This is a genomic window from Dactylosporangium sp. NPDC000244, from assembly GCF_040300725.1.
Taxonomy (GTDB): domain Bacteria; phylum Actinomycetota; class Actinomycetes; order Mycobacteriales; family Micromonosporaceae; genus Dactylosporangium.
The window spans coordinates 1-57671 of the sequence record NZ_JBEPEH010000057.1 but is presented as its reverse complement, the minus strand read 5'-3'; the positions used below and the strand labels follow the sequence as shown (position 1 = coordinate 57671).

General features: G+C 74.6%; 4 protein-coding genes and 1 pseudogene (1 of these 5 running past the window's edge). All 5 read left to right on the top strand.

The features are described from left to right. Positions 1–729, top strand: a pseudogene (locus ABT369_RS51540) (type I polyketide synthase) (its annotated part extends 20502 nt beyond the left edge of the window); the annotation flags it as partial. 253 nt (positions 730–982) lie between these two features. Further along, complete coding sequence (locus ABT369_RS51535) at positions 983–27985, top strand: type I polyketide synthase (protein WP_350624896.1); 27003 nt, start codon at positions 983–985, stop codon at positions 27983–27985. Positions 27986–28078: 93 nt separating this feature from the next. Continuing rightward, positions 28079–37885 carry a type I polyketide synthase gene (locus ABT369_RS51530; RefSeq protein ID WP_350624894.1) on the top strand — a complete coding sequence of 3269 codons (9807 nt, stop codon included), beginning with the start codon at positions 28079–28081 and terminating at the stop codon, positions 37883–37885. Further along, positions 37885–51234 carry a type I polyketide synthase gene (locus tag ABT369_RS51525; protein ID WP_350624892.1) on the top strand — a complete coding sequence of 4450 codons (13350 nt, stop codon included), beginning with the start codon at positions 37885–37887 and terminating at the stop codon, positions 51232–51234. The genes ABT369_RS51530 and ABT369_RS51525 overlap by 1 nt, the downstream gene beginning before the upstream one ends. A 36-nt stretch (positions 51235–51270) precedes the next feature. Continuing rightward, the coding region (locus ABT369_RS51520; RefSeq protein WP_502891935.1) for a type I polyketide synthase at positions 51271–57671 on the top strand (6401 nt) is incomplete at its 3' end.

Below are 57671 nucleotides of genomic sequence, written 5' to 3'. Positions count from 1 at the left end.
AAGGTGACCGGCGCCCTCAACCTCGACGCCGTCACGCGCGACCGGCACCTCGACGCGTTCATCCTCTTCGGCTCGATCGCCGGCACCTGGGGCAGCGCCGGCCAGGCCGCCTACAGCGCCGCCAACGCGGCCCTCGACGGCCTCGCCGCCGACCGCCGCGCCCGCGGCCTCCGCGCGACCTGCGTCGCCTGGGGACCCTGGGCCGACGGCGGGATGGCGACCCCCGAGGCGCAGGAGCACCTGCTGCGCCGCGGCCTCGCGGCGATGGACCCGGACCTCGGCGTCGCCGCGCTCGCCCAGGCCGTCGGGCGGGACCTGACCTCCGTGACCGTCGCCGACGTGCGCTGGGACCGGTTCGCGCCCGCGTTCACCTCGGCCCGGCCCCGCCCGCTCATCGAGGACCTGCCCGAGGTCCGGGACGTGCTCGCCGCGGCCGCCGCGGACGACGACGGCGCGGCCCGGCTGCGCGACCGGCTCGCCGGGCTCGGCCGGCCGGACCAGGACCGGCTGCTGACCGACCTGGTGCGGACCGAGGCCGCGGCCGTCCTGCACGCCGGCGCCACGACCGTCGACGCGCACCGCGCCTTCAAGGAGCTCGGGTTCGACTCGCTCACCGCGGTCGACCTGCGCAACCGGCTCAAGTCCGCGACCGGGCTGAGCCTGCCGACCACCCTCGTCTTCGACCACCCGAGCCCGGCCGCCCTCGCCGCCCACCTTCGCGAGCAGCTGCTCGGCGCCGACGCCGAGCCCGCCGACGCGGCCGAGGCCGAGCTGCGCCGCGTCCTGGCCACCATCCCGATCGCGCGGTTCCGCGAGGCGGGCCTGCTCGACCTCGTCCTCCAGCTCGGCGCGGCCGACACCGCCGACACCGACCCGGCGGCCGAGCCGGGCGAGCTGATCGACGAGATGGACACCGACAGCCTCGTGCGGCTCGCGCTGGAAAGCGCCGAGTCCTGACCACCGTTGAAGTTCGGAGCGCATGATGTCCAAGCCGGACGACAAGGTCGTAGAAGCACTTCGCGCGTCGCTGAAGGAGGCCGGGCGCCTCAAGCAGCTCAACCAGCAGCTCATCGCGAAGTCCCGGGAGCCCATCGCGATCGTCGGGATGGCCTGCCGGTATCCGGGCGGCGTCTCGACCCCGCAGCAGCTGTGGGACCTCGTGGCGGCCGAGGGCGACGCCATCGGCGGGTTCCCGGCCGACCGCGGCTGGGACCTGGAGGCGCTGCGGGCCGGCGGCGGTGACGAGGCCGGCACGTCGCACACGAACCAGGGCGGCTTCCTGTACGACGCCGCCGACTTCGACGCCGGCTTCTTCGGCATCAGCCCGCGCGAGGCCCTCGCCATGGACCCGCAGCAGCGGCTGCTGCTGGAGACGGCGTGGGAGGCGTTCGAGGCGGCCGGGATCGCGCCCGGCTCCGTCAACGGCCACCAGACCGGCGTCTTCGTCGGCACCGCCGCCACCGGCTACGGCCTCGGCGCCGACGGCGACATCGACGGCGTCGACGAGGGCTATATCATGACCGGCAGCGCGACGAGCGTCGTGTCCGGCCGCGTCGCCTACACCCTCGGCCTCGAGGGCCCCGCGATCACCATCGACACCGCCTGCTCGTCCTCGCTCGTCGCGCTGCACCTCGCCGTCCAGGCGCTGCGCCAGGGCGAGTTCGACCTGGCCCTCGCCGGTGGCGTCACCATCATGTCCACGCCCGGCCCGTTCGTGGGCTTCTCGCGGCAGAACGGCCTGGCCCGCGACGGCCGATGCCGCTCGTTCGCGGGATCCGCCGACGGTACGGGCTGGGCCGAGGGCGTCGGACTCCTCCTCGTCGAGCGCCTCTCCGACGCGCAGCGGCTCGGCCACCCCGTCCTCGCCGTCGTGCGGGGCAGCGCGATCAACCAGGACGGCGCCTCGAACGGGCTCACCGCCCCGAACGGCCCCGCCCAGCAGCGGGTCATCCGCCAGGCCCTCGCCAACGCCGGCCTGAGCGCCGCCGACGTCGACGTCGTCGAGGCGCACGGCACCGGCACCCGCCTCGGCGACCCCATCGAGGCCCAGGCGCTGCTGGCCACGTACGGCCAGGACCGCCCCGGCGACCGTCCGCTCTGGCTCGGCTCGATCAAGTCGAACATCGGCCACACCCAGGCCGCCGCCGGGGTCGCCGGCATCATCAAGATGGTCATGGCGATGCGCCACGGCGCCCTACCCCGCACCCTGCACGTGGACGAGCCCACCTCGCACGTCGACTGGACCGCCGGCGCCGTCTCCCTGCTCGCCGAGGGCCGCGACTGGCCCGCGCTCGACCGCCCCCGCCGCGCCGCCGTCTCCTCGTTCGGGGTGAGCGGCACCAACGCGCACACGATCCTCGAGCAGGCCCCGGCCGCCCCGGCCCCGCAGCCGCCGGTCGAGACGCTCGCCCTGCCCGCCGTGCCGGTGATTCTGTCCGGGCGCGGCGAGCGCGGCCTCGCCGGCCAGGCGGCGAAGTGGGCGAGCTGGCTGCGCGACGACGCGACCGCGCCTCTCGCCGACCTCGGCTGGTCCTCGGTGGTGGCGCGCTCGCCCCTGGAGCACCGCGCCGTGGTGCTCGCCGCGGACCGCGACCGGCTCCTCGCCGGCCTGTCCGACCTCACCGGCGCGGTGGTCGGCGTCGCGGCCCCGGAGCGCCGGGTCGGGGTGCTGTTCTCGGGCCAGGGCGCCCAGCGGCCCGGCATGGGCGCCGGTCTGGATTTCCCGGTGTTCAACCGCGTCTACGCCGAGGTGCTGGCGCATTTCGGTGAGCTGCCGGATGAGCGGATCGACGAAACCGAGGTCACGCAGCCGGCGTTGTTCGCGATCGAAGTGGCCCTCTACGAGCAGTTGAAGGCGTGGGGTCTGCGGCCATCGGTGGTCGGTGGGCACTCGATCGGCGAGCTGGTCGCGGCGTATGTGGCCGGGGTTTGGTCGCTGGAGGACGCGTGCAAGGTGGTGGTGGCCCGGGCGCGGCTGATGCAGGCCCTGCCGTCGGGCGGCGGAATGCTCGCGGTCGGCGCTCCGGTCGAAGATGTGCCTGAGGGCGTTTCGGTTGCTGCGATCAACGGGCCGAACTCGTGGGTGTTGTCGGGTCCGGCGGAGTTGCTGCCCGAGTTCCACGGCGTTCGGACCAGTCGGCTGCGGGTTTCGCATGCGTTCCACTCGGCGTTGATGGAGCCGATGCTGGCCGAGTTCCGCGCGGTTCTGGAAGGCGTCACGTTCAACGCGCCGCAGATTCCGATCGTTTCCAATGTCACCGGTGGGTTGATCGCCGAGTTCGATGCCGACTACTGGGTGCGGCATGTGCGTGGGACGGTGTTGTTCGCCGACAACGTGGCCGCCATGCGTGCCGAAGGCGTCGACGCCTTCGTTGAGGTCGGGCCGGACGCGATTCTCGTGCCGCATCTGCCGTCCGACGACGCCGTTGTGGTTGCCTCGCTGCGGCGGAACCGGGACGAGGGCGAGTCGCTGCTGCGCGCCGCGGCCGAACTGTTCGTGGCCGGCGTCGACATCGACTGGCGGGCCGTGTTCGGCGACGGGCGGCGGGTCGTCCCGCTGCCCACGTACGCCTTCCAGCGCGAGCGCTACTGGCCCTCGGCCGTCGCCGCGCCCGCCGAGGCCGAGGACGCGTCGTTCTGGTCCGCCGTCGACCGCTCCGACGTCGGCGAGCTCGTCGCGCAGCTCGGCGAGCACACCCGCGCGTCGTGGGACGTGCTGCTGCCGGCGCTGAGCTCCTGGCGGCAGACCCGCGGCCGGAGCCGGACGATCGACTCCTGGACCTACCGCGTCGAGTGGGCCGCCCGCGGCGCCGCGGCGACGGGCGCGGCCGTGCCCGAGGGCAGCCGGTGGCTGCTCGTGCCCGGGGACGACACGGAACTGGCGGACCGGGTCGAGGCCGAGCTGACCCGGCGGGGCATGGTGGTCGACCGGGAACCCGGCGGCGACTACGCGCGGGTGGTGTGCGTGTCCCCGTCGGCCGCGGGCGTGGCCGCCCTCGTCAACCAGCGGCCCGAGACGCCGACGTGGATCGTCACGCGGCGCGCCGTGGCCGTCGGTGACGGCGACCCGGCCGTGGACGTCGACGCCGCCGCCGTCTGGGGGCTCGGGCAGGCGATCGCGCTCGAGCGGCCGGGGGCGTGGGGCGGGCTGCTCGACGTACCCATGCAGCCGAACGAACGCGGATGGACCGCCGCCGGCGACGTGCTCGCCGGGGACGGCCACGAGGACCAGGTCGCCATCCGCGACTCCGGAACGTTCCACCGGCGGCTGGTGCGGGCCGCCGCGGGCACCCGGGCGGAGTGGCGGCCGACCGGCACGGTGCTCATCACCGGCGGCACCGGCGCCCTCGGCGCCCGGGTAGCGCGGTGGGCGGCGAGCAACGGCGCCGCCCACGTGGTGCTGACCAGCCGGCGCGGCGAGGCGGCCCCGGGCGCCGCCGAGCTGCGCGACGAGCTCGCGGCGCTCGGCGCGGGCGTCTCGATCGTCGCGTGCGACATCGGCCGCCGCGACGACGTGGTCCGGCTCCTCGCCGGGCTGGCCGACCTGCCGATGCTCACCGCCGTCGTGCACGCCGCCGGCGTGAGCCACATCAAGCCCCTCGCCGACCTGGAGCCGGGCGAGCTGGCCGAGGTCATGGCCGCGAAGGTCGACGGCGCCCGCTGGCTCGACGAGCTGCTCGGCGACGCGCCGCTGGACGCGTTCGTCCTCTTCGGCTCGATCGCGGGCACGTGGGGCAGCGGGGGCCAGGCCGCGTACAGCGCGGCGAACGCGGCCCTCGACGGGCTCGCCGCGAGCCGCCGGGCGCGCGGCCTGCGGGCGACGTGCGTCTCGTGGGGGCCGTGGGCCGACGGCGGCATGGCGACCGCCGAGGCGCAGGAGCACCTGGGCCGCCGCGGCCTGGCCGCCATGGACCCGGACCTGGCGGTGACCGCGCTCGCCCGGGCCGTCGGCCGCGACGCCACCGCGGTGACCGTCGCCGACGTGCGCTGGGCCCAGTTCGCGCCCGCGTTCGTGTCCGCGCGGCCCCGCCCGCTCATCGATGACATCGACGACGTCCGGGCCGCCCTGGCCGTGGCGGACGAGCCCGCCGGCGCCGGCTCGTCGCAGCTGCGCCAGCGCCTGCTCGGCGTCGACCGGGCCGAACAGGACCGCCTGCTCACCGACCTCGTCCGGGACCACGCCGCCACCGTCCTCGGGCACTCCGGCGCCGAGGCGGTCGAGGCGAACCGGGCCTTCAAGGAGCTCGGCTTCGACTCGCTCACCGCGATCGACCTGCGCAACCGGCTCAACGCGGCGACGAAGCTCAGCCTGCCGACCACGCTCGTCTTCGACCACCCGAACCCGGTCGCGCTCGCCACCCACCTCCGCGAGCGGCTGCTCGGCGAGGCGTCCGACCTGCGGCTGCGGCCGGTCGCCGCGGGGCGCCTCGAGGACGAGCGCATCGCGATCGTCGGCATGAGCTGCCGGTACCCGGGCAACGTCACGAACCCGGACGAGCTCTGGGATCTCGTGCTGGCCGGCGGCGACGGCATCGTGGACTTCCCGGACGACCGGGCCTGGAACCTGGAGCGGCTCGACGGCGACGACGAGTACGCGCGCAAGGGCGGCTTCGTCCACGACGCGACCGACTTCGACGCCGCGTTCTTCGGCATCAGCCCGCGCGAGGCCCTGGCCATGGACCCGCAGCAGCGGCTCCTGCTGGAGGCGTCCTGGGAGGTCTTCGAGTCGGCCGGCCTCGACCCGACCGCCTCGCGCGGCAACCCCGTCGGCGTCTTCATCGGCGTCTCCCCGTCCGGCTACGGCGCCCCCGGCACCGGGGCCGGAACCGAGGGCTACCAGCTCACCGGAACCGCGACCAGCGTCGTGTCCGGCCGGGTGGCGTACACGTTCGGCTTCGAAGGACCGGCCGTCACCGTCGACACCGCGTGCTCGTCGTCGCTGGTGGCCCTGCACCTGGCCGCCCAGTCGCTCCGACAGGGCGAGTGCGACCTGGCCGTCGCCGGCGGCGTGACCGTCATGGCGACGCCCGGCGCGTTCGTGGAGTTCTCGCGGCAGCGCGGGCTCGCCTCCGACGGGCGCTGCAAGTCCTTCGCCGGGGCCGCGGACGGCACCGGCTGGTCCGAGGGCGTCGGCGTCCTGCTCGTGGAGCGGCTCTCGGACGCGCGGCGGCTCGGGCACCCGGTGCTCGCGGTGGTCGCCGGCTCGGCGGTCAACCAGGACGGCGCGTCGAACGGTCTTACGGCCCCGAACGGCCCGTCGCAGCAGCGGGTCATCCGCCAGGCCCTCGCCAGCGCGGGGCTGGACCCGCGGGACGTGGACGCGGTCGAGGCGCACGGTACCGGCACCCGCCTCGGCGACCCGATCGAGGCGCAGGCGCTGCTCGCCACCTACGGCCAGGACCGCGACCAGCCGCTCTGGCTCGGCTCGATCAAGTCGAACATCGGGCACACCCAGGCCGCGGCGGGCGCGGCCGGCGTGATCAAGATGGTCCTGGCGATGCGGCACGGGGTGCTGCCGCGGACCCTGCACGTGGACGAGCCGACCCCGCACGTGGACTGGTCGGCCGGGGCCGTGTCACTGCTCACCGAGGCCCGGTCGTGGCCGTCGGCGGACCGGCCGCGGCGGGCGGCGGTGTCGTCGTTCGGGATCAGTGGCACCAACGCCCACGTGATCCTGGAGGCAGTCGAGGAACCGGCTCCCGAGCCGGTCGGGTCCTCCTCCCTGGTGCCGCTGGTGGTGTCGGCGCGTTCGGCGGAGGCGGCGCGTGCCTATGCCGATCGTCTGACCCCGGATGCGGACACCGGTCGTTCGTTGCTGTCGCGGGCCCAGTTCGACCACCGGCTGGTGCTGCTGCCGAGCGGACCTGTCACCGGTGTTGCCACGGCACGCCGGGTAGGGGTGCTGTTCTCGGGTCAGGGCGCCCAGCGGGCCGGGATGGGTTCGACGCTCGACTTCCCGGTGTTCAACCGGGTGTACGCCGAGGTGCTGGCGCATTTCGGCGCGCTGCCGGATGAGCGGATCGACGAAACCGAGGTCACGCAGCCGGCGTTGTTCGCGATCGAAGTCGCGTTGTATGAGCAGTTGAAGGCGTGGGGTCTGCGGCCGTCGGTGGTTGGCGGTCACTCGATTGGCGAGTTGGTCGCGGCGTATGTGGCGGGTGTCTGGTCGCTTGAAGACGCGTGCAAGGTGGTCGCGGCTCGGGCCCGGTTGATGCAGGCGCTACCGGCCGGCGGGGGAATGCTCGCGGTCGGCGCTCCGGTCGAGGACGTGCCTGAGGGCGTGTCGGTGGCGGCGATCAACGGCCCGTCGTCCTGGGTTCTGTCGGGTCCGGAGGAGTTGCTGCCTGAGTTCCCTGGAGTGCGGACCAGTCGGCTACGGGTTTCGCACGCGTTCCACTCGGCGTTGATGGAGCCGATGCTGGAGGAGTTCCGCGCGGTCCTCGACACCGTCACCTTCAACCCGCCGCAGATCCCCATCGTTTCCAATGTCACCGGTGGGCTCATCGCCGAGTTCGACGCCGACTACTGGGTGCGGCACGTGCGTGGCACGGTGTTGTTCGCGGACAACGTGGCCGCGATGCGCGAAGCCGGGGTTGACACCTTCGTTGAGGTCGGGCCGGACGCCATTCTCGCGCCGCATCTGCCGGCCGATGATGCCGTGGTCGTTGGCACGTTGCGGCGGAACCGGGACGAGCCGGAGACGCTGCTGCGGGCCGTTGCCGAGCTGTTCGTGGCAGGTGTCGACATCGACTGGAGCACCACCTTCACCGGCGGCCGAGTCGTCGGGCTGCCGACCTACGCCTTCCAGCGGGAGCGGTACTGGGTCGACGCCCCGGCGGTCGGTGACGTCTCCGGGGCCGGGCTCGGCGTCATCGGCCACCCGCTGCTCGGCGCGGTCGTGCGCGTGGCCGGCGACGGCGGCGTGGTCGTCACCGGGCGGCTGTCGCTCGGCGCGCAGCCGTGGCTCGGCGACCACGTCGTCGGCGGCGCGGTCGTGCTGCCCGGCACCGCGCTGGTCGAGATGGTCATCCGCGCCGGGGACGAGGTCGGCGCGCTCGTGCTCGACGAGCTGTCGCTGGTGGCGCCGCTCGTCGTGCCGCCCACCGGCGGCGTGACGGTGCAGATCCACGTGGGCTCCTCCGTGGCCGTCTACTCCCGCGTGGACGACGGCGACGAGTGGACCCTGCACGCCGAAGGAGCCCTCGGCACCGCCGACCGGCCCGGGGACTCCTTCGCCTGGCCCCCGGCCGACGCCGAGGAGCTGCCCGTCGCCGACTGGTACGCCCGTTCGCCCATCGCCTACGGCCCCGTCTTCCAGGGCCTGCGCCGGGTCTGGCGCGACGACGACGGAGACGTGTTCGCCGAGGTCGCGCTGGAGGGCAAGCCCGCCGACACCGCGGGGGCGTTCGGCCTGCACCCCGCGCTGCTCGACGCGGCGCTGCAGGCGATCGGGTTCACGGACCGCGGCGAGGACGGCGGCGGCGCCTGGCTGCCGTTCGTCTTCGACGGCGTCCGGATCCACGCCACCGGCGCCACGGCCCTGCGCGTACGGGTCCACGGCGACACCACCGCCGGCTTCCGGATCGACGCCGTCGACGAGTCCGGCCAGCCGGTCGTGACGATCGACCGCGTCGTGCTGCGCGAGTTCACGGCCGACACCGCCGCCGGGCGCTCCTCCCTCTACGAGGTGGGCTGGCAGCCCCGTCAGATCACGCCGGCGGAACTGCCCGGCGACGTCACCGTCTGGGCGGTGCCCGCGGTGGGCGACGGCGACGTCCCCGGGGCGGTGGAGGCGCTGGTCGCCGAGGCGCTGTCGGTCGCGGGCCGGGTGCTGGCCGAGTCCGGTCGCCTGGTCGCGGTGGCAGAGCTGGGCGACCTGGGCGCGGCGGCGGTGTGGGGCCTCCTGCGCGTGGCGGCGGCGGAGCACCCGGGCCGGATCGTCCTGGTCGAGGGTGACGCGTCGCCGGAGTTGCTGGGTGGTGTGGTCGCGGCCGGCCTCGGCGAGGTTCGGGTTCGCGACGGTGTGGTGCTGGTGCCGGGCCTGGTGCGGTCCGCGTCGCCGTCCGGCGCGGTCGATCTCGCGGGTGGTTCGGTGCTGGTCACGGGTGGCCTGGGTGCGTTGGGCCGGGTCGTGGCGCGGTGGCTGGTGGATGTGTGCGGCGCCGGTGAGGTGGTGCTGGTCGGCCGGCGTGGCGGTGAGGTCCCCGGTGCCCGGGTCGTGGCGTGTGACGTCACCGATCGGGATGCGGTGTTCGAGCTGGTGGCCGGCATTCCGGACCTGGTCGGTGTCGTGCACGCCGCGGGCGTGCTGGATGACGGGGTGTTCACGGGGCTGACGCCGGAGGGGGTGAGCCGGGTGCTCGCCCCGAAGGTCGCGGGCGCCTGGTGGCTGCACGAAGCGACGCTCGACCGTCCACTGCAGATGTTCGTGCTGTTCTCCTCGATCGCCGGCATCGTCGGCAACCCGGGGCAGGCCGCGTACGCCGCGGGGAACACGTTCCTCGACGGGCTCGCCGCGCACCGCCACGCGCTCGGGCTCCCCGCGCTGTCGATCGCCTGGGGCCTGTGGGACCTCGGCATGGGCAGCGCGCTCGCCCGGACCGGCGTCATGGCGCTCGACACCGAGACCGGCCTGGGGCTCCTCGGCGAGGCGCTGCGCGGGCACCGCGGCCTGCGGGTCGCGGCCCGGTTCGACATCGCCACGCTGCGCAACCTCGTCGGCGTTCCCGAGGTGCTGCGGCCGATCGTCGGGCGGGTCGCCCGGCGGGCGGTGACCGCCGCCGCGGCCGGCGGATGGGCGGCCCGGCTCGCGGGCCTCTCCCGCGACCAGGCCCGCGAGGCGGTCGTCGACCTCGTCCGCGGCCTCGTCGGCGTCGTGCTCGGATACGCCGGCCCCGAACAGGTGGTCCTCGACCGGGCGTTCCGGGACGTCGGCTTCGACTCCCTCGCCGCGGTCGACCTGCGCAACCGGCTCATGTCGGCCACGGGCCTGCAGCTGCCGGCGACGGTCGTCTTCGACTACCCGAACCCGTTGCTGCTGGCCGGGTACATCTTCGACCAGGTCGCCGGCGCCGAGCCCGCCCACGACCGGCCCATCCGCGTCCGGAACCGCACCGCCGACGACCCGGTCGTCATCGTCGGCATGGCCTGCCGCTACCCCGGCGGCATCCTCGACCCCGACGGCCTGTGGGACCTGGTCCGCACCGGCGGCGACGGCATCGGCCAGTTCCCCGCCGACCGCGGCTGGGACCTGGACCGGCTGCGCGACGGGGAGAGCTCGACGCAGCTCGGCGGCTTCCTGTACGACGCGGCCCTGTTCGACCCGGAGTTCTTCGGCATCAGCCCGCGCGAGGCCCTGGCCATGGATCCGCAGCAGCGGCTCCTGCTCGAAACCTCGTGGGAGGCGTTCGAGTCCGCGGGCCTCGACCCCGTCGGCCTGCGCGGCTCCCGCACCGGCGTCTTCGCCGGCGTCATGTACCACGACTACGCCTCCCGCCCCCTGGACGTCCCCTCCGGCGTCGAGGGATACATCGGCACCGGCAACTCCGGCAGCATCCTCTCCGGCCGGGTGGCGTACACCTTCGGCTTCGAGGGTCCCGCCGTCACCGTCGACACCGCGTGCTCGTCGTCGCTGGTGGCCCTGCACCTGGCCGCGCAGGCGCTGCGGCAGGGGGAGTGCGACCTCGCCCTCGCCGGCGGCGTGACGGTCATGGCCACGCCGGGCACGTTCGTGGACTTCACGCGGCAGCAGGGGCTCGCGTCGGACGGCCGGTGCAAGTCGTTCGCGGGTGCGGCGGACGGTACGGGCTGGTCCGAGGGCGTCGGCGTGCTGCTGGTCGAGCGACTGTCGGACGCCCAGCGCCTCGGCCACCCGATCCTCGCGGTGGTGCGGGGGAGCGCGGTCAACCAGGACGGCGCGTCGAACGGTCTTACGGCCCCGAACGGTCCCGCGCAGCAGCGCGTGATCCGCCAGGCCCTCGCCGGCGCCGGCCTGAACCCGTCCGACGTCGACCTGGTCGAGGCCCACGGCACCGGCACGACCCTCGGCGACCCCATCGAGGCGCAGGCCCTCCTCGCCACCTACGGCCAGGACCGCGACCGTCCACTGTGGCTCGGCTCCATCAAGTCGAACATCGGCCACACCCAGGCCGCCGCGGGCGCCGCCGGCATCATCAAGACCATCATGGCGATGCGCCACGGCCTCATGCCGCGCACGCTGCACGTGGACGAGCCCACCCCGCACGTCGACTGGACCGCCGGCGCGGTGTCCCTGCTCACCGAGGCGCAGGCCTGGCCGGCCGACGACCGTCCCCGGCGGGCGGCCGTGTCGTCGTTCGGGATCAGCGGCACCAACGCCCACATCGTCCTCGAGGCCCCACCACAGCCGGCGCCGTTCGAGGACGCCGACGAGCTGCCGATCGTTCCATTCGTACTGTCCGCACGCACCCCCGAGTCCGTCCAGTCCGCGGCCACCCGGCTGTCGGCGTTCCTGGACGGGCACCCGGAGCTGAACCGGGCCGATGCCGGGCGGTCGCTGCTGTCACGGACCCGGTTCGACCACCGCATGGTCCTGCTGCCGGGCGAGCCGGTAACGGGTGTCGCCACGTCGCGCCGGGTAGGGGTGCTGTTCTCGGGTCAGGGCGCCCAGCGGCCCGGGATGGGTGCGGGTCTGGACTTCCCGGTGTTCCAGCGGGTCTATGCCGAGGTGCGTGCGCATTTCGGTGAGCTGCCGGATGAGCGGATCGACGAAACCGAGGTCACGCAGCCGGCGTTGTTCGCGATCGAAGTGGCCCTCTACGAGCAGTTGAAGGCGTGGGGTCTGCGGCCGTCGGTGGTTGGCGGTCACTCGATCGGCGAGCTGGTCGCCGCGTATGTGGCCGGGGTGTGGTCGCTGGAGGACGCCTGCAAGGTGGTCGCCGCCCGGGCTCGCCTGATGCAGGCGCTACCGGCCGGCGGGGGAATGCTCGCCGTCGGGGCTCCGGTTGAGGCAGTGCCGGACGGTGTTTCGGTGGCGGCGATCAACGGGCCGAACTCGTGGGTGTTGTCGGGCCCGGCGGAGCTGCTGCCCGAGTTCCCCGGGGTGCGGACGAGCCGGTTGCGGGTTTCGCACGCGTTCCACTCGGCGTTGATGGAGCCGATGCTGGAGGAGTTCCGCGCGGTCCTGGACACCGTTACCTTCCACCGGCCGCAGATTCCGATCGTTTCCAATGTCACCGGCGGGCTCATCACCGAGTTCGACGCCGACTACTGGGTGCGGCACGTGCGCGGGACGGTGCTGTTCGCCGACAACGTGACCGCGATGCGGGCAGCCGGGGTCGACACCTTCGTCGAGGTCGGGCCCGACGCCATCCTCGCCCCGCACCTGCACGGAGACGACGCCGTCGTCGTCGCGTCCCTGCGGCGCAACCGCGACGAGCCGGAGTCCCTGCTCCGCGCCGCGGCCCAGCTCTTCGTCGCCGGCGTCGACATCGACTGGCTCGCGGTGTTCGGCCCCGGCCGCCGGGCCGTCCCGCTGCCCACGTACGCGTTCCAGCACGAGCGTTACTGGCTGGAGAACGCGGCCGTCCGGACCCTCTCCGGCGTGGGTCACCCGCTGCTCGACTCGGTCATCCACATGGCCGGCGACGACGTCGTGCTCGCCACCGGCCGGCTCTCGCTCGCGGCCCAGCCCTGGCTTGCCGACCACGTCGTCGGCGGGGCCGTGGTCGTCCCCGGTACGGCGCTGGCCGAGATGGTGGTGCGGGCCGGGGACGAGGTCGGCGCCGCCGCCCTGGACGAGCTGACCCTTCTGGCGCCGCTGGTCGTGCCGCCGACCGGCGGCGTGACGGTGCAGATCCACGTGGGTTCCTCCGTGGCCGTCTACTCCCGCGTGGACGACGGCGACGAGTGGACCCTGCACGCCGAAGGAGCCCTCGGCACCGCCGACCGGCCCGGGGACTCCTTCGCCTGGCCCCCGGCCGACGCCGAGGAGCTGCCCGTCGCCGACTGGTACGCCCGTTCGCCCATCGCCTACGGCCCCGCCTTCCAGGGCCTGCGCCGTCTCTGGCACGGCGAGCACGAGGTGTACGCCGAGGTCGCCGTCGACGGGGTCGCCACCGACGGGTTCGCGATCCACCCCGCGCTGCTCGACGCCGCCCTGCACCCGATCGGCCTGCTCGACCCCGCGGCGGGGCTGCCGTTCGTCTTCGGCGGCATCCGCGTCCACGCCACCGGCGCCACGACCCTGCGCGTCCGGGTCCGCGGCGACGCCGCCACCGGCTTCGAGATCGCCGCCGTCGACGAGTCCGGCGAGCCGGTCGTGACGATCGACCGCGTCGTGCTGCGCGAGCTCACGGCCGGCCCCTCCGCCGGCCGATCCCTGTACGAGCTGGGCTGGCAGCCCCGTCAGGTCACCCCGGTACCCCTACCCGCGGAGGTCACGGTCTGGGCGCTGCCGCCGATCGGCGACGCGCCCGTCCCCGGGGCGGTCGAGGCGCTGGTCGGCGAGGCGCTGTCGGTCGCGGGCCGGGTGCTGGCCGAGTCCGGTCGCCTGGTCGTCGTGGCGGAGCCGGGCGATCTGGGTTCGGCGGCGGTGTGGGGTCTGCTGCGGGTCGCGGCGGCCGAGAACCCGGGCCGGATCGTCCTCGTCTCGGGTGATGCGTCGCCGGAGTTGCTGGGTGGCGTGGTCGCGGCCGGAATCGCCGAGGCCACGGTTCGCGATGGCGTGGTGCTGGTGCCGGGCCTGGTGCGGTCCGCGTCGCCGTCCGGCGCGGTCGATCTCGCGGGTGGTTCGGTGCTGGTCACGGGTGGCCTGGGTGCGTTGGGCCGGGTCGTGGCGCGGTGGCTGGTGGATGTGTGCGGCGCCGGTGAGGTGGTGCTGGTCGGCCGGCGTGGCGGTGAGGTGCCCGGTGCCCGGGTCGTGGCGTGTGACGTCACCGATCGGGATGCGGTGTTCGAGTTGGTGGCCGGCATTCCGGACCTTGTCGGTGTCGTGCACGCGGCCGGGGTGCTGGATGACGGGGTGTTCACGGGGCTGACGCCGGAGCGGGTGAGCCGGGTGCTCGCCCCGAAGGTCGCGGGCGCGTGGTGGCTGCACGAGGCGACCCTTGACCGGAACCTCGAGCTGTTCGTGCTGTTCTCCTCGATCGCCGGCATCGTCGGCAACCCGGGGCAGGCCGCGTACGCCGCGGGCAACGCCTTCCTCGCCGGGCTCGCCGCGCACCGCCACGCGCTCGGGCTCCCCGCGGTCTCGATCGCGTGGGGACTCTGGGACCTCGGCATGGGCGCCGATCTCGCGCGGGCCAAGGGCGCCGCCCTGGACGCCGAGACGGGGCTCGGGATGCTCGGCGCGGCCCTGCGCTCGCCCGCGGAGCTGGTGGTCGCGGCGCGGTTCGACATCGCGGCGCTGCGGAACCTGGCCGTGGTGCCGGATGTGTTGCGGCCGTTGGTGGGTCGTTCGGCGCGGCGGGCGGTGTCGGCGGGCGCGGGTGGCGGTTTCGCGGCCCGGCTGGCGGGGATGTCGCGGGACGAGGCCCGTCAGGTGGTCGTCGGCCTGGTTCGGGGGCATGTCGGGGCGGTGCTCGGCTACGCCGGTCCGGAGCAGGTGGTGCTGGACCGGGCGTTCCGGGACGTCGGGTTCGATTCCCTGGCCGCGATCGATTTGCGGAACCGGCTGATGGCCGCGACGGGGTTGCAGCTGCCGGCGACGGTGGTGTTCGACTATCCGAACCCGTTGCTGCTCGCCGGGTTCGTGTTCGACCAGATCGCCGGGGCCGACCTTGACGAGACGGTGGCCGTACGCCGAACCGTCGACGGCGACCCGGTCGTGATCGTCGGCATGGCCTGCCGCTACCCGGGCGGCGTCGAGAACCCGGCCGGCCTGTGGGATCTTCTGCACGCGGGCGGGGACGGCATCGGCGCGTTCCCCGCCGACCGCGGCTGGGACCTCGACGGGCTCCGGAGCGGGGCGAGCTCGACCCAGCAGGGCGGCTTCCTGTACGACGCGGCGCTGTTCGACCCGGAGTTCTTCGGCATCAGCCCGCGTGAGGCCCTCGCGATGGACCCGCAGCAGCGGCTCCTGCTCGAAACCTCGTGGGAGGCGTTCGAGTCCGCGGGGCTGAACCCGGTCGAGCTGCGCGGGTCGCGCACCGGGGTGTTCGCGGGCGTGATGTACCACGACTACGCCTCGCGCCCCATGGACATTCCGTCCGGGGTCGAAGGGTACCTGGGCACGGGCAACTCCGGCAGCGTGGTGTCCGGCCGGGTGGCGTACACGTTCGGCTTCGAGGGTCCCGCTGTCACGGTCGACACGGCGTGCTCGTCCTCGCTGGTGGCGTTGCATCTGGCGGCGCAGGCGCTGCGGCAGGGTGAGTGCGACCTCGCCCTCGCCGGTGGCGTCACCGTGATGGCGACGCCTGGCACGTTTGTGGACTTCACGCGGCAGCAGGGGCTTGCGTCGGACGGCCGGTGCAAGTCGTTCGCGGGGGCCGCGGACGGCACCGGCTGGTCCGAGGGCGTCGGCGTGCTCCTCGTGGAGCGCCTGTCCGACGCGAAGCGGCTCGGGCACCCGATCCTCGCCGTCGTGCGGGGCTCCGCCGTGAACCAGGACGGCGCGTCGAACGGTCTTACGGCCCCGAACGGTCCCTCGCAGCAGCGGGTCATCCGCCAGGCCCTCGCCGGCGCCGGCCTCAAGCCCTCCGACGTGGACGCGGTTGAGGCCCACGGCACGGGCACGACGCTCGGCGACCCGATCGAGGCCCAGGCGCTCCTCGCCACCTACGGCCAGGACCGCGACCAGCCGCTCTGGCTCGGCTCGATCAAGTCGAACATCGGGCACACCCAGGCCGCGGCGGGCGCGGCGGGCGTGATCAAGATGGTCCTGGCGATGCGGCACGGGGTGCTGCCCCGGACCCTGCACGTGGACGAACCCACCCCGCACGTCGACTGGACCGCCGGTTCCGTGTCCCTGCTGACCGAGCCGCAGGCGTGGCCGGTCAACGGGCATCCCCGCCGGGCGGCCGTGTCGTCGTTCGGCATCAGCGGCACCAACGCCCACGTGATCCTGGAGGCGTTCGAGGCACCGGAACCGGAGTCCGCCGCGTCCAGCCTGGCGCCGCTCGTTCTGTCGGCGCGGTCGGCCGAGGCAGTGCAGGAGTCGGCTGCGCGTGTGTCGGCATTCGTGGACTCGCACCCGGAGTTGAACCGGGCTGATGTCGGGCGTTCGCTGCTGTCCCGGGCACGGTTCGACCACCGCATGGTCCTGCTGCCCGGCGAGCCGGTGACGGGTGTTGCCGCGGCTCGCCGGATTGGGGTGCTGTTTTCGGGTCAGGGCGCGCAGCGGGCGGGGATGGGTGCGGGTCTGGACTTCCCGGTGTTCAACCGGGTCTATGCCGAGGTGTGTGCGCATTTCGGTGAGCTGCCGGATGAGCGGATCGACGAAACGGAGGTCACGCAGCCGGCGTTGTTCGCGATTGAAGTCGCGTTGTATGAGCAGTTGAAGGCGTGGGGCCTCAACGCGGCGGTCGTTGGCGGTCACTCGATCGGCGAGCTGGTAGCGGCCTACGTGGCCGGGGTGTGGTCGCTGGAAGACGCGTGCAAGGTGGTGGCGGCCCGGGCTCGGTTGATGCAGGCTTTGCCGGCCGGCGGGGGAATGCTGGCGGTCGGCGCTCCGGTCGAAGATGTGCCTGAGGGCGTGTCGGTGGCGGCGATCAATGGGCCGAATTCGTGGGTCCTGTCGGGGCCGGCCGATCTGCTGCCCGAGTTCCCTGGGGTCCGGACGAGCCGGTTGCGGGTTTCGCATGCGTTCCACAGCGCGTTGATGGAGCCGATGCTGGCCGAGTTCCGCGCGGTCCTCGACACCGTCACCTTCAACCCGCCGCAGATCCCGATCGTTTCGAATGTCACCGGTGGGTTGATCGCCGAGTTTGATGCCGACTACTGGGTGCGGCATGTTCGCGGGACGGTGTTGTTTGCCGACAATGTGGCCGCGATGCGCGCCGAGGGCGTTGACACCTTCGTTGAGGTCGGGCCGGACGCCATCCTCGCGCCGCACCTGCACGGCGACGATGCCGTTGTCGTTGCTTCGCTGCGGCGGAACCGGGACGAAACCGAAACACTGCTGCGGGCCGTCGCCGAGCTGTTCGTAGCCGGCGTCGACGTCGACTGGACGGCCATCGTCGGGGCCGGCGGGCGGCGCGTCGACGGGCTGCCCACGTACGCGTTCCAGCGGGAACGATACTGGCTGCAGTCCGCCGCCGGCTTCGGCGACGTCTCCGGCGCCGGGCTCGGGGTGGCCGGGCATCCGCTGCTCGCCGCCATCGTCCGCGCGCCCGGCGACGACCACGTCATCGTGACCGGCCGGCTGTCCCTCGCCACCCACCCCTGGCTCGCCGACCACACCGTCGGCGGCGCGGTCGTCCTGCCCGGCGCCGCGCTGGTCGAGATGGTGGTGCGGGCCGGGGACGAGGTCGGCGCGGCCGTGCTCGACGAGCTGACCCTCCTGGCGCCCCTGGTCCTGCCGCCGACCGGCGGGGTGACCGTGCAGATCCACGTGGGCGAGACCGTCACGGTGTACTCCCGCCAGGACGACGGCGACGAGTGGACCCGCCACGCCGAGGGCACCATCGGCGACTCGGAGCACCCGGGCGCCTCCTTCGCCTGGCCGCCCGCCGACGCGGCCGAGATCGCGGCCGGCGACTGGTACGAGCCCGGCACGGTCACGTACGGACCCGTCTTCCAGGGGCTCCGGCGGGCGTGGCGCGGCGCCGACGGCGAGATCTACGCCGAGATCGCCCTGAGCGGCCCGGCGGCGGACGCGGCCGGCTCCTACGGGATCCATCCCGCGCTGCTCGACGCGGCCCTGCACCCGATCGGCTTCCTCGACCCCGGCGCCGGGCTGCCGTTCGTCTTCGGCGGCGTCCGGGTGCACGCGTCGGGAGCCGCGCTCCTGCGGGTCCGGGTGCGCGGCGACGCCGAGACCGGCTTCGAGATCGCCGGCATCGACGAGTCCGGCCGGCCCGTCGTCTCCATCGACCGGGTGGTCCTGCGCGAGCTCGCGGCCGGCACCTCCGCCCGGCGCCCCCTGTACGAGCTGGACTGGCAGCCGCGTCAGGTCACCGCGGCGCCGCTGCCCGAGGACGTCACCGTCTGGCGGGTGCCGTCGACGGACGGGACCGTCCCCGACGCGGTGGATGCGCTGGTCGGCGAGGCGCTGTCGGTCGCGGGCCGGGTGCTGGCCGAGTCCGGGCGGCTGGTCGTCGTGGCGGAGCCGGATGATCTGGGTGCGGCGGCGGTGTGGGGTCTGCTGCGGGTCGCGGCGGTGGAGCACCCGGGCCAGATCGTGCTGGTCTCGGGTGATGCGTCGCCGGAGTTGCTGGGTGGTGTGGTCGCGGCCGGCATCGGTGAGGCTCGGGTTCGCGACGGTGCGGTGCTGGTGCCGGGTCTGGCCCGGTCCGCGTCGCCGTCCGGCGCGGTCGATCTCGCGGGTGGCACGGTGCTGGTCACGGGTGGCCTGGGTGCGCTGGGCCGGGTCGTCGCCCGGTGGCTGGTGGATGTCTGCGGTGCCGGTGAGGTGGTGCTGGTCGGCCGGCGCGGCGGTGAGGTGCCCGGTGCCCGGGTCGTGGCGTGCGATGTCACCGATCGGGACGCGGTGTTCGAGCTGGTGGCCGGCATTCCGGACCTCGTCGGCGTCGTGCACGCGGCCGGGGTGCTCGATGACGGCGTGTTCACGGGCCTGACCCCCGAGCGGCTCAACCGGGTGCTCGCCCCGAAGGTCGCGGGCGCGTGGTGGCTGCACGAAGCGACCCTCGACCGTCCACTGCGGATGTTCGTGCTGTTCTCCTCCGTCGCCGGCATCGTCGGCAACCCGGGCCAGGCCGCCTACGCGGCCGGCAACACCTTCCTCGACGGGCTCGCGGCTCACCGCCGCCGCCTCGGGCTCCCCGCGCAGTCCATCGCCTGGGGGCAGTGGAACCTCGGCATGGGCTCCGACCTCGCACGCTCCAAGGCGGCCGCCCTGGACGTCGACTCCGGCCTCGAACTGCTCGGCGAGGCACTGGGCTCCGCGGCCGAGCTGGTGGTCGCGGCGCGGTTCGACATCGCGGCGCTGCGGAACCTGGCCGTGGTGCCGGATGTGCTGCGGCCGTTGGTGGGTCGTTCGGCGCGGCGGGCGGTGTCGGCGGGTGCCGGTGGCGGTTTCGCGGCCCGGCTGGCGGGGATGTCGCGGGACGAGGCCCGTCAGGTGGTCGTCGGCCTGGTTCGGGGGCATGTCGGGGCGGTGCTCGGCTACGCCGGTCCGGAGCAGGTGGTGCTGGACCGGGCGTTCCGGGATGTCGGGTTCGACTCCCTGGCCGCGATCGACCTGCGGAACCGGCTGATGGCCGCGACGGGGTTGCAGTTGCCGGCGACGGTGGTGTTCGACTATCCGAACCCGCTGCTGCTCGCCGGCTTCGTGTTCGACCAGATCGCCGGGGCCGAGGCCGGGCCGGTCGTCGCCACCCGGGCGAAGGTGGACGACGACCCGATCGTGATCGTCGGCATGGCCTGCCGCTACCCGGGCGGAGTCCAGGACCCCGACGGCCTCTGGAACCTGCTCCGCACCGGCGGCGACGGCATCGGCGCGTTCCCGACCGACCGCGGCTGGGACCTGGAGTACCTGCGCGACGGCGGGAGCTCCACGGGCCGCGGCGGCTTCCTGTACGACGCCGCGCTCTTCGACCCCGAGTTCTTCGGCATCAGCCCGCGTGAAGCGCTCGCGATGGACCCGCAGCAGCGGCTCCTGCTCGAAACCTCGTGGGAGGTCTTCGAGTCCGCCGGCCTCGACCCGGCGGACCTGCGCGGCTCCCGCACCGGCGTGTTCGCGGGCGTGATGTACCACGACTACGTCAACCAGCTCGTCGATGCCCAGTCCAGCGTTGAGGGGTACCTGGGCACTGGCAACTCCGGCAGCGTGGTGTCCGGTCGCGTGGCGTACACCTTCGGCTTCGAGGGTCCCGCCGTCACCGTCGACACCGCGTGCTCGTCCTCGCTGGTCGCCCTGCACCTGGCCGCCCAGTCGCTGCGCCAGGGGGAGTGCGACCTCGCCCTCGCCGGCGGCGTGACGGTCATGGCCACGCCCGGCGCGTTCGTGGAGTTCACGAAGCAGCGCGGCCTGTCCGAGGACGGCCGGTGCAAGTCGTTCGCGGGCGCCGCGGACGGCACGGGCTGGTCCGAGGGCGTCGGCGTGCTCCTCGTGGAGCGCTTGTCGGACGCGAGGCGGCTCGGGCACCCGATCCTCGCCGTCGTGCGGGGCTCCGCCGTGAACCAGGACGGCGCGTCGAACGGTCTTACGGCCCCGAACGGTCCCTCGCAGCAGCGTGTGATCCGCCAGGCCCTCGCCGGCGCCGGCCTCAAGCCCTCCGACGTGGACGCGGTTGAGGCCCACGGCACGGGCACGACGCTCGGCGACCCGATCGAGGCGCAGGCGCTCCTGGCCACCTACGGGCAGGACCGCGACCGGCCGCTGTGGCTCGGCTCGGTCAAGTCGAACATCGGCCACACCCAGGCCGCCGCCGGTGTCGCGGGTATCATCAAGATGGTCCTGGCGATGCGCCACGGCGAGCTGCCGCGGACCCTGCATGTGGACGAGCCGACCCCGCATGTGGACTGGTCGGCCGGCTCGGTCTCGCTGCTGACCGAACCGCAGGCCTGGCCGGTCAACGGACATCCCCGCCGGGCGGCCGTGTCGTCGTTCGGGATCAGCGGCACGAACGCCCACGTGATCCTGGAGGCGGCCGAGGAACCGTCCCCGGAGCCGGTGGAGGCTTCCGCGCTGGTGCCGCTGGTGGTGTCGGCGCGTTCGGCGGAGGCCGCTCGTGCGTATGCCGATCGTCTGACTCCGGGTGCGGATACGGGTCGTTCGCTGCTGTCTCGGGCCCGGTTCGACCACCGCATGGTGCTGTTGCCGGGCGAGCCAGTGACGGGTGTCGCAACGTCGCGCCGGGTAGGGGTGCTGTTCTCGGGTCAGGGCGCCCAGCGGGCGGGGATGGGTGCGGGTCTGGACTTCCCGGTGTTCCAGCGGGTCTATGCCGAGGTGCGTGGGCACTTCGGCGAGCTGCCGGACGAGCGGATCGACGAGACCGAGGTCACGCAGCCGGCGTTGTTCGCGATCGAGGTGGCCCTTTACGAGCAGTTGAAGGCGTGGGGCCTCAACCCGGCGGTCGTCGGCGGTCACTCGATCGGTGAGCTGGTAGCGGCGTATGTGGCCGGGGTGTGGTCGCTGGAAGACGCATGCAAGGTGGTGGCGGCGCGGGCGCGGTTGATGCAGGCGCTACCGGCCGGCGGCGGGATGCTGGCGGTCGGGGCTCCGGTTGAGGATGTGCCTGAGGGCGTTTCGGTTGCCGCGATCAATGGGCCGTCATCCTGGGTGTTGTCGGGTCCGGCGGAGCTGCTGCCCGAGTTCCCTGGTGTCCGCACCAGCCGCCTGAGGGTTTCGCACGCGTTCCACAGCGCGTTGATGGAGCCGATGCTGGACGAGTTCCGCGCGGTCCTCGACACCGTCACCTTCAATCCGCCGCAGATTCCCATCGTTTCCAACGTCACCGGCGGCCTCATCACCGAGTTTGATGCCGACTACTGGGTGCGGCACGTGCGTGGCACCGTGCTGTTCGCCGACAACGTGGCCGCGATGCGCGAAGCCGGGGTTGACACCTTCGTGGAGGTCGGGCCGGACGCGATCCTCGCCCCGCACCTGCACGGACAGGACGCCGTCGTGGTGACCTCCCTGCGGCGCAACCGCGACGAGCCCGAGACGCTCCTGCGGGCCGTTGCCGAGCTGTTCGTGGCCGGCGTCGACATCGACTGGAGCACCACCTTCACCGGCGGCCGAGTCGTCGGACTGCCGACCTACGCCTTCCAGCGGGAACGGTTCTGGCCCGAGCCCGCCCCGAAGCCCGTCGCGGCCGAGGACACCTCCTTCTGGTCCGCCGTCGACCGCGCCGACATCGGCGAGCTCGTCGCCCAGCTCGGCGAGCACACCCGGGCCTCGCTCGACACCCTCGTGCCCGCGCTCTCCTCCTGGCGGCACGCCCGCGGCCGGAGCAAGACCCTGGACTCGTGGTCGTACCGCGTCGAGTGGGCCCCGCGGCCGACGCCGCCGGCCGCCACCCTGAGCGGCCGCTGGCTGGTGGCCGAGCCGTCGCCGGGCCGCGGCGCCGCGATCGCCGGCGCCCTGGCCGCGCACGGGGCCGACGTGACCAGCCTGGTCCTCGACCCGGCCGGCGTCGACCTCGGCGCGGAACCCCTCGCCGGCGTCGTGTGCCTGCTCGGCCTCGACGGCGTCCTCGTCCTGATCCAGGCCCTGCACCGGGCCGGCCTCCAGGCGCCGGTGTGGTGCGTGACCGAGCAGGCCGTCGCCGCCGGCCCCGACGACCACGCCGTGGACCCCGAGGCGGCGGCCGTCTGGGGGCTCGGCCGCGCCGTCGGCCTCGAGCACCCGGCGCTGTGGGGCGGCCTCATCGACGTGCGGCCCGACCTCGACGAGCAGGCCGCGGCACTCGTGTGCGCCGCGCTCGCCGCCGACCGCCGCGCGGACCAGGTCGCCGTGCGGCCCTCCGGCCTCCTGGAGCCGCGGCTCGTCCCGGCCCCGATCACCGCGGGCCTGGCCGTCCGCGGGCACTGGCGGCCGAGCGGCACGGTCCTGATCACCGGCGGTACCGGTGGCCTGGGCGCCCGGGTCGCCCGCTGGGCCGCCGAGCACGGCGCGGAGCACCTCGTGCTGACCAGCCGCCGCGGGGAGCACGCCCCCGGCGCCGCCGAGCTGCGCGACGAGCTCACGGCCCTGGGTGCCGCCGTCACCTTCGCCGCCTGCGACATCAGCCGGCGCGACGCGGTCGCCGACCTGCTCGCCGGGCTCGCCGACCGGCCGCCCCTGTCCGTCGTCGTCCACGCCGCCGGCGTCAGCCACGCCGAGGCGCTGCTCGACACCGACGCCGAGGCCGTCCGCGCGGCCATGGCCGCCAAGGCCGCCGGCGCCGCCCACCTGGACGAGCTGCTCGGCGCAACACCCCTGGACGCGTTCGTCCTCTTCGGCTCGATCGCCGGCGTCTGGGGCGGCGCCGGGCAGGCCGCGTACAGCGCCGCCAACGCCTACCTCGACGCGCTCGCCCAGCACCGGCGCCACCGCGGCCTGGCCGGCACCTGCATCGCGTGGGGCCCGTGGGCCGACGAGGGCATGGCCGACGCCGAGACCCGGCAGCACCTGGCCCGCCGCGGCCTGACCGCCATGCACCCGGACACCGCCGTCACCGCCGTCGGCCACGCCATCGAGCACGACCTCACCAACGTGACCGTCGTCGACGCCGACTGGCGCGTGCTCGCCGGAGTCTTCCGCTCGGTCGGCGCCGGCGGCCTGTTCGACGTGGTCGCGCCGGTCGAGGCGCCGACGGTGCCGGCTCTGGTGGTGCGGCGGTCGCGGGATGAGCTGGTGGGTCTGGTCCGGCGTGAGGTTGCGGCGGTGCTCGGGCACGCCGGGGTGGATGCGGTGGGGGTTCGGCGGCCGTTCCGGGAGCTTGGGTTCGACTCGCTGGCCGCGGTGGAGTTGCGGGACCGGCTGGCGCGGCTGTGCGGGGTGGAGCTGTCCTCGACGGTCGTGTTCGACCACCCCTCGGTGGCCGAGCTCGCCGACTTCCTCGCCGGCGACGCCGACGACACCGTGCGGGTGCGCGCCCAGGCCGAGACGGACGGCGACCCGATCGTCATCGTCGGCATGGGCTGCCGCTTCCCGGGCGGCGTCAACACCGCCGACGACCTGTGGAACCTCGTCGACACCGGCCGCGACGCGATGGGCGGGTTCCCCGCCGACCGCGGCTGGGAGTCGCTGGGCGGCGACTTCGCGCGGGTCGGCGGATTCCTCGACGGGGCTACCGGCTTCGACGCCGGGTTCTTCGGGATCTCGCCGCGGGAGGCGCTGGCGCTGGATCCGCAGCAGCGGTTGCTGCTGGAGGTCTGCTGGGAGGTGTTCGAGGGCGCCGGGGTTCCGGTGGACGGGCTCAAGGGTTCGCTGACGGGCGTGTTCATGGGGACGAACGGCCAGGACTACGGGACGCTGCTGCTGGGTGCCGGGGCCGAGGTCGGGGGCTACCAGGCGACGGGGAACTCGGCGTCGGTGGTGTCGGGTCGTCTGGCGTACTGGTTCGGGCTGCAGGGTCCGGCCGTGACGGTGGACACCGCGTGCTCGTCGTCGCTGGTGGGGCTGCACCTGGCGGCTCAGGCGCTGCGCAACGGGGAGTGCGACCTGGCCCTGGCCGGTGGTGTGACCGTGATGTCGACGCCGGGGGCGTTCCTGGAGTTCGACGCGCAGGGCGGCCTCGCCGGCGACGGCCGGTGCAAGTCGTTCGGCGCGGACGCGGACGGCACCGGCTGGGGTGAGGGCGTCGGAGTCCTGCTCGTCGAGCGGCTCAGCGACGCCCGCCGCCGCGGACATCGCGTCCTCGCGGTCGTCGCCGGCAGCGCGGTCAACCAGGACGGCGCCTCGAACGGCCTCACCGCCCCGAACGGGCCCGCCCAGCAGCGGGTCATCCGCCAGGCGCTCGCCAACGCCGGCCTCGAACCGAACGACATCGACGTCGTGGAGGCCCACGGCACCGGGACCAAGCTCGGCGACCCGATCGAGGCCCAGGCGCTCATCGCCACCTACGGCCGCGACCGGCACGAGCCGCTGTGGATCGGGTCGGTGAAGTCCAACATCGGCCACACCCAGGCCGCGGCCGGTGTCGCCGGGGTCATCAAGATGGTGAAGGCCCTCGAACACGGCGTCCTGCCGAAGTCCCTGCACGCCGCCGAGCCGACCCCGCACGTGGACTGGTCGGCCGGGGCGGTGTCGGTGCTGCGGGAGTCGCGGGCGTGGCCCGAGCACGGCCGCCCGCGCCGCGCCGCGGTGTCGTCGTTCGGTATCTCCGGCACCAACGCGCACACCATCCTCGAGGCGCCCCCGGCCGCGGCCGAGGCGCCGGCGCAGACCGGCGGGACCGCCGAGGGCGTCTGGGTGATCTCGGCGCCGGACGCCGCCGGACTCAAGGCCCGGGCCGCGCAGCTCGCCGACTGGGCCGAGACCTCCGTTGCCGACCCGGCCTGGGAGCTGGCGGTCCACCGTTCGCACCTGGGCGTCCGGGCGGCGGTCACGGGCCGCGACCGGGCCGAGCTCGTGACCGGGCTGCGATCGATCGAGGGGACCAGGTCCGGCGAGCGCGCCGGGCTGGTCTGGATGTTCTCGGGCCAGGGAGCCCAGCGGGTCGGGATGGGCCGCGACCTCTACGAAGCGTTCCCGGTGTTCGCCGACGTGGTCGATCGTGCGTGCGAGCTGTTGCCGGATGGTTTGCAGTCGGTGATGTTCACCGATGGTGAGCGGTTGACACAGACGGTGTTCACGCAGGCGGCGCTGTTCGTGGTCGAGATCGCCACGGCGGAACTGCTGCGATCCTGGGGCGTCCCGGTCGCCTGGATGATGGGGCACTCGGTCGGTGAGATCGCCGTGGCCTATGTGGCCGGGGTGCTGTCCCTCGAAGACGCGTGCCGCCTCGTGTCGGCGCGCGGGCGGCTCATGCAGGCGCTGCCCGCCGGTGGGGCGATGCTCGCGGTCGGTGGGCATCCCGATTCGCTGCCGGACGGGGTGTCGGTGGCGGCGGTGAACGGGCCGGAGTCGATCGTGCTCTCGGGTCCGGCCGAGGTGATCGACGCCTTGGAGTTGCCGTTCCGGACCAAGCGGCTGACGGTCTCGCACGCGTTCCACTCGGCGCTGATGGACCCGATGCTCGACGAGTTCGCCGACGTCCTCCGGACCATCACCTTCCAGCCTCCGCGGATCCCGATCGTGTCCACGGTGACCGGTGAGCTGATCACGGGGTTCGACGCGGAGTACTGGGTGCGGCATGCGCGGGACACGGTGCGGTTCGCCGACGCGGTCTCGTTCGTGCGGGGGCAGGGGGCGGACACGTTCCTGGAGATCGGGCCGGACGCGGTGCTGACGCCGATGCTCGACGCCGACGAGGTCGTCGCCGTCCCGGTGATGCGGGCCGGGTCGACCATCGTGGGAGCGCTGGGGCGGCTGCACGCGCACGGCGTGGAGATTCCGTGGGAGCGGATCCTCAAGCCGGGCGAGCGCCTGCCGGAGCTGCCCACGTACCCGTTCCAGCACCAGCGGTTCTGGCCCACCGTCAAGCCCGTCGGCGCCGACGACGGGCTCTGGCAGCTGCTGCGGGGCCTCGACGCCGACCAGCCGCTCCGCGAGGTCCTGCCCGCGCTGGACCGGATGCGCAGCCGCGAACAGACGCGGCAGTGGCGCTACGACATCACGTGGCCGGCCGTGCACGCGGGCGAGCACGCCGACGCCGCCGGGCACCGCTGGCTGCTCGCGCACACCGCGGCCACCACGGACACGGCCGAGCAGATCGCCAAGGGTCTGCAAGAGCACGGCGCAGTGGTCGAAACCACGACCGACGTCGAAGCCGCCCTCGGCGACTTCCAGCCGACCGCCGTCGTCTCCCTCCTCGCGCTCGACACCGCGACCCACCCCGACTACCCCAACCTGACCCGGGGCCTCGCCGCCAACCTCGAGCTCCTCCAGCGGCCCGTCGCCGTCTGGCTCTGCACCCGCCAAGCCGTCCAGACCGGCCCCGGCGACCACGCACCCGACCCCGACCAGGCCACTACCTGGGGCCTCGGCTACGTGGCCGCCGTCGAACAGCCGCACCGGTACCGCGGCCTGATCGACCTGCCCGGCGAGCTCGACCCCGAGGCCATCGCCCGGCTCGCCCAGACCCTCACCTCGGACCGGGAGCACACGGCGATCCGGCCCGGCACCGTCCACACGCGACGGCTGACCCGCACCGCCGAGACCACGGCGACGGGCACGTACGAGCCGCGCGACACCACCCTCGTCACCGGCGCCACCGGTGCCCTCGCCGAGCAGACCACCCGCTGGCTCACCGACCGGGGAGCCCGGGTCGTCGGCATCGAGGACGCCGCCGAGCCGATCACGGCCGCGTTCCACATCGCCGGTCGCGCCCCCGCCACCCCGCTCGCCGAGCTCACCGTCGCGGCCCTCGCCGCCGGGGTCCAGGCGGCCACCGGCCCCGTCGGCCAGCTCCGCAAGGCCATCGCCGGCCGTCCGCTGCAGGCCCTCGCCCTGTTCACTTCGATGGCGGGCATCTGGGGCGCCGGCGAAGGGGCCGCCCAGGCGGTCGCCGACGCCTACCTGGGGGCGATGGCCGAGCGCGCCACGGCCGGCGGCACCGCCGCGACCGCGATCGCCTGGGACACCTGGGACGGCTCCCGGCTGCCCGCGCTCGGCGACGTCATCGCCCAAGGCGGTGCGCGCGCGATCGTGGCCGACATCCGCTGGGACCGGATCGTGGCGAACGTCGGCGCCTGGGCCCTGATCGACGACCTGCCGGAGGTCCAGCAGCTGCGCCGGGCCGCGGCCGAGGCCGACGCGGCCGTCCGCGACGACGTGGCCAACCGGCTGCGGGAGCGCCTCACCCCGCTGCCCGTCGCCGAGCAGGACGCGCACCTCGTCCAGCTCGTCATCGGCCGGGCCGCCGCCGTGCTGGGGCACCAGGGCGACGGCGACTTCACCGCGACCCGGGCGTTCCGCGAGGCCGGGTTCGACTCGATGACCGCCGTCGAGCTGCGCAACCGGCTGCGCGCCGACACCGGGGTCGAGCTCGGCGCGAGCGTCGTGTTCGACTACCCGACGCCGCTCGCGCTCGCCCAGCACCTGCGGGGCCTGCTCATCGCGGGTCCGGAGGCGGTGACCGAGCCGGTCCTGACCGCGCTGGAGCGGGTCGAGGCCGCCTTCGCCGGCGGCGCCGCCGATCCGCTGACGAAGCAGAAACTGCTCGTACAAATGCAGGCCTTTATTTCGAAATGGAGCGACACGCGCGCCGTTTCGGAAACGAACAATGAGCCTGAGCAATTGCAGAATGCGACCGACGACGAGTTGTTCGACTTCATCAACCGCCAGCTCGGGCGCTGATGGGGCCGCAGTAGGGGCGGCTAGGGGTTGTGACGCGGTTTCGCCGTCAAATACTTTCGTCGCAATGCGGAGACGCTCGTAGAAGGTGCGTTGATGGCAACTGAAGAAGCGCTGCGGGACTATCTGAAATTGGTCACGGCGGACCTGGCTGCGACCAAACAGCGGCTGCGAGACGTCGAGGCCGGCAGCCGCGAACCGATCGCCATCGTCGGCATCGCCTGCCGCTTCCCGGGCGGGGTCCGCGGTCCCGAGGACCTGTGGCGGCTCGTGTCGAGCGGCACCGACGCCATCGCCGAGTTCCCGGACGACCGGGGCTGGGACCTCGAGCACCTGTACCACCCCGACCCCGACCACCCCGGCACCTCCTACGTGGCCGAGGGCGGGTTCGTCGACTCCGCCGACCGGTTCGACGCCGCCTTCTTCGGCATCTCCCCGCGCGAGGCGCTGGGCATGGACCCGCAGCAGCGGATGCTCCTGCAGACCTCCTGGGAGGCGATCGAGCACGCGGGCATCGACCCCGCGGGGCTGCGCGGCCACCAGATCGGCGTCTTCGTCGCCACCTCGGGCCAGGACTACGTCACCGTCCTGCAGCAGTCGCCCGACAGCACCGAGGGCTACATCATCACCGGTACCGCGGCCAGCGTCGTCTCCGGCCGCATCTCCTACGCGCTCGGCCTCGAGGGCCCGGCCGTCACCGTCGACACCGCGTGCTCCTCGTCGCTCGTCGCCCTGCACCTGGCCACCCAGGCGCTGCGCAACGGCGAATGCACCCTGGCGCTCACCGGCGGCTCGACCATCATGTGCAGCCCGGCCGCGTTCATCGGCTTCAGCCGCCAGCGCGGCCTGGCCCCGGACGGCCGGTGCAAGCCGTTCGCCGCCGGCGCCGACGGCACCGGCTGGGGCGAGGGCGCGGGCGTGCTGTTGCTGGAGCGGCTCTCCGACGCGCAGCGCAACGGCCACCCGGTCCTCGCCGTCGTGCGGGGCAGCGCGGTCAACCAGGACGGCGCCTCGAACGGTCTCACCGCCCCGAACGGCCCGTCGCAGCAGCGCGTCATCCTCCAGGCGCTCACCAACGCCCAGCTCTCGCCGCACCAGATCGACATCGTGGAGACCCACGGCTCCGGCACGCCCCTCGGCGACACCATCGAGGCGCAGGCGCTGCTGGCCACCTACGGGCAGTCCCGCCCCGCCGACCGGCCGCTGCGGGTCGGCTCGGTGAAGTCGAACATCGGCCACTGCCAGGCGGCGGCGGGCGTCGCGGGCGTCATCAAGACCGTCATGTCGATGCGCAACGGGCTCTTCCCGAAGCTGGTCAACGTCGACGAGCCGTCGCCCGACATCGACTGGTCCTCCGGCGCGCTCGCGCTGCCGCTGCAGGCCGAGGCGTGGCCGCTGCGCGACGAGCCCCGCCGCGCCGGCGTCTCCTCGTTCGGCATGAGCGGCACCAACGCCCACGTCCTGATCGAGGAGGCCCCAGCCGCGGCGACCGAGGACGCGGACGGCGCCGAGCCGCCGCTGGTCCCGATCGTGCTGTCGGCCCGGGATCACGAGGGCGTCGCCCGCCAGGCCCGCAAGCTCGCCGGCTGGCTGAGCGCGGACGAGTCGCGGCGCCTCGCCGACACCGGACTGTCCGCGGTCGTGTCCCGCTCCACGTTCGAGCACCGGGCCGTCGTGCTCGCGGGCGACCGCGCGGACGCCCTGCGCGCCCTCGACGAGCTCGCCGCCGGGCAGCCCTCCGCGGACGTCGTGTCCGGCAACGGTACCGCCAATGCCACCACCGCCCCCCTGGCGTTCATGTTCTCGGGCCAGGGCGGCCAGCGCCCCGGCATGGGGCGCGAACTGGCCGCCGCGTACCCCGCGTTCGACCGGGCCCTGGACGAGGTCTGCGCGCTGCTCGACCCGCACCTGCCGCAGCCCCTGAAGCCCGTCATCTTCGCCGCCGAGGGCACCCCCGAGGCGGAGCTGCTCGACCGCACCCGCTACACCCAGGCCGCGCTCTTCGCCGTCGAGGTCGCCCTCGCTGCCCTGGTCCGCGGCTGGGGCCTGCGGCCGGACCACGTCGTCGGGCACTCCTTCGGCGAGATCGCCGCCGCGCACGTCGCCGGCGTGCTGTCCCTCGCCGACGCCTGCGTGCTCGTCGCCGCCCGCGGCCGGCTCATGGAGCAGCTGCCCGGCGGCGGCGCGATGCTCGCGATCGGCGCCCCCGAGGCCGACGTCGCCCCGACGCTGGAGCCGTTCGGCGGCCGCGTCGTCATCGCCGCGGTCAACGGCCCGGCCGCCGTGGTCGTCTCCGGCGAGGCCGGCCCGGTCGCGGAGGTCAAGGCGATCTGGGCCGCCCGCGAGGCCCGCACCAAACTCCTGCGCATCAGCACCGCCTCGCACAGCCCGCTCATGGACCCGATGCTGGACGAGTTCGGCCGGATCGCGGCCGGGCTCACGTTCAACCCGCCGGCGGTGCCGTTCATGTCGTCGGTGACCGGCGCGCCGGTCACCGAGTTCGACGCCGCCTACTGGGTGGGCAACGTCCGGCGGGCCGTCCGGTTCGCCGACGCCGTCACCGCCCTGGCCGACCTCGGCGTGACCGCGCTGGTCGAGCTGGGCCCGGACGGCATCCTCGCCCCGATGGCCGAGAACACGCTGGGGGAGCGCCCCGGCGAGGTCCTCGTCGTGCCCGTCCTGCGCCGCGACCGGCCCGAGCCGCACGCCGCCCTCACCGCCCTGGCCCAGCTGCACGTGCGGGGCCGCGCCGTCGACTGGGCCGCGCTGTTCGCCGGCACCGGCGCGCGCCGCGTCCCGCTGCCCACCTACGCGTTCGCCGAGCAGCGGTTCTGGCCGCGGCCCGGGCAGCCGCCGGCGACCGGCGGCGACGGCGAGTTCTGGGCCGCCGTCGAGCGCGGCGAGGTCCAGCAGCTCGCCACCGGCCCGGAGCTGGAGTCGCTGGAGTCGGCGCTGCCCGTCCTGGACCGCTGGCGCAAGAGCCGCAGCGAGCGCTCCGAGCTCGACGCCTGGTCGTACCTCATCAAGTGGAAGCCCTTCGAGGTCCCCGAGCGCGCGGCGCCGAGCGGGCCCTGGGTGGTCCTGGTCCCGCGCACCGACGCTCCACGGTGGACCGGAGATCTGCTCGCCACCCTCGACGGTGCCGTCACGGTCGAGTACGGCGAAGAGGATCTCGATCGAGCCCGGCTCGCGGCGAAGGTGACGGGTGCGGCCGGCGTCGTCCTGGTCACCGCCGGCCAGGACCGGCCCGTCGACGGGCTCCCCGGCAGCTCGATCGGCTCCGCGGCCGCCCTCGTGCTCACCCAGGCCCTCGCCGACATCGGCGGCACGGCCCGCCTGTGGTGCCTCACCTCCGGCGCCGTCTCCGTCGGGCCCGCCGACCCGGTCGAGCACCCGCTCCAGGCGCTCGTCTGGGGACTCGGCCGGGCCGCCGCCCTCGAATACCCGCAGTGGTGGGGCGGGCTCATCGACCTCCCCGCGACCATCGACCGGCACGGCCTGCGGCGCCTCCCAGGAATCCTGGCCGGCGGGGAGGACCAGGTCGCGCTGCGCGGCTCGGGCGCCTACGGGCGGCGGCTGCTGCCGGTCCAGCCGGGCGGGGCCGCCGAACGTCCCTGGCAGCCCTCGGGAACCGTGCTCGTCACGGGCGGGACCGGGGCACTGGGCGTACAACTGGCGCAGTGGCTCCTGGATCGTGGTGCCGAACGGGTCGTGCTCGTCAGCCGGCGCGGGGCCGACGCGCCGGGCGCCGCCGAACTCGTGCGGGAGGCGGGGGTCGAGGTCGTCGCCTGCGACGTGACCGACCGCGACGCCGTCGCCGCCCTCGTCGCCGGGCTGCCCGGCCTGACCGCGATCGTGCACGCGGCCGGCGTCGACCAGCTCGCCGCGATGACCGACACCACCCTCGCCGACTTCGCCGCCGTCACCGCCGCGAAGGTGCTCGGCGCCCTGAACCTCGACGCGGCCGTCGGCGACCGGCCGCTGGACGCGTTCGTCCTCTACTCCTCGATCTCGGCGATCTGGGGCAGCGCGGGGCAGTGCGCGTACGGCGCCTCGAACTCGGTCCTCGACGCGCTGGCCCAGCACCGGCGCGCCCGCGGGCTGGCCGGCACCGCGGTCGCGTGGACGGCCTGGGGCGGCCGCGACGGCATGGCCGCCAAGACCCCGGCCGCGCAGGCGATGCAGCGCCTCGGCGTGCCCCCGGTGCCGCCCGATCGCCTGCTCGCCGCCCTGGACCGGGTGCTGCAGCGGCCGCACGCGTGCATGACGGTCGCCGACGTCGACTGGTCGCGGTTCTACCCGTCGTTCAGCCTGTCGCGCCCCAGCCCGCTGCTCGCCGACCTCCCGGCCGTGCGGGCGCTCACCGAGGCCGCCGAGGAGGACTCGGCCGGCGCGGCCGGCGGGGCGATCCCCTCGTCGCTGGCCCACCTGTCGGCGCTGAGCCCGGACGAGCGGCGGCGCGCCCTGCTGGACCTGGTCGGCGCCCAGACCGCCGTCGTGCTCGGCCACGGCGTCGGCGAGGACCTGCGGGACCGGCCGTTCAAGGAGCTCGGCTTCGACTCGCTCACCGCGGTCGAGTTCCGCAACAAGCTCAACGACGTCACCGGCCTGCGGCTGCCGTCCACGCTGGTCTTCGACTACCCGACGCCGATCGTGCTCGCCGAGCACCTGCACGAGCGGGTCTTCGGCGGCGCGGGCGCGGCGGCCGGGCCGGACCCGTCGGCGTCCCCGGCGGACGACCCGATCGCGATCGTCGGCATGGCGTGCCGGTACCCCGGCGGCGTCACCAGCCCCGAAGACCTCTGGCGGATCGTCGCCGACGGTGTCGACGCGATCGGCGCGTTCCCGGCCGACCGGGGCTGGGCCGCGGCCGACGGCGCCGGCGGCTTCCTCGACGACGTGGCCGGCTTCGACGCCGCGTTCTTCGGCATCTCCCCGCGCGAGGCCCTCGCCATGGACCCCCAGCAGCGGCTGCTGCTCGAGGCGGCCTGGGAGGTCTTCGAGCGGGCCGGGATCGACGTGCACGCCGTGCGCGGCCGCCAGGTCGGCGTCTTCGTCGGCGCGTCCGGCTCCGGCTACGGCAGCGGCCTGACCCAGGTGCCCGAGGGCGTCGAGGGCTACCTGATGACCGGCGGCTCCGGCAGCGTCATCTCCGGCCGTGTCGCCTACGCCTTCGGCCTCGAGGGCCCCGCCGTCACCGTCGACACCGCGTGCTCGTCGTCGCTGGTCGCCCTGCACCTGGCGGCCCAGGCCCTGCGCAACGGCGAATGCGAGCTCGCGATCGCCGGCGGCGTCGCCGTGCTGGCGACCCCGAACACGTTCGCCGAGTTCTCCCGCCAGGGCGGCCTCGCCGGCGACGGGCGCTGCAAGGCCTTCGCCGCGAGCGCCGACGGCACCGGCTGGTCGGAGGGCGTCGGCCTGCTCCTCGTCCAGCGGCTCAGCGCCGCCCGGCGCGACGGCCGCCAGGTCCTGGCGATCGTGCGCGGCTCGGCGGTGAACCAGGACGGCGCGTCGAACGGGCTCACCGCCCCGAACGGGCCGTCGCAGCAGCGGGTCATCCGGGCCGCGCTCGCCGCGGCCGGGCTGGGCACCAACGACGTCGACCTGATCGAGGCGCACGGCACCGGCACGGTCCTCGGCGACCCGATCGAGGCCCAGGCGCTGCTGGCGACCTACGGCCAGGACCGCGAGAGTCCCCTGTGGCTCGGCTCGGTGAAGTCCAACCTCGGCCATCCCCAGGCGGCCGCGGGTGTCGCCGGCATCATCAAGACGGTCATGGCGATCCGGCACGGGGTGCTGCCCAAGACCCTCCATGTCGACGAGCCCACGCCGCACGTCGACTGGACCGCCGGCGCGGTGTCGCTGCTGACCGAGGCCCGGCCGTGGACGGCGACGGGACCGCGGCGCGCGGCGGTGTCGTCGTTCGGCATCAGCGGTACCAACGCCCACACCATCATCGAGGAGGACGTCCTCGAACCCGTCGCCGCCGGCCCGGTCCCCGAGTCGCCGACGGCGGTGCTGCTCTCGGCCCGCGACGCCGCCGCGCTGACGGCCCAGGCCGCCCGCTGGTCCGCGTTCGTCGCCGAGCACCCGGACCTGCGCCCGGCCGACCTCGCCTACTCCTCGGCCGTGGCCCGCGCCGCCCTCGAACGCCGGGCCGTCGTCGTCGCGCCCGACCGGCAGACCCTCGCCGACGGGCTGGACGCGCTCGCCGCCGGCCGCGAGCACCCGGCCGTCGCCACCGGCACGGCCGCCGCGCGGCCCGGCGTCGCGTTCCTGTTCCCGGGCCAGGGCGCCCAGCGGCTCGGCATGGGCGCCGAGCTCGCCCGCGAGCACCCCGTCTTCGCCACCGCCTTCGACGCGGTGTGCACCCACTTCGACCAGTTGCTGCCGCGGCCCCTCGCGAGCGTCATGCACGGCGACGCGGACGGGCTCGACCAGACGCGGTACACCCAGGCCGCCCTCTTCGCCTTCGAGGTGGCCCTGTTCCGGCTCCTGGAGCACCTGGGCCTGCGCCCCGACCATCTCGCCGGGCACTCCATCGGCGAGATCAGCGCCGCCCACGTGGCCGGTGTGCTCTCCCTGCCCGACGCCTGCCTGCTCGTCGACACCCGCTCGCGGCTCATGCAGGAGCTGCCCCCCGGCGGCGCGATGCTGTCCGTGGCCGGGCCCGTGGAGGACCTGCCGGACGGCGTCTCGGTCGCCGCGGTCAACGGCCCCGGCTCGATCGTGCTGTCCGGCCCGGCCGAGCTCATCGACGCCCTGCCGGGCAAGCGCCTGCGGGTCTCGCACGCGTTCCACAGCGCGCTGATGGAGCCGATGCTGGAGCCGTTCCGCGAGGTCCTGCGCACGATCACGTACCACCCGCCGCAGATCCCGATCGTCTCCACCGTCACCGGCGCGCCGATCACCGCGTTCGACGCCGGCTACTGGGTCACCCAGGTCCGCGACACCGTCCGCTTCGCCGACGCCGTCACCCGCCTGCACGCCCTCGGCGCCCGCGCGTTCGTCGAGCTCGGCCCGGCCGCCGTGCTCAGCGCGCTCGTGCCGCACCCCGACGCCCTCGCCGTGCCGCTGGGCCGGGGCGGCCGGCCCGAGTCCCCGGAACTGCTCGCCGCCCTCGGCCGGCTGCACGTGGCCGGCGTCCCGGTCGCCTGGCCGCGGCTCTTCGAGGGCACCGGCGCCGTCCGCGTCGACGTGCCGACGTACGCGTTCCAGCGCGAGCGGTACTGGATGCAGGACGCCCCGAACGGCACGGCCGACATCACCACCACCGGCCTCGACTCCACCGGCCACCCGATCCTCGGCGCGGCCACGGAGCTGCCGGAGGGCGAGGGCACCCTGTTCACCGGCCGGATCTCGCTGCGCACCCACCCGTGGCTGGCCGACCACGCCGTCATGGACACGATCCTCATCCCCGGCACCGCCTTCGTCGAGCTCGCCTCCTGGTGCGGCCGCCGCGTCGGCGCGCCCCGGGTCGCGGACCTGACGCTGGAGCAGCCGCTGGTGCTGCCCCGGACCGGCGGCGTCGACCTGCAGGCCCGCGTCGGCGCGCCCGACCCGTCCGGCGGCCACCCGGTCGCGATCTACTCGCGGCCCGACGCGCCCGGCGACGACCCCGAGGCCCGGCAGTGGCAGCGGCACGCGACCGGCCTGCTCACCGCCGACTCCGGCACCCCCGCGTACCTGGCCGGGGAGTGGCCCCCCGCCGGCGCCGACGCGCTCGTGGTCGACGACATCTACCCGCGGCTGGCGACCCAGGGCTACCAGTACGGGCCGAGCTTCCAGGCCCTCCGCGCCGCCTGGCGCCTCGGCCGGGAGGTCTTCGCCGAGGTCGTCCTGCCCGCGTCCGTCGTCGCCGACGCCCGCGCCTTCGGCCTGCACCCCGCGCTCATGGACGCCGCGATGCACGCGCTCGGCGCGCCCGCCGCCGTCGCCTCGGACGAGCCGCCCGCCGAGCCCGGCCTGCCGTTCTCGTGGAACGGCGTCGCGGTCCACGCGACCGGCGTCTCGGAGCTGCGGGTGCGGCTCACCCCGTCGGACGGTGGCGGGCTCGCCATCGCCATGGCGGACACGACCGGCGCGCCGGTCGCCTCGGTCGCCGAGCTCGTCCTGCGCCCGGTGAAGGCCGGGCAGCTGTCGACCGGCAGCCGCTCGCTCTTCCGCCCGGAGTGGATCGCGGTGCCCACCGAGCCCGGCGCCCGCGCCGATGCCGTCATCTACACCGCCACCGGCGCGGCCGACGACGCCGTCGCCGACACGCACCGGCGCGTGCACGAGATGCTCGCCCGGGTCCAAACCTTCCTCGCCGACGAGGACGGGGTGCTCGCGGTCGTGACCCGCGGCGCGGTGCCGGTCGCCGACGGGGACACCGTCACGGACCTGCCGGCCGCCGCGCTCTGGGGCATGCTCGGCTCGGCCCAGTCGGAGAACCCCGGCCGCATCGTGCTCGCCGACCTCGACGACACCCCCGAGTCCGAGGCCGCCCTGCCCGCCGCGATCGCCGGCGGCGAGCCGCAGTTCGCCATTCGTGCCGGGCAGGTGTACGCGGCCCGTCTCGGCCGCCCGGTGGAGGCGCCCGCCGACGAGCTGCCCGCGCTCGGCGACGGCACCGTCCTCGTCACCGGGGCCACCGGCGCGCTCGGCCGGCTCATGGCCCGCCACCTCGTCACCGCCCACGGCGTGCGCCGGCTGCTGCTGCTGAGCCGCAGCGGGCCCGACGCCCCGGGCGCCGCCTCGCTGGTGGCCGAGCTCGAGGAACTCGGCGCATCCGTGGACCTGGCCGCCTGCGACGTCGCCGACCATGCCGAGCTGGCCAAGACGGTCGCGGAGCACCCGCTCGTCGGCGTGGTGCACATGGCCGGCGTGCTCGACGACGGCGTGCTGAGCTCGCAGACGGCGCAGCGGTACGACACCGTGCTGCGGCCCAAGGTCGACGCCGCGTGGAACCTGCACCGGGTCACCGAGCACCTGCCGCTGCGCGCGTTCGTGCTGTTCTCCTCCGCGGCCGCCATCCTCGGCGGGCCCGGGCAGTCCAACTACGCCGCCGGCAACGCCTTCCTCAACGGGCTCGCCCACTACCGGCGGGCGCGCGGCCTGCCCGGCACGGCCATCGCCTGGGGCCCGTGGGCGGGCGGCGGCGGCATGACCGGCCACCTCGCCGACGCCGACGCGCGCCGGATGTCCCGCGGCGGCCTGACCCCGTTCGCGCCCGACGAGGGCCTGGCGCTGTTCTCGGAGGCGCTGCGCCGCCCCGAGCCGGTCCTCGCCCCGCTGCGGCTGAACCAGACCGCCTTCAAGAACGCCAGCGCGGCCGAGGTACCGCCCGTGCTGCGCTCCCTCATCCCGACCGCCGGACCCGGGGCGGCGCCGCGGGGCGGGGCGGACGACCCGGCCGCCGCGCTGCGGGCCGCGCTCACCGGGCTGGACGGCCCCGAGCGCACCCGGATGCTCGCCGACCTCGTGCGCACCCAGGCCGCCGCGGTGCTCGGCTTCGCCTCCATGCGCTCGATCGACGAGGATCGCGGCTTCCTCGAGCTCGGCTTCGACTCGCTCATGGCGGTCGAGTTCCGCAACCGGCTCAACGCCGTCACGGGCCTGCGGCTGCCGTCGACGCTCATCTTCGACCGGCCGACGAGTGCCGCCCTCGCCGACTACCTCGCCGACACCCTCGTGGCCGAGAAGGCCGTCTCCGCCTTCGCGATCCTCGGCGAGCTGACCCGGATCGAGGCGAGCATGGACGCGGTCCCGCTCGACGACACCCACCGCGCCGTGGTCGGCAGCCGCCTGCGCGACCTGCTCGCCCGGTGGACCACGCCCGAGGCCGGCGGCGACCTGGCGCTGCAGACCGCGTCGGCCGAGGAGCTCTTCACCTTCCTGGACGACGAACTAGGGGCCGTCTGATGCCCACTGAGGCAGAGTTCCTCGACTACCTGCGGCGCGCCTCGGCGGACCTGCGCGACACCAAGCGCCGGCTGCGCGAGCTCGAGGCCCGCGGGAACGAACCCATCGCGATCGTGGGCATGTCCTGCCGGTACCCCGGCGGCGTCACCGACCCCGAGAGCCTCTGGCGGCTCGTCGCGGAGGGCGGCGACGCGATCGGCGGGTTCCCCGACGACCGCGGCTGGGACCTGCCCGGCCTGTACGACGCCGACCCCGACCGCAGCGGCGCCACCTACGTCCGGCACGGCGGCTTCCTGCACGACGCCGCCCACTTCGACCCGGCGTTCTTCGGCATCAGCCCGCGCGAGGCCCTGGCCATGGACCCGCAGCAGCGGCTCCTGCTGGAGGCGTCCTGGGAGGCCTTCGAGTCGGCCGGCCTCGACCCGGCCCGCCTGCGTGGCAGCCGCACCGCGGTGTTCGCCGGGGTCATGTACCACGACTACGTCTCCCGCTCGATGGACGTCCCCGCCGGCGTGGAGGGCTACCTCGGCACCGGCAACTCCGGCAGCGTCCACTCCGGCCGCGTCGCCTACACCTTCGGCCTCGAGGGCCCGGCCGTCACCGTCGACACCGCCTGCTCCTCCTCGCTCGTCGCGCTGCACCTCGCCGTCCAGGCCCTGCGGCAGGGGGAGAGCGACCTCGCGCTCGCCGGCGGCGTGACCGTGATGGCGACCCCGGGCACCTTCGTGGAGTTCGCCCGCCAGCGCGGCCTCGCCCCCGACGGCCGCTGCAAGTCCTTCGCGGGCGCCGCGGACGGCACGGGCTGGTCCGAGGGCGTCGGCATGCTCGTGGTCGAGCGCCTCTCCGACGCCCAGCGCCTCGGCCACCCGATCCTCGCCGTCGTGCGGGGCAGCGCGGTCAACCAGGACGGCGCCAGCAGCGGGCTCACCGCCCCGAACGGCCCGTCGCAGGAGCGGGTCATCCGCCAGGCGCTCGCCGGGGCCGGCCTGTCCACCGCCGAGGTCGACGCCGTCGAGGCGCACGGCACCGGCACGGTGCTCGGCGACCCGATCGAGGCCCAGGCGCTGCTGGCCACCTACGGGCAGGACCGCCCCGAGGACCGTCCGCTGTGGCTCGGCTCGATCAAGTCGAACCTCGGGCACACCCAGGCCGCCGCGGGCGTGGCCGGCATCATCAAAATGATCATGGCGATGCGCCATGGCGTGCTGCCCCGCACCCTGCACGTGGACGAGCCCACCCCGCACGTCGACTGGACCGCCGGCGCGGTGTCCCTGCTCACCGAGCCCCGCCCGTGGCCGGCCGCGGACCGTCCGCGCCGGGCCGGGATCTCCTCGTTCGGCGTGAGCGGCACCAACGTGCACGTGGTCATCGAGGCCCCGCCGGAGACCGTCACCGAGCCCGCCCCGGCCGGCGCGCCGCTGCCGGTCGTGCCCCTGGTGGTGTCGGCGCGGTCGGCCGCGTCGGCGCACGCGTACGCCGACCGCCTCGCCGCGTTCCTCGACTCCCACCCGGACGTGCGCCGGGTGGACGCCGGGCACTCGCTGGTCGCGTCGCGGGCCCGGTTCGACCACCGCCTGGTCATGCTGCCAGGCGGCCCGGTCGCGGGCGTCGCCGCCGGTCGCACGGTCGGCGTGCTGTTCTCGGGTCAGGGCGCCCAGCGGCCCGGCATGGGCTCCACGCTCGACTTCCCGGTGTTCAACCGGGTCCACGCCGAGGTGCGTGCGCACTTCGGTGAGCTGCCGGACGAGCGGATCGACGAAACGGAGATCACGCAGCCGGCGTTGTTCGCGATCGAGGTGGCCCTTTACGAGCAGTTGAAGGCGTGGGGCCTCCAGCCATCGGTGGTCGGCGGGCACTCGATCGGCGAGTTGGTCGCAGCTTACGTGGCCGGTGTCTGGTCGCTGGAGGACGCCTGCAAGGTGGTCGCGGCCCGGGCCCGGCTGATGCAGGCCTTGCCGTCGGGTGGCGGAATGCTCGCGGTCGGCGCTCCGGTTGAGGTCGTGCCGGATGGTGTTTCGGTGGCGGCGATCAATGGCCCGTCATCCTGGGTGTTGTCGGGTCCGGCCGAGCTGCTTCCGGAGTTCCCGGATGTCCGGACCAGTCGGCTGCGGGTTTCGCACGCGTTCCACTCGGCGTTGATGGAGCCGATGCTGGCCGAGTTCCGCGAGGTCTTGGAAGGCGTCGCCTCCAACCCGCCGCAGATTCCGATCGTTTCCAATGTCACCGGTGGGCTGATCGCCGAGTTCGATGCCGACTACTGGGTGCGGCATGTGCGCGGGACGGTGTTGTTCGCCGACAACGTGGCCGCGATGCGTGCCGAAGGCGTTGACACCTTTGTCGAGGTCGGGCCGGACGCGATTCTCGCGCCGCACCTGCCGTCCGACGACGCCGTTGTCGTCGCCTCGCTGCGGCGGAACCGGGACGAGCCCGAGACGCTGCTGCGGGCCGTCGCCGAGTTGTTCGCGGCCGGAGTCGAGGTCGACTGGGCCGCGGTGTTCGCCGGAGCCGGGGGCCGGGCCGTCGAGCTGCCGACGTACGCGTTCCAGCACGAGCGCTACTGGCTCGAGTCGGCCGGCGGCGTCGGGGACCTGGCCGGGGCCGGGCTCCGGGTGGTCGGGCATCCGTTGCTGAGCGCGGCGGTACGCGTCGCCGAGGACGATGTCGTCGTCCTCACCGGCCGGCTCTCGCTCGCGGCCCAGCCGTGGCTGGCCGACCACGCGATCGGGGACGTGGTGGTCGTGCCCGGGACCGCGCTCGTCGAGATGGCGGTCCGGGCCGGCGACGAGGTCGGCGCCGCCGTGCTGGAGGAGCTGTCCCTCGTCGCGCCGCTGGCCGTGCCGCCCGCCGGCGGGGTCGCGGTCCAGGTCCGGGTCGGGCCGGCGGACGCGTCCGGCCGCCGCGCGCTGACGATCTCGTCGCGGCCCGACGGCGAGGACGAGTGGGTCCGGCACGCGGAGGGCGCCCTGGGTGTCGCCGCCGCCGAGGCCTCGTTCGCGTGGACACCGGGCGACGAGGCGCCGGTCGGCGACTGGTACTCGCGGGCGGCCGTGACGTACGGACCCGCGTTCCAGGGCCTCCGGCGGCTGTGGCGCGGCGGCGAGGACGAGCTGTTCGCCGAGGTGGCGGTGGACGACCCCGGGACGTTCGCGGTCCACCCGGCCCTGCTGGACGCGGCGCTGCACCCGATCGGGCGGCTCGACCCGGACGCGGGCCTGCCGTTCGTGTTCGCCGGGGTCCGCGTGCACGCGACCGGCGCCGCCGTGCTGCGCGTCCGGATCCGGGGCAACGCCGGCTCCGGCTTCGAGGTGCTCGCGGCCGACGAGTCCGGGCAGCCGGTGGTGTCGATCGAGCGGGTGGTCCTGCGGCCGGTGACGGTCGGGCCCACGGCTCGGCGGGACCTGTACGAGGTCGAATGGCAGCCGCGCGAAGTCACGCCGGCGCCGCTGGACCCGGACATGGTGGTGTGGCGGGTGCCGCCGGTCGGCGACGGCCCGCTGCCGCCGGCCGTGGATGCGCTGGTCGCCGAGGCGCTGTCGGTCGCGGGCCGGGTGCTGGCCGAGTCCGGGCGGCTGGTCGTCGTGGCGGAGCCGGATGATCTGGGTGCGGCGGCGGTGTGGGGTCTGCTGCGGGTCGCGGCGGTGGAGAACCCGGGCCAGATCGTGCTGGTCTCGGGTGATGCGTCGCCGGAGTTGCTGGGTGGTGTGGTCGCGGCCGGGATCGGTGAGGCTCGGGTTCGCGACGGTGTGGTGCTGGTGCCGGGTCTGGCCCGGTCCGCGTCGCCGTCCGGCGCGGTCGATCTCGCGGGTGGCACGGTGCTGGTCACGGGTGGCCTGGGTGCGCTGGGCCGGGTCGTCGCCCGGTGGCTGGTGGATGTCTGCGGTGCCGGTGAGGTGGTGCTGGTCGGCCGGCGCGGCGGTGAGGTGCCCGGTGCCCGGGTCGTGGCGTGTGACGTCACCGATCGGGACGCGGTGTTCGAGCTGGTGGCCGGCATTCCGGACCTGGTCGGCGTCGTGCACGCCGCGGGCGTGCTGGACGACGGGGTGTTCACGGGGCTGACGCCGGAGCGGGCGAGCCGCGTCCTGGCGCCGAAGGTCGCCGGGGCCTGGTGGCTGCACGAAGCGACCCTCGACCGGAACCTCGAACTGTTCGTGATGTTCTCCTCCCTCGCCGGGGTCGTCGGCAGCCCCGGGCAGGCGGCCTACGCGGCCGGCAACGCCTTCCTCGACGGGCTCGCGGCCCACCGGCGCACACTCGGGCTCCCCGCGGTCTCCATCGCCTGGGGGCTGTGGGACCTCGGCATGGGCAGCGACCTCGCCCGCACCGGCGCCGCCGCCCTCGACGCCGAGACCGGGCTGGCGCTGCTCGGCGACGCCCTGGCCGGCGACTCGGCCCTGGTCGTCGCCGCCCGGTTCGACCTCGCCGCGCTGCGGGGCCTGGCCGGCGTCCCCGACGTGCTGCGGCCCCTCGTCGGCCGGACCGCGCCCCGCCGGGCCGTGGCCGGGGGCGCGAGCGGCGACTGGGGGACCCGGCTCGCCGGACTGCCGCGGGACGAGGCCCGGGACGTCGTCGTCGGTCTCGTACGCGCCCTGGTCGCCACCGTCCTCGGCTACCCGGACCCGGAGCCCGTGGTGCTCGACCGGGCCTTCCGGGACATGGGATTCGACTCCCTCGCCGCCGTCGACCTGCGCAACCGCCTCACCGCCGCGACCGCCCTGCAGATGCCCGCCACGGTCGTGTTCGACTACCCGAACCCGCTGCTGCTCGCCGGCTTCGTCCTCGACCGGCTCACCGGCGCCGAGGCCGGACGGGCCGTCGCCCTTCGCCGGGCGGCCGACGACGACCCGATCGTGATCGTCGGCATGGCCTGCCGCTACCCGGGCGGCGTCCAGGACCCCGACGGCCTCTGGAACCTGCTCCGCACCGGCGGCGACGGCATCGGCGAGTTCCCCACGGACCGCGGCTGGGACCTGGCGCAGCTGCGCGACGGGGCGAGCTCGACCCAGCTCGGCGGCTTCCTGTACGACGCCGCGCTCTTCGATCCCGAGTTCTTCGGCATCAGCCCGCGCGAGGCCCTGGCGATGGACCCGCAGCAGCGGCTCCTGCTGGAGACGTCCTGGGAGGTCCTGGAGTCGGCCGGCCTGGAACCGGCCACCCTGCGCGGCTCCCGCACCGGCGTCTTCGCCGGCGTGATGTACCACGACTACGTCTCCCAGCTCGTCGACGCCCCCGCCGGCGTCGAGGGCTACGTCGGCACCGGCAACTCCGGCAGCGTCGTCTCCGGCCGCGTCGCGTACACCTTCGGCTTCGAGGGTCCCGCCGTCACCATCGACACCGCCTGCTCGTCCTCGCTGGTCGCCCTGCACCTCGCCGCGCAGTCGCTGCGGCAGGGCGAGTGCGACCTGGCCCTGGCCGGCGGCGTCACCGTGATGGCCACGCCGGGCACGTTCGTCGAGTTCTCCAAGCAGCGCGGCCTGTCCTTCGACGGCCGCTGCAAGTCGTTCGCGGGCGCCGCCGACGGCACCGGCTGGTCCGAGGGCGTCGGCCTGCTCCTCGTGGAGCGCCTGTCCGATGCGAAGCGGCTGGGGCACTCGGTGCTCGCGGTCGTGCGGGGCTCCGCGGTCAACCAGGACGGCGCGTCGAACGGTCTTACGGCTCCGAACGGTCCCTCGCAGCAGCGGGTGATCCGTCAGGCCTTGGCCAGCGCGGGGCTGAACCCGTCGGAGGTGGACGCGGTTGAGGCGCACGGCACGGGCACGACGCTCGGCGACCCGATCGAGGCGCAGGCGCTGCTGGCCACCTACGGGCAGGACCGCGACCGGCCGCTGTGGCTGGGCTCGGTCAAGTCGAACCTGGGCCACACGCAGGCCGCCGCGGGTGTCGCGGGCGTCATCAAGATGGTCCTCGCCATGCGGCATGGCGAGCTGCCGCGGACCCTGCATGTGGACGAGCCGACCCCGCATGTGGACTGGTCGGCCGGCTCGGTCTCGCTGCTGACCGAACCGCAGGCCTGGCCGGTCAACGGACATCCCCGCCGGGCGGCCGTGTCGTCGTTCGGGATCAGCGGCACGAACGCCCACGTGATCCTGGAGGCGGCCGAGGAGCCGGAACCGGAGCCCGTCGCCGCGTCCCTGGTGCCGTTGGTCGTGTCGGCTCGTTCGGCCGAGGCGGTGCGGGAGTCGGCCTCCCGTATGTCGGCTTTCCTGGACTCGCACCCGGAGCTGAACCCGGCTGATGTCGGGCGGTCGCTGCTGTCGCGGGCTCGGTTCGATCACCGGATGGTCCTGCTGCCCGGCGAACCGGTGACGGGTGTTGCCGCGGCTCGCCGTGTCGGTGTGCTGTTCTCCGGTCAGGGCGCGCAGCGGGCCGGGATGGGTTCCACGCTCGACTTCCCGGTGTTCAACCGGGTCTACGCCGAGGTGTGTGCGCTCTTCGGTGAGCTGCCGGATGAGCGGATCGACGAAACGGAGATTACCCAGCCGGCGTTGTTCGCGATCGAAGTCGCGCTGTACGAGCAGTTGAAGGCCTGGGGCTTGCGGCCGTCGGTCGTCGGCGGGCACTCGATCGGTGAGCTGGTCGCCGCGTATGTGGCCGGGGTGTGGTCGCTGGAGGACGCCTGCAAGGTGGTCGCCGCCCGGGCTCGCCTGATGCAGGCGCTACCGGCCGGCGGGGGAATGCTGGCGGTTGGTGCGCCCGTCGAGGATGTGCCTGAGGGCGTGTCGGTGGCGGCGATCAATGGGCCGTCGTCGTGGGTGTTGTCGGGTCCTTCCGATCTGCTTCCCGAGATTCCTGGGGTGCGGACCAGTCGGCTGAGGGTTTCGCATGCGTTCCACAGCGCGTTGATGGAGCCGATGCTGGAGGAGTTCCGCGCGGTTCTCGACACCATCACCTTCAATCCGCCGCAGATTCCCATCGTCTCCAACGTGACCGGTGGGCTCATCGCCTCGTTTGATGCCGACTACTGGGTGCGGCACGTGCGTGGGACGGTGCTGTTTGCCGACAACGTCGCCGCTATGCGCGCCGAAGGCGTTGACACCTTCGTCGAGGTCGGGCCGGACGCGATTCTCGCGCCGCATCTGCGCGGGGACGATGCCGTTGTCGTCGCGTCTTCGCGGCGGAACCGGGACGAGTCCGAGACGCTGCTGCGGGCCGTTGCGGAGCTGTTCGTGGCCGGGGTCGACGTCGACTGGAAGGCCGTCGTCGGGGGCGCCGGGCGACCCGTCTTCGGGTTGCCCACCTACGCGTTCCAGCGCGAGCGGTTCTGGCCCGCCCCGGCGCGCCGTTCCGGGAAGCTCGACTCCTGGTCGTACCGCGTCCGGTGGACCCCGCTGCCCACATCCACCGCGGCGCTCACGGGCCGGTGGCTGGTCCTCGAACCGGGTGAGGCGGTCGCGGCCGACCTGCGCGCGGCCGGGGCCACGGTCGAGACCGAGCCGGGAGACCTCGGTGGGCTGGCCGGCGTGGTGCTCGTCGAGCCCTCCGCCAGTGCCGTCCTCGACCTGCTGCGCGCCGACAGCGCCGCCAAGGTCTGGTGCGTGACCCGCGGTGCCGTCGCGGTCGACGCGGGTGACGTGGTGACCGACGCCGACGCCGGGGTCGTGTGGGGCCTGGGCCGGGTCGCCGCACTCGAACAGCCCGCCCGCTGGGGCGGCCTCATCGACCTCGACGGTGACGGCGGCATCGCCGCCGTGCTGGCCGGCGGCCGCGAGCGGCAGGTCGCGATCCGGGGCGGGAAGGCGTACGCCCCCCGGCTCACCCGCGCAACGCTGCCCGCCGAGCCCACCTGGACACCCTCCGGCACCGTCCTCGTCACCGGCGGGACCGGCGCCCTCGGCGCCCGCGTGGCCCGCTGGGCGCTCGAGGCGGGCGCCGAACGCGTGGTCCTGCTGTCCCGGCGCGGCCTCGAGGCCCCCGGCGCCGAAGACCTCCTCGCCGCCCTGCGCGCCCACGGCGAGGCCGACATCGAGGCGTGCGACATCACCGACCGCGACGCCCTCGCCCGGATCACCGACGGGATCGAGAACCTCACCGCCGTCGTGCACACCGCGGGCGTGCCCGGCGCGCCGACCGCCGTCCAGGACCTGTCCGACGACGAGCTCGCCGCCGTGCTCGGCCCCAAGTTCGCCGGCGCCGTCAACCTCGACGCCGTCACCCGCGACCGGCGGCTCGACGCGTTCGTCGTCTTCTCCTCGGCGGCCGGCGTGTGGGGCGGCGCGGGGCAGGGCGCGTACGCCGCGGCGAACGCGGCCGCCGACGCGCTCGTCGCGCTCCGCCGCGGCCTCGGGCTCGCCGCCACCTCGCTCGCCTGGGGGCCGTGGGGCGACGGCGGGATGGCCGACGAGCAGTCCGCGGCCCGGCTGCACCGGCGCGGGCTCGCCCTGCTCGATCCCGGCACCGCGGTCGCCGGCCTGAGCCGCCTGGTCAACGCCGAGCCGCTGCTCACGGTCGCCGACGTCGACTGGGACGTGCTGGCCAAGGCATTCCGGGCGGTCGGCGTCGGCGGCCTGTTCGACGTGGTCGCGCCGGTCGAGGCGCCGACGGCGCCGGCTCTGGTGGTGCGGCGGTCGCGGGACGAGCTGGTGGGCCTGGTCCGGCGTGAGGTCGCGGCCGTGCTCGGGCACGCCGGGGTGGATGCGGTCGGAATCCGGCGGCCGTTCCGGGAGCTTGGGTTCGACTCGCTGGCCGCGGTGGAGTTGCGGGACCGGCTGGCGCGGTTGTGCGGGGTGGAGCTGTCGTCCACGGTCGTGTTCGACCACCCGTCGGTCGCGGAGCTGGCCGAGTTCCTGGCCGGTGGAGCCGCTGACGAGCCGGTCCGCGCCGCGGTCGCCGTCGACGGCGAGCCGATCGTCATCGTCGGCATGGGCTGCCGCTTCCCGGGCGGCGTGCGCTCGGCCGACGACCTGTGGGACCTGGTCGACGCGGGCCGCGACGCGATGGGCGGGTTCCCGGCGGACCGCGGCTGGGACGGGCTCAGCGGCGACTTCGCCCGGGTCGGCGGATTCCTCGACGGCGCCACCGAGTTCGACGCCGGGTTCTTCGGCATCTCGCCGCGGGAGGCGCTGGCGCTGGATCCGCAGCAGCGGTTGCTGCTGGAGGTCTGCTGGGAGGTGTTCGAGGGTGCCGGGGTGCCCGTGGACGGGCTGCGGGGCTCGCTGACCGGTGTGTTCATGGGGACGAACGGCCAGGACTACGGGACGCTGCTCCTGGGTGCCGGGGCCGAGGTCGGGGGCTACCAGGCGACGGGGAATTCCGCGTCGGTGGTGTCGGGTCGTCTGGCGTACTGGTTCGGGCTGCAGGGTCCGGCCGTGACGGTGGACACCGCGTGCTCGTCATCTCTGGTGGGGCTGCACCTGGCGGCTCAGGCGCTGCGCAACGGGGAGTGCGATCTCGCCCTGGCCGGTGGTGTGACCGTGATGTCGACGCCGGGGGCGTTCCTGGAGTTCGACGCGCAGGGCGGCCTCGCCGGCGACGGGCGCTGCAAGTCCTTTGCGGCGGGCGCGGACGGTACCAGCTGGGGCGAAGGCGTCGGCGTCCTGCTCGTGGAACGCCTGTCGGACGCGCGGCGCAACGGGCACCCGATCCTCGCGGTGGTGGCCGGCAGCGCGGTCAACCAGGACGGCGCCTCGAACGGTCTTACGGCCCCGAACGGCCCGGCTCAGCAGCGGGTGATCCGGCAGGCCCTGGCCGGCGCCGGCCTCGACGCCGCCGACGTGGACGTCGTGGAGGCTCACGGCACCGGGACCAAGCTCGGCGACCCGATCGAGGCCCAGGCGCTCATCGCCACCTACGGCCGCGACCGGCACGAGCCGCTGTGGATCGGGTCGGTGAAGTCCAACATCGGCCACACCCAGGCCGCGGCCGGTGTCGCCGGGGTCATCAAGATGGTGAAGGCCCTCGAACACGGCATCCTGCCGCGAACCCTCCACGTCGACGAGCCGACCCCGCACGTCGACTGGTCGGCCGGTGCGGTGTCCATCCTCACCGAGGCCCGAGCCTGGCCCGACAACGGCCGCCCGCGCCGCGCCGCCGTGTCGTCGTTCGGCATCTCCGGCACCAACGCGCACACCATCCTCGCATCGCCCCCGATCGAGACCGAGCCGCCGGCCGGTGGCAGCGGCGGAGCCCTGGACGGCGTGTGGCTGATCTCCGGGGCCGACGCCGCCGGACTCAAGGCCCGGGCCGCGCAGCTCGCCGACTGGGCCGAGACCTCCGGCGCCGACCCCGCCTGGGAGCTGGCCGTCCACCGCTCGCACTTGGGCGTCCGGGCCGCGGTCACGGGCCGCGACAAGGCGGCACTGCTCGCCGGGCTGCGGTCGGTCGAGGGCACGCGCGCGGGGGAGCGGGGCGGTGTCGTGTGGATGTTCTCGGGCCAGGGAGCCCAGCGGGTCGGGATGGGCCGCGAGCTCTACGAAGCGTTCCCGGTGTTCGCCGACGTGGTCGATCGTGCGTGCGAGCTGTTGCCGGATGGTTTGCAGTCGGTGATGTTCACCGACGGTGAGCGGTTGACACAGACGGTGTTCACGCAGGCGGCGCTGTTCGTGGTCGAGATCGCCACGGCGGAACTGCTGCGATCCTGGGGCGTCCCGGTCGCCTGGATGATGGGGCACTCGGTCGGCGAGATCGCCGCGGCCTATGTGGCCGGGGTGCTGTCCCTCGAAGACGCGTGCCGCCTCGTGTCGGCGCGCGGGCGGCTCATGCAGGCGCTGCCCGCCGGTGGGGCGATGCTCGCGGTCGGTGGGCATCCCGATTCGCTGCCGGACGGGGTGTCGGTGGCGGCGGTGAACGGGCCGGAGTCGATCGTGCTCTCCGGGCCGGCCGAGGTGATCGACGCTCTGGACCTGCCGTTCCGGACCAAGCGGCTGACGGTCTCGCACGCGTTCCACAGCGCGTTGATGGACCCGATGCTGGAGCCGTTCCGGGCCGAGGTCGCGGCGATGACCTTCAACGCGCCCAGCATCCCGATCGTGTCCACGGTGACCGGCGAGCTGATCACGGAGTTCGACGCGGAGTACTGGGTGCGGCACGCCCGCGACACGGTGCGGTTCGCCGACGCGGTCTCGTTCGCGCGGGAGCAGGGGGCGGACACGTTCCTGGAGATCGGGCCGGACGCGGTGCTGACCCCGATGCTCGACGCCGACGAGGTCGTCGCCGTCCCGGTCATGCGGGCCGGGTCGACCATCGCCGAGGCGCTGGGGCGGCTGCACACGCACGGCGTAGAGATCCCGTGGGAGCGGATCCTCAAGCCCGGCGAGCGCCGCCCCGAACTGCCGACCTACCCGTTCCAGCGCCGCCGCTACTGGCCGACCATCAAGCCGCCGACCGGAGCCGACGACGGGCTCTGGAAGCTGCTGCAGGGCCTCGACGCCGACCAGCCCCTCCGGGAGGTGCTGCCCGCGCTCACCCGGCTGCGGAACACGGAACAGACGCGGGCGTGGCGCTACCGGATCACCTGGCCGGCGGAGCAACCGGCCGCCCACGCCGACGCCACCGGCCACCGCTGGCTGCTCGTGCACACCGCGGCCACCATGGATACGGCCGAGCAGATCGCCAAGGGCCTGCAAGAGCACGGCGCAGTGGTCGAGACCACGACCGACCTGGAAGCCGCGCTCGGCGACTTCCAGCCGACCGCCGTCGTCTCCCTGCTCGCGCTGGACACGTCGCCGCACGCGGACCACCCGCACCTCCCCGCCGGCCTCGCGGCCAACCTGGAACTCCTCCGGCAGCCCGTCGCCGTCTGGCTCTGCACCCGCCAGGCGGTCAAGACCGGCCCCGAAGACCTGCCGCCGGACGCCGACCAGGCGGCCACCTGGGGACTCGGGCACGTCGCGGCGCTGGAGTTGCCGCACCTGTACCGCGGCCTCGTCGACCTGCCCGCCGAGCTCACCCCGGCCGCCGTCACGCAGCTCGCCCACACCCTCACCACGGACCGCGAGCACACCGCGATCCGGCCCGGCACCGTCCACACGCGACGGCTGATCCGCGCCGAGGCGACCAAGGCGACCGAGGCGACCCGCCCGTACCGCCCGACCGGCGCCACCCTCATCACCGGCGCCAGCGGCAGCCTCGCCGCCCACACCGCGCGCTGGCTCACCGGCAACGGCGCCGAACGCCTGATCCTCGTCAGCCGCCAGGGCCCCGACGCGCCCGGCACCGCCGAGCTCACCGAACGCCTCACCGCCGCCGGCGCCACGGTCCGCGTCCTCGCCTGCGACGTGACCGACCGCGCCGCCGTCGCCGCGCTCGCGGACCGGCTGCGCCGCGACGGCGAGACCATCACGACGATCGTCCACGCCGCCGGCGTCGCCCGGCTCACCCCGGTCGCGGACGTGCCCGTCGGTGAGCTGGCCGAGGTGACCGCGGCGAAGCTCGCCGGCGCCCGCAACCTCCACGAGCTCATCGACCGCGACCACCTCGAGGCCGTCGTCTACTTCACCTCCGTCGCGGGCGTGTGGGGCGTCGGCCAGCACGGCGCCTACGCGGCCGGCAACGCGTTCCTCGACGCCTGGGCCGAGCGCCTGCGCGCCGAGGGCATCCCCGCCGTCTCCGTCGCCTGGGGCCCGTGGGGCGGCGGCGGGATGATCGACGAGCCGACCGGAGCCGAGATGGCCCGCCGGGGCGTCCGGCTCCTCGATCCCGGGGCGGCGGTTTCGGTACTCCACGACGCCCTCGCCCACGACGACCCCACGCTCGTGGTGGCCGACGTCGACTGGCCGCGCTTCGCCCCCATCTACGCCTCGGCCCGCCCGCGGCCGCTGCTGAGCCTGATCCCCGAGGCCGCCGACGGCCCCGCCGGCAGCGACGGCCCCGACGGCGCCGACGAGCACGCGGGCGCCGACCTGCGCCGCCGCCTCGACGGCCTGGCCGAGCCCGACCGCGCCCGGCTCCTCGTCGACCTGGTGCTCACCGCGGCCGCCGGGGTCCTCGGCCACGAGCGCGCCGACGAGCTCGAGCGCAGCCGCCCGTTCCGCGAGGTCGGCTTCGACTCCCTCACCGCCGTCGAGCTGCGCGCCCGGCTCGCCGCCGCCACCGGGCTGCGGCTGGCCACCACGATCGTCTTCGACTACCCGACGCCGCTCGCCCTCGCCGAGCACCTGCGCGCCGAGCTCGGCGACGCCGGCGGCGACGAGGCGCTGCCGACGACCGAGGAGCTCGACGGCCTCGAGGACATGCTCAGCCGCCGCCCGCAGGACGACCTCGGCCGGATGCGGGTCACCCTGCGCCTGCAGAGCCTGCTGCAGCGGCTCACCGCGGCCGAGCCCGCCGACGGCGGCACCGAGGCCGTCGACACCCTCCGGGTCGCCAGCAACGAGGAACTGTTCGACCTCGTGGACAACGCGCTCGGCCTGTCCTGACCGGACCGCCGGACCGACGCTGAAAAGAAGGGCAGACTGATGGCGGATGAGGAGAAGCTCCGCGAGTACCTGGCGCGGGTCATCGCCGAGCTGCAGCAGACCCGCCAGCGGCTGCGGGACCTCTCCGAGCCCGAGCTGGACCCCGTCGCGATCGTCGGCATGGGCTGCCGGTACCCGGGCGGCGTGACCAGCCCCGAGGACCTCTGGGAGCTCGTCGCCACCGGCCGGGACGCCATCTCCGGCTTCCCCGCCGACCGCGGCTGGGACGCGCGGCTCGGCCATGGCACCGGCTATGGCACCGGCAATGGCACCGGGTACGGCCTCGACGCGGGCTACGCCCCGCTCGGCGGCTTCCTCGACGCGCCCGGCGGGTTCGACGCGGCGCTGTTCGGCGTCTCCCCGCGCGAGGCGACGGCGATGGACCCGCAGCAGCGGCTGCTGCTCGAGGTCGCCTGGGAGGCCCTCGAACGCTCCGGGATCGCGCCGCTGTCGCTGCGCGGCAGCCGCTCCGGCGTCTTCATCGGCACCTCCGGCCAGGACTACACCGCGCTGCTGCAACAGGCGGCGGCCGGCGTCGAGGGCTACCTGCTCACCGGCACCGCGGCCAGCGTCGTCTCCGGCCGGCTGGCGTACTCGTTCGGCCTCGAAGGCCCCGCCGTGACCGTCGACACCGCCTGCTCCTCGTCCACCGTCGCCATCCACCTGGCCTGCCAGGCCCTGCGCGAGCGCGAGTGCACCCTCGCACTGGCCGGCGGCGCGACCGTGATGGCCACCCCGGGCGCGTTCGTCGAGTTCTCCTACCAGCGCGGCCTGGCCGCCGACGGCCGCTGCAAGTCGTTCGCCGCCGCCGCCGACGGCACCGGCTGGTCCGAGGGCGTCGGCGTGCTCGTCCTGGAGCGCCTCGCCGACGCCCGCCGGCTCGGCCACCGGGTCCTCGGCGTCATCCGCGGCTCGGCGGTGAACCAGGACGGCGCCAGCAACGGGCTCACGGCCCCGAACGGCCCGTCGCAGCAGCGGGTCATCCGCCAGGCCCTCGCCACCGCCCGGCTCACCCCGGACGAGGTCGACGCCGTCGAGGCCCACGGCACCGGCACCACCCTCGGCGACCCGATCGAGGCCCAGGCGCTGCTGGCCACCTACGGCCAGGAGCGCCCCGCCGACGCGCCGCTGTGGCTCGGCTCCATCAAGTCGAACATCGGCCACAGCCAGGCCGCCGCGGGCGTCGCCGGGGTCATCAAGATGGTCATGGCGATGCGCCACGGCGTGCTGCCGAAGACCCTGCACGTCGACGAGCCGACCCCGCACGTCGACTGGGCGGCCGGGGCGGTCTCGCTGCTGACCGAGGCGCGGCCGTGGCCGTCCGTGGACCGCCCGCGCCGGGCCGCGGTGTCGTCGTTCGGCATGAGCGGCACCAACACACACGTCATCCTCGAACAGGCCGACCCGCAGGCCGACGGGGAGCCGGCGGCCGACGCGCGCCCGGCCGGCGGGCCGGTGCCCGTGCTCGTCTCGGGCCGCAGCGCCGCCGCGCTCACCGCGGTCGCGGGGAGCTGGTCGCGGTGGCTGGCGACCCATCCCGAGGCCGAGCCCGGCGATGTCGCCTGGGCGTCGATCGCCTCGCGGTCGGTGCTCGAGCACCGGGCCGTGGTCCTGGCCGAGCGCCGCGAGGAGCTGGTCGAGCGCCTGGCCGACCTGTCCGGCGGCGTGGTGGGGCTGGCGGCCGCCGATCGCCGGGTCGGGGTGCTGTTCCCGGGTCAGGGCGCGCAGCGGGCCGGGATGGGTTCCACGCTCGACTTCCCGGTGTTCAACCGGGTGTACGCCGAGGTGTGTGCGCATTTCGGTGAGCTGCCGGATGAGCGGATCGACGAAACGGAGGTCACGCAGCCGGCGTTGTTCGCGATCGAGGTGGCCCTCTACGAGCAGTTGAAGGCCTGGGGCTTGCGGCCGTCGGTCGTCGGCGGGCACTCGATCGGTGAGCTGGTCGCCGCGTATGTGGCCGGGGTGTGGTCGCTGGAGGACGCCTGCAAGGTGGTCGCGGCCCGGGCGAGGTTGATGCAGGCGCTACCGGCCGGCGGCGGGATGCTGGCGGTTGGTGCGCCCGTCGATGATGTGCCTGAGGGCGTGTCGGTGGCGGCGATCAATGGGCCGAACTCGTGGGTGTTGTCGGGCCCGGCGGAGCTGCTGCCCGAGTTCCCTGGCGTTCGGACGAGCCGGCTGAGGGTTTCGCATGCGTTCCACTCGGCGTTGATGGAGCCGATGCTGGCCGAGTTCCGCGAGGTCTTGGAAGGCGTCACCTTCAATCCGCCGCAGATTCCGATCGTCTCCAATGTCACCGGTGGGCTGATCGCCGAGTTCGATGCCGACTACTGGGTGCGGCATGTGCGGGGCACGGTGTTGTTCGCCGACAACGTGGCCGCCATGCGCGCCGAAGGCGTCGACACCTTCCTCGAGGTCGGGCCCGACTCGGTGCTCGTGCCGCATCTGCCCGCCGATGACGCGGTGGTGGTCGGGACGCTGCGGCGCGACCGGGACGAGCGGGAGTCGCTGCTGCGGGCCGTGGCCGGGCTGTTCGTGGCCGGCGTCGACGTCGACTGGGCCGCGGTGCTCGGGGGCGCCGGGCGGGCGGTCGACCTGCCCACGTACCCGTTCCAGGAGCAGCGGTACTGGCCCGAGCCCGGCACCGCCGAGCCCGCCGACCAGCCCAGCGCCGCGGACGCCCGGTTCTGGTCCGCCGTCGAGCGCGAGGAGCTCGCGGGTCTCGCCGCGACCCTGCACGCCGACGACGCCGCCGAGGAGTCGCTGCGCGTCGTCGTGCCGCTGCTCTCCTCGTGGCGGCGGCGGCAGCGCGACCGGTCGCTGATCGACTCGTGGCGGTACAAGATCAGCTGGACGCCGATCGCGAACCCGGCCGCGACCGATCTCGCCGGCCGTTGGCTCGTGGTCGTCCCGCCCGGCACTGATGGTGCCGATGTCGCCGCCGCCCTGCGCGACGGGGGAGCCGACGTCGAGATCGTGCCCTCCGTCGACGCGGCCGCGGACGGCGAGCCGGTCCGGGGCATCGTGTCGCTGCTCGCGCTCGACCCGGAAGGCGCCGGGGAGGGCGGGCTGCTCGCCAACCTCGCGCTGAGCCAGACACCCGGCGAGGCGAGGCTCTGGTTCGTCACCCGGGGCGCGGTGGCGGCCGGGCCGTACGACCGCGAGATCGACCCGGCGCAGGCCGCCACCTGGGGCCTCGGGCGGGTCGTGGGCCTGGAGGCGCCGCAGCGCTGGGGCGGCCTGATCGACCTGCCGCCCGCCGCCGACGCGGACACCTGGGCGAAGCTCCGCGCCGTCCTGGCCGGCACCTCCGACGAAGACCAGCTCGCGATCCGCACCGCCGGGATCTTCGTGCGCCGCCTCGTCCGCGCCGAGATCGGCGGGAACCCCGCGGCCCGGCCCTGGACCCCGTCCGGGACCGTCCTCGTCACCGGCGGCCTCGGGGCCCTGGGCCGGCACCTCGGCCGCTGGCTCGCCGCCGAGGGCGCCGCCCACCTGGTCCTGCTCGGCCGGCGCGGCCTGGACACGCCCGGCGCCGAGCAGTACGCGGCCGACCTGCGCGACCTCGGCGTGCGCGTCACCGTCGCCGCCGTCGACGTCGCCGACGCCGCCGCCCTCGCCGCGCTCGTCGAGAGCGTCGAGGCCGGCGGCGACCGCATCACCGCCGTCGTCCACACCGCCGGCCGCTCGCAGACCACGCCGCTCGCCGACGTCACCGCGGCCGAGTTCGCCGCCGTGGCCGCGGGCAAGGCCGACGGCGCCACCAACCTCGCCCGCATCTTCGCCGGACGCGAGCTCGACGCCTTCATCGTGTACTCGTCCATCGCCGGCACCTGGGGCAGCGCCGGGCAGTCCGCGTACGCCGCCGCCAACGCCCACCTCGACGCCCTCGTCGAGCAGCGGCGCCGCGCCGGGAAGCCGGGCACCGCGATCGCCTGGGGCCCCTGGGCGGCCGGCGGCATGGCCGGCGAGTCCGGCTCCGGCGGCGACACCACCGAGGAGCAGCTGCGCCGCCGCGGCGTGCCCGCCCTCGACCCGGCCCTCGCCATCGCCGCGCTCCGCCAGGCGGTCGAGCACGGCGACGCCTGCGTCACCATCGCCGACGTCGACTGGCGCCGCTTCGCCCCGACGTTCGCCGCCACCCGCCCCCGGCCGCTGCTGCGCGGCGTCGCGGAGGCGGCCCGCGCGATGGACGCCGGCGACCCGATCGGCGCCGACCTCGCCGACGAGGCCGTCTCCCTGCGCGCCGAGCTGACCGGCCTCGACCACGCCGCCCGCCTCGACGTGCTCACCGCGCTCGTGCGGGACCTGGCGGCCGCGGTCCTCGGCCACGGCGGCGCCGCCGACCTGCCCGAGACGGGCACGTTCCGCGACTGCGGCTTCGACTCGCTCACCGCCGTCGAGCTGCGCAACCGCCTGTCCGCCGCCGTCGGCCTGCGGCTGGCGACCACGCTCGTGTTCGACTACCCGACGCCGCGCGCGCTCGCCGAGCACCTCCTCACCGTGCTCCTGCCCGGCGAGGCGCAGGGGCCCGCGGCGGTCACCGGCCCGGCCGACGGGCTCGGCGAGGAGATCGCCATCGTCGCGATGAGCTGCCGGTACCCGGGCGGCGTGACGAGCCCCGAGGACCTCTGGCGCGTGGTCGACGGCGGCGTCGACGTCATGTCCGACTTCCCGGCCGACCGCGGCTGGGACCTCGGCCGGCTCTACGATCCGGACCCCGAGCGCGCCGGGACCTTCTACGCCACCGCGGGCGGGTTCCTCGACGGCGCCGCCGCCTTCGACGCCGGGTTCTTCGGCATCAGCCCCCGCGAGGCTCTGGCGATGGACCCGCAGCAGCGCCTGCTGCTGGAGGCGTCGTGGGAGGCGGTGGAGCGGGCCGGGGTGGATCCTCAGGGGTTGCGCGGTGCGCCGGTTGGGGTCTTTGTGGGGACCAACGGCCAGGATTACGGGGCTCTGTTGATGGGAGCCGTGGACGACACGGGTGGTTTTGCGGGCACGGGCAATGCAGCGTCGGTGGTGTCCGGGCGGGTGGCGTACGCGTTGGGGTTGGAGGGGCCGGCGGTGTCCGTGGATACGGCGTGTTCCTCGTCGTTGGTGGCGCTGCACCTGGCCGTCCAGTCCCTGCGGCGCGGTGAGTGCGACCTCGCGCTCGCGGGTGGCGTGACCATCATGGCGACGCCGGGCCTGCTGGTGGAGTTCTCGCGGCAGCGCGGGCTGTCCGAGGACGGCCGCTGCAAGGCGTTCGCGGCCGCGGCGGACGGCACGGGCTGGGGCGAGGGCGTCGGCGTCCTGCTCGTGGAGCGCCTGGCCGACGCCCGCCGCAACGGCCACCCGATTCTCGCGATCGTCGCCGGCTCGGCCGTGAACCAGGACGGCGCCTCGAACGGTCTGACGGCCCCGAACGGGCCGTCGCAGCAGCGGGTGATCCGGCAGGCGCTCGCCGACGCGGGGCTCCTGCCGTCCGATGTGGACGTGGTCGAGGCGCACGGTACAGGCACGACGCTCGGCGACCCGATCGAGGCGCAGGCGCTGCTGGCGACCTACGGCCAGGACCGTGGCGAGCCGCTGCTGCTGGGCTCGATCAAGTCGAACATCGGCCACACCCAGGCGGCCGCGGGTGTCGCGGGGATCATCAAGATGGTCCTGGCGATGCGGGAGGGTGTCGTACCGGCAACCCTGCACGTCGACGCCCCGACCCCGCACGTGGACTGGTCGGCCGGGAAGGTGGAGCTGGCGACGGAGGCCCGGCCGTGGCCGTCCACCGGCCGGCGCCGGGCGGGCGTGTCGTCGTTCGGCATCAGCGGCACCAACGCCCACGTCATCCTGGCCCTGCCCGACGAGACGCCCGGCGAGACCCCCGAGACGAGCGGCCTGGTCGTCGGCCCGGTGGTCTGGCCGATCTCGGGCCGGTCGGCCGCGGCGGTGGCCGAGCAGACGGCCCGGCTCGCGGCCGTCGCCCACACCGCTTCCCCGGAGCGGATCGCGTGGTCCCTCGCGACGACCCGGGCGGTGTTCGAGCACCGGGCCGCGACCGTGGGCCGGACCACCGAGGAGCTCCTGACCCCCGTCGAGATCACCGGCACGGCCGACGGCGGGCGGATGGTGTGGGTGTTCCCGGGTCAGGGGAGTCAGTCGGCGGGTATGGCGGCGGGGTTGTTCTCGTCGTGTCCGGTGTTCGCGGATGCGGTTCTGGAGTGTCAGCTGGCTTTGGCGCCGTGGCTGGATGTGGATGTCGCGGGGCTGTTGACCGGTGATGACTCGGGTTGGCTGGATCGGGTCGAGGTTGTGCAGCCGGTGCTGTTCGCGGTTGGGGTGGCGCTGTCGCGGGTGTGGTTGCGCGCGGGTGTGAGGCCGCATGCGGTGATCGGTCATTCGCAGGGTGAGATTGTTGCCGCGCA

Bases quoted from the DNA above. Each gene is read 5' to 3' on its own strand.
- ABT369_RS51525 (WP_350624892.1), top strand. From the start codon at position 37,885: ATGCCCACTGAGGCAGAGTTCCTCGACTACCTGCGGCGCGCCTCGGCG.
- ABT369_RS51530 (WP_350624894.1), top strand. From the start codon at position 28,079: ATGGCAACTGAAGAAGCGCTGCGGGACTATCTGAAATTGGTCACGGCG.
- ABT369_RS51535 (WP_350624896.1), top strand. From the start codon at position 983: ATGTCCAAGCCGGACGACAAGGTCGTAGAAGCACTTCGCGCGTCGCTG.